Below are 57671 nucleotides of genomic sequence, written 5' to 3' on the forward strand. Positions count from 1 at the left end.
CCTTATCGACGTTAGACCCACCCTCTGTTGGGGCACTAGCACCAATCGCTTCTGCAACTGGCTTAGCTAGATCAAGTGTGACATTAGCAAACATGTCTATAACCTGTTGTTGTACAGACTTATTCTGAACTTTTCCAAGTTCAAAGCTGAACGCTTCAACGATATGATCCTTTTCAACATCACTCATACTATTCCAAAATAGTTTCGCTTGGGAGAAGTGGTCTTTAAAGCTCTCGCTTCTCGTACGCACTTTACGTCCTTCTACTTTCTCTTGATAATGGACATAGCCTCCCTCTTCTTCACTTGCTGGTGCAGGCGTATTAGCTGCAATAGAATTTTTATGATAGCTCACTTGTCCCTTATTTATTGTTTGGCGACCATATCCATCTCGTTGATTGTTATGAAACGGACACACTGGTCTATTAATAGGGAGTTCATGAAAATTAGGTCCGCCAAGACGAATTAGTTGTGTATCTGTGTAAGAAAACAAACGTCCTTGTAGCAAGGGATCATTTGTAAAATCGATACCTGGCACGACATGCCCTGGGTGAAATGCAACTTGCTCTGTTTCAGCAAAAACATTATCTACATTTCGATTCAATGTCATCTTCCCAATGATCTTGACTGGTACATCTTCTTCTGGCCATATTTTTGTAGGGTCAAGTACATCAAAATCAAAAGCAAATTCATCTTCTTCACTAATAAGCTGGACACCTAGTTCATACTCAGGAAAATCTCCATTTTCAATGGATTCCCACAAGTCTCTACGATGAAAATCAGGGTCTTTTCCTGCTACTTTTTGAGCTTCATCCCAAACTAGAGAATGAATACCAAGTACAGGTTTCCAGTGAAATTTAACAAAATGAGCCTTACCTTCTTCATTAACGAAACGGAACGTATGAACTCCAAACCCTTCCATCATTCTGAAGCTACGCGGAATAGATCGATCAGACATCGCCCACATCACCATATGAGCAGATTCTTGATTGTTAGCTATAAAATCCCAAAAAGTATCATGTGCAGATTGGGCTTGAGGTATTTCATTGTGAGGTTCTGGCTTAAGTGCATGGACTAAATCCGGAAATTTGATGGCATCTTGGATAAAGAAAACTGGGATGTTGTTACCAACTAAATCATAGTTACCTTCTTCTGTATAAAATTTCGTTGCAAACCCGCGAGCATCACGTACGGTTTCAGCAGAACCCTTAGAGCCACCAACTGTAGAGAATCTGACAAATACAGGCGTCTTAACCGTAGGATCTTGTAAAAATTTTGCCTTCGTAAATTCTTTTGCTGATTCATAAACTTCAAATTCACCATGAGCAGCAAAACCTCTCGCATGGACAATCCTCTCAGGGATTCTTTCATGGTCAAAATGAGTCATTTTTTCACGAAAATGAAAATCCTCCATTAAAGTAGGACCACGATCTCCTGCATTAAGGGAAAATTCATCCTCTGAAACTTTTAATCCTTGGTTAGTTGTCAGCTTTTTGCCTTCATCTTTAACACGAAAGGATTCTAGCTGCTGATCTTTCTTATTTTTCATTTCATTACTCATGAATATCCCTCCCTTAATATGACAAAAATTACACCTTAGACTTTACCCTTGATAATGATTCATAAAACAAGATTAAAGCTTATTAGTTGGATTTTATTTCAATTTGTAATTTCCCTTTTAAAATCTACTAATGGAAAGAAGAGAGAGAGATATAAATCTTTCATCCTATTTGTTATAATACAAAGATGAATATGAGTGAAATTCTAATAGAGGAGTAAGATGCCAAATGGCTACTGTCATTATTCAAAATGAAACGATGTCAGTTTTAGATTGTATTGGAGAGAACATTTTTATAGCAAATAATGACTTTGAATTAATCTGGATGAACAAGGCAGCACACCAGTTAATTGATCAAATAAAAGAGCTTATTCATGTCTCAGATTCAACTGAAGTGATTGGAAAGAACCTATCTATCTTTCATGCGAATTTTGGACGTCAGAAGGCTATTCTAGAAAAACATCTTCCTTACCACTCAAGAATCAAACTATATGGAAGATATTCTGCAGAATTAAAAGTAACGCATTTAATAAATGAGCAAGAAGAAAAGACCGGCTATATTTTAACGTGGAATGATATTACGGAAGAAGAAGAGAAAACTCAAAAAACGCAAAAGTTAATTGAAGAGATTAGTACACCGATACTTCCAATGGCAGTGGAACATTCACTGTTAGTTCCGCTCATCGGGACTTATGATTCCGAACGTTTTGAAAAGCTACAACAAAAATTATTACTAGAGTGCTCTACTTTAGGGACAGAGTATGTCGTATTCGACTTTAGTAGTATGTTGTTTGAAGATAATGAGCGAATTATTAACCAAATTGCCACGATTTCAGAAACCATTGTGCTAGTAGGGGCAGAACCTATTTATGTAGGCTTTCAAATTCCTCTGATAAGAGAGCTGGTTACCCGAAAAGTAAAAACAGGGGCAAAAACATTCGGCACCTTTAAACAGGCGTCCACCTATTTACTAAAGAAAAAAGGGTATTCAACCGATGTAACTGATAAAAATTAAATTGATAGATAAAAATGAGCAACCGTATAGACACGTTTGCTCATTTTTCTTTACTCACTACTATCTGTAATTTTTCCTAAGAAGAAGCCATCTACTTCACTTAATTTGCCTCGCCAAAGAATCTTCCCAGTTGAAGGAGTAGATTTACTATCACCGATAAACACTTTTGTATGCTTCATGTGAATGAAAGAGACTTCAGGTAAGCTACTACCGCTCTCGGCTTCTTCGCTCGCTTTAGAGAGTTCGTTACTCACCTTTTGAGCTACCTCATTTCCACCTTCAAACGATTCACTAAGTTCATCTAAATACTCTTTCGCAGAAACCAGAGTTCCTGATATGAGAGAACCTTTGACGTTTAATGTGATATCTAAAGAGAAATTATGCTTATTGGCTGCTTGCACAAAAAACTGAAGAATACTGTCTTTTCGTGCACTTACCTCATCACTCATAATCACATCTCCTCTCTATCCCTCTAGTAGAAGAGGACTAAAGTGAACTAATCCTTCTTCTCTGAGGCTTTTTTAGCTTTCGTTTTACTTGATGAAGTGGTTTTGGCTTTAGCTTTTTCACTTCTGGATTTTCGTTTGTTTTTCTGTTCGCTAGCTTCTTCGTCTTCTGCTTTCTCTTCGCTAACTTCTTCGTCTTCCTTTACCTTTTCCTCGTTCTCATCCACTAACTCGCCAATTGATTCTTCTAAATGGTCTAAACGCTCATCTGCGCTATTTTCATCAGATTCAGAGTCTTTACCTTCATCAGATTTAGATGTCTCATTTTCACCACCTGAGGCTGCGCCTAAATAGAAACCATCTACTGCACTTAGCTTTCCTCTCCAGAGAACCTCCCCCTTAGAAGGGGTTGGGTTACTATCTCCACAATAGACTTGAGCCTCTTTCATGTGAATAAATTGGCCTTTTGAATCTTCACTTGTATCAACAGCTTCTCCAGCTTTAGCAAACTGTTCACTCAATATATCAGCAACTTCATTCCCGCCTTCAAATCGTTCACTAAGGGAGGAAAAGTAGTCTTTTGCCGAAACCATTGTTCCAGTAACAATGGCACCTCCGACATTTAAAGTGAGCTCTACGTTGAAATTTTCTTTGTTAGCTGCACGTACCAAAAACTGCAGAATGCTATCGCCTACTTCTTTATGTTCCTCACTCATTATGTCTTCCTCCCTTCATTATGAAGAAGTATCATCATCGCTTGAGAGAGTTGTGTCATCATTTTGTGACTTTGACTTTGATGTTTTCTTACTTGTGTTACGTTTTCTTCTTGTTGATTTACCATTTTTATTGCTTGTGCTTTTTTTCTTCGAATCTTCTTTCTTGTCGTCCTCTTTTGAATCATCATCTTCTTTATCATCTTCTGACTCAGTATCTTCTTTGTTATCTGACTCATCTTCATCGTTATTCTTTGAGTCATCTTCTTTTTCTTCATTATCTTCTTGCTCTTTGTCTTCTGATTCAGTATCTTCTTCTTTATCTTCTGACTCATCTTCATCCTTTGTTTCATCTTCCTTTTCTTCGGTGTCGCCTTCGTCCTTCATTTCTTCTTCGTCTTCATCCTCTTGGTCATTTGAAGCAGCTACTTCATCATTGCTTTGCGTTAATTTTGTCAGCATCTCTTCTAAACGACCTAAGCGATCATGTAAGTTGTCATTTTCTTCTTTTAATGATTCATAGTCATCATTGTTTTCTGGCTCTGTATTTTCATCGTTTTCTACAGCTTCTTCTTGCTCATTGTCATAATCTTCATCCGATTCATCTTTGTTCTGATTAAACAAGCTCATCGCTGAATTTTTTAGTGAATCTGCAGCCTTTTTAGACTTATCTTTAGCCATTTGACCAAAATCAGTACCTTTACTTTTAAGCTTTTCACTATCTATGCTATCTTTAATTCTCTTCGCATTTTCTGGTGTTGCTAAATATCCTACTGTAGCTCCAAGCAATCCTCCAGCAATTGAACGTTTAATTGGACTACCGCTTGAACTTGTCTCCTGATTTGTATCTTTCTCTTCTGTTTGATTTTCCACTTTTTTATCTTCTGCCATGGTAAAAACCTCCTATTAGTAGTTAAATTCTGTTGAGTTTAAGCGATTGGTATCCATCTTTTTCTCAAGAGCTTCCAATCTTTCTTGTAATCTTTTATTTTCTTCTTCAAGAGCTTTCGTATCATTACCGACCGCTTTAGAGCTTAAATATGGATCTGTTTCCCACCAATCCATTCCAATCTCTTTTGCTTTATCTACTGAAGCTACAATTAATCGAATTTTAATGGTTAATAACTCGACATCAGCAATTCCTACAGTAATATCTCCAGCAATTACGACACCCTTATCTAATATCTTCTCTAAAACATCTACAATCGTACTTGATTGCATAGAATGCTCGACTGACATTTAAAGTCCCCCTTGATCTGTTTGGATTAAAGTAAACTTCCTAAAGGACCCAGATCAATATTTAAGTCTTCTGCATCAAGACCAAAGATTTCTTTTAACTCTTCCATTTTTTCTTCAAGATTCATTAAAGCTTCACCAAGGTTCTCAACTTGCTCATCTGATAAGGTGCCGCCCTCGACTCTTCTCATCGCATGTTTTTCTACGATTTGTCTTAATAGCTCTATAACAGTGAGAACAAGCTGTGCCAAACCATGCTCCGCCTTATCAGGATCTAAGTTAATTCTTCCACTTGTTGGGTTGGCCGGTTGCATCAATTAACTCCTCCCTTTGTTGATCAAAATTTGCTGAAGAGACTGGATGGTGCTGTTCTTGTTGGGCTTGTACAAGCGATTCAACAGAGGCAATTAACACTCTTAAATCTAAATACACCAAATCGACCCCAGCAATTGATATAACTAAATCAGCCTTAATCGCTACACCTTTATCAAGAATGACATCTAAAATATCAATCAATGCAATGTCTTTATTTTCAACCGATTCTCTAAGTGACATATATCTTCATCCTCACTTATGAAAAGCTAGAAAAATGGTATGCTGGCCAAGGGCCAGATGCTTCAAACTGCCAACCCATTTCTTTCATTTCCTTTTCATATTGCTGGATTTGCTCTAGAAAGGACTCTACCTCAGATTTAGAAATAAGGTATACGCCATTCCACGTCATATTTTCTTTCTTACCTGTTACATCTTTACTCCAATTTTTCTTCACATTCCCCTGAAGAACAAAGGTTTGGAGTTTAGCATGAATCGCTTCACTAACACGATTTTTTTCTACTTCAAGCTCATTTTCAATAAGCTTATCTATTTTTTTCTTTTCAAAGAATTGTTTTCCTCTTGGCAACTCACTAATTTCAGCTCTCTTAGCTTCAATCGTAGGATTGTTCTGACTCACTTGCTCTTTTAGCAACTGATCATCACAATACAACTTCAAATTCCATTCTTCATTTCCAGCAAGCAAGTCAAATGTATTCATCATTTTAGATTCATTTGCATGGACTGTGGTTTTTAAACTATCTTGATTTTTATATAAGGTACAAAACTTCAATGGAATAATCGTGAATAACTTTGATAGTTTCATAACCGTTTCATGATGGTGGAATGCTTTTTCTTGGAGCCATTCCATATCGTTATTAATTCGGTCTTTAATACTTTCTTCTGAATACTCATTGGCGTTTAGATTGCAAACAAATGCTGTAGTACTCTCGATAGGAATCGTGTAAATATCCCCTACATCATCAAATCCTTTAAAAGATGGAAACGATTGAGTGGTCGCTTCATTTGTTGGAACTAAGCCGTATAAATAGATTAGATCGCCCATCTTCTACCCTCATTTCTTTTTAGTCATCTGCTCCCACTGCTCAATTTCAAGCCGTTTTGCTACTTCATATCGAGTAATTAACTCTTCTTCTTTCGCTTTATAAGCTTCTTCAGGAATTTCGCCAAGCTCATACATCATTTGTAGTTGAATAAGCTTTTGTTGAATGGTGTTAAGGTCATACAACTCTTTATCAGCCTCTTCTTTTACCTTTTCACCAATCTTTATGACAAGGTTAATCGGCGCTGAAATTAGTTTGTGAATCATTAGCTATCCTCAACCTTGAGCCTAATATTGACAAAGTTATAAGCTGGCCAAGGTCCTGTATAGTTAAATTCAACTTTATCCTTCCACTGTTCATGTGCAGCATTTACCTTTTGATCAAATTCTTCTTCTTTATCGCGGTCAATAAGGAAAGAAGCATTTAAGAGCATCGTTTCACCAATTGGATCATTAGCCTTTGCTGCTTCTGCTCCTTCATTTAAAGGCTTGAATATCTCCTCTTTCATTTCTTTTTGAAGAGAATTCATAAACTCTTGTGCCGCACCACCTATTTTAATCCTTTCATAATAGCTAGCAGCCTCAGATTTACCTTTCACTTTTTGTGCCATTTGATCAAGTTTGGCATTCTCCCTTACTTGTGATTCTAGCCATTCCTTTTTTCCGATCACTTTCAGTCCGACTTCAATTTTTCCTTTTATTTCTGGAAACAGCTTTGTAAACTGTGGGTAAAGATTTTCAAGTAATACTGCCACGTCTTCAGTGGATTGAAATACATTACCAAAACTAACAGGAATAACTGTGTCCTTTTGCTTCATCACAAGGGAAACGGCATGTTGATGCATCATCAAATTCTCTTTATTAGGGTGATAGATCTTCATAGGAGCAAGAGTTGCCACCATCCCTGCATCTTTATAGCGGATTGTAAAAAGGTCACACTTCTCACCTTCTATTTCAATCTCACCCAATTCATCATCTGTCTCTGTTTGAATTCCACAAAAAATATAAATACCCATTTTCTCTTCTTGGTTCATCATTAAGCTCTCCTTCATCAATCAGTCGCCTTCATGCTTTTTAGTGCTTTGGTTATTAGTTCTTTTGCTTTTTCTACTGGCTGATCGTCCTCTATACATCGACTTACTTGATGACCTAATATATCGATACACAGACGTTTAAATTCTTCATTTTCTCCATCTATTGGGGTGTCTTGTTCTGTAGCTAGCTTGGCAATCATTAAAGATGCTCGTAAGCTTGGACCGCTATCATCCTTGCATTGATTTCGTAATGTTGAAACAAGAGTCGTAATCGCTTTAGCTTGTTTCTCGGTCACATCTGTTTTTTCGGAAACGATCGACGTTTCACGATCGACGTCTTTATAATCAACGAATATAGTAATTAAGCGATCAAGCAATGCATCTTGTGTTTGATAGACCCCTGCATACTCTTCAGGATTGCTTGTGAATATAACCGAAAAATCAGGATGAACCTTTACAAATGGTTCCGTTTTTTTAGAACCGTATAAAGGTAAGATACGTTCCTCTAAAATGGATAGAAAGATATTATTAGTATTAGGCTGTGATCTCGTAAATTCATCATATACAAGTGTGTATCCATTTTTAACCGCTTCAAGTAAACGTCCATCTCTCCACGTCTCACTCACACTCTCATCCTTTTTATAAACAGAACGAATATAGTTATCGACCATCTTTTTACTTGTGTAGCCAGTAAAGTCACCAATCAAATCACTATTATTCAACTCATGATTTCCATGAATCAGCATAATAGGCTTTTTTCGCTTTTTCGCTAAAGCTAGTGCTAGAGAGGTTTTTCCTGCCCCTGATGGACCAGTAAAATGAATAGGGTAGCCAGCTTTTAAATATTGTAATGAGCGAGAAAGTAAATCTTTCGTCTCTTTATCTTGGACGATTGAATTTGTGTTCTTTTTAATCTTTTCTTTTAAGACGGTCACTCTATTCCCTCCTACTCACTACGACCTATACTTGCTGGTCTATCGCACTTCTATAGCGAACGTCACGTCGTTTAAAAGAAGTAACTTCCTTTTCCTTATCTAACACAACGTCGTAAACGCCAATCATTTCATCTTTAGCGTATTTTTTCATATATTCCTTCTCTTCAATGACTTCAACAGTAAGCATCCAGCCACCGTTTTCACGTTCCTCAACTGCTGTGATTTTATGAAGAGGCGCTACATGTTCATTGAAGAAGTCAGCAACATTGTTCATAATCTCTTTAATTCCCATAGTGACCTCCTGGTATATAGAGGATGGTAAGTCAGGGTGATCCCCTGACTCCTCCATCATTTACCTTTAAATACTAAAAGCTGCCTTACGTTCATTTGGTTGTTCCGGAAGCCCGTTTTCTTCGACTTCATCTCTTAGAAGTCCTACTGCTTCTGCATAACGTAACCATGTATCGACACTTGCAATAACCACTCGTGCCTCTACTGTTAAGATTTCAATCCCAACGACCGATACTCGAACAAAGGCATCAATGACAATACCCTTATCTAAAATACGGTCAATCACCTCAGCTAAACTTGAACTATCTGTACTTTTTTGAACAGACATCATCTCACTCCTTCCTAGTTAAGAACCCATTGTCTTAATATCATTTGAAGATTTAATATCTTTGGAGCTTTTAACATCCTTATAACTTTTGATGTTGCTAACTCCTTTAATCTGGTTGACGCCTTTAACCTTTCGATCACCCTTGTCTTTATTAGAAGAGGAAACCTTTTCTTGAAAATCCTCTCCTGCTTCAACAACATTCCCAATCTTATCGCGGACCGAAAGTAAAACATCTTGCGCTTTATCCTTCGCTTCTTCTGCTTTATCTTGGAATTTTTCAGCGTTTTCATCTTTAGCATCTTCTAGGTGATCCGTTGCTTCATCCGCCTTATCTTGCACGCTCTCTACAAACTTTTCTTTTGCTTTATCTTTAACTTTTTCTTTAATTTCATCTTTTATAGGTTCAGGGGTGTATTCAGCCACTTTTTTTGCGGCTTTACCAGCTGCCTTTTTAATGGGCTTGTCCATCCAATCCCCCTCTTCACACAATCTTATTAATCGATTACTTTTTAGAATCTACTAAGTTGCTTAGCATCTCTTCAATTCTTTCAAGACGATCATTTAATTGCTTGTTGTCTTCTTTGATCTCTTCATATTCAGAAGAGTTATCTTCATTACTCGATTCATTGGAGTCTTCTTGCTCGTTATTTTTCTTTTTCGGTGACAACAACCCTCCACCGTTCATATAGCCTGAAGCTGTCTGTCTCAGACTACTTAAAGCCTGCTCTGTAATAATTTCTTGGGCCGTTCTTTTTAGCTCTTTGCCTGCTGATCTCATTACTTCAGATTCACCCAAGCTCTTCATCACTTTTTTACTCGTTCCTGGACTTGAAAGTAATCCGATCCCCGCTCCAACTACCCCACCGATTATGGCTAGGTTCATTGAATGGGACTGATCATTTTTCGACTCTGTATTTTCATCGTTATTTTGGTTTTTTTGCTCTTTATCTGCCATTTGTTTTCAACCTCGTTTCTTTAATGTATAAATTGGATTCTATAATGTTTAAAAGCTAAATTGTGGTGCGCGGTCATGCTCTCTTTTCGCAAGACCTTCCTCTTCGACTTCATCTCTAAGAAGTCCAACTGCTTCTGCATAACGTAACCATGTGTCCACACTTGCAATAACAACTCTTGCTTCAATAGTAAGAATTTCAATTCCGACTAGTGAAACACGTACAAAAGCGTCAATGACAATTCCTTTGTCAAGAATTCTATCAATTACTTCTGCAAGGCTTGAACTATCTGTACTTTTTTGAACACTCATCTAATTCACTCCTTCATTTTTGATAGGTTTTAACATTAGATGGACAGCTTTTCATTTGGCTAAGGGTCTATTCCTTTGATAAAAGGGGTTAAAACGAGTCTTTAGTATTGAATAGCGCAATTACCATAAATTGTCCATTTGAAAGGTGAATTTTGTTTATATGAGAATTCAGAAAGGCGGTAATACCAACTTTTTAAGCGTTTTTAAAGAAATATACTTTAGTGAGTCTTGTGTGTTCCAGTTTTATACAATTGCTATTTCGGCGTGAAAATTGGTAAAAAAGACCCAAGTTTGTCTTTTCACCTTTTCACATCTTCTCTTTTTCATAGTTAGTTATAACTGTTTCGCTAAAACACAAAAAAAGCGTACCCGGAAAAAGGTACGCTTTTGATTAAGCTTTTGCTTTCGTTTTTGGTTTATCTTTTTTGATTTGCTTACTTCTTAATTGACCACAAGCAGCATCAATATCCGTTCCGTGCTCAAGTCGAACACCACAGTTAATTCCATTTTTCTTTAATTCATCATAGAAGCCTAGAATGTCTTCTTTAAGGCTTCTTTGATATTGTCCATGCTCATCTACTGGGTTATAAGGAATTAAGTTCACATATGTGAGATGACGCTTATCCTTAAACATACGTGCAAGTTCAGCAGCATGTTCTCGTTGATCATTAACACCCTTTAACAAGATATACTCAATCGTGATTTTACGATTTGTTTTCTCAAGATAATAATCAATAGCTTTCATAAGCTTTTCAATCGGAATGGCTTTATTGATTTTCATGATTCTTGTTCTTAACTCATTGTTCGGTGCATGCAAGGAAATAGCTAAGTTTACTTGTAATTGCAGATCAGCAAACTCATAAATCTTATCAGCTAAACCACTTGTTGATACGGTGATATGACGAGCACCAATTGCAAGACCTTTATGATCTTTAACTACTTGTAAGAAATCCACCATATTGTCAAAGTTATCAAATGGTTCCCCAATACCCATTACAACAATATGACTTACTCTTTCTTCTTTCCCTACACTATCTAAGTGATGCTGTACATTCATGATCTGCTCAACAATCTCACCGCTTGAAAGATCGCGACTCTTCTTTAATAAACCACTCGCACAGAAACTACAGCCGATGTTGCAGCCTACTTGTGTTGTCACACAAACAGATAGACCATATTTATGTCTCATCAATACTGTTTCAATCAAGTTTCCGTCATGAAGCTTAAATAAAAATTTAATTGTTCCGTCCGCAGATTCTTGTTTTACGTGCTCTGTTAAAGTTTGAATGGAAAAATTCTCTTCTAATAGTTCCAAACAGTCTTTCTTTAAATTGTTCATTTCCGAAAAACGTTTGACACGTTTTCTATATAACCAGTCCCAAACTTGTGTCGCGCGGAACTTCTTCTGTCCACGTTCCATTAGCCATTCGGTCAACTGATCCATCGTTAAACCATAAATGGATTCTTTGTGCATGTTTAACCCTCATTTCAATTTATAAATAGTATCTATTTAAGTCAGTCGGTAACTTCCTAGCATCTCTTCATTGTCCCATATCTCAACAATCATCTCAACCTTAGTGGCTTTAAAAGCACACTATAACTCATTATAAGGATTGCCAAAGTACTTGACAATCCTTAATCATCTGTATCTTATGGAAATTAGATCCGTTCTCCGTTATGTTTAGGTAAAGTTAGGGTGACGACGACCCCCTGATCCAGTCTATTATCAATTGAAAAATGACCTTCATGTTCCTTCATAATCGTTTTTGAGATCATTAACCCAAGACCAGTCCCGGTTTCTTTTGTTGTGAAGAAAGGCGACCCTAATTCAGATAACGTTTCCTCAGGAATAGAAGGACCATCATTAGCGATGTGCAATAATACATCATTATCTTGTATCGTTAGATCAATCTCTACTACCCCTTCATATTCTATCGCTTCTATAGCATTTTTAAACACATTTATTAAAACTTGCTTTAATCGGTTATAGTCACCGTAAATAGAAGCAGACTCACATCGCTTCCAGTGCACTTTTATTTTCTGGTTTTCACAAATTGATTCAAATAGTTCAATTACTTCATCTATTAGTTTCCTACAAGTGATCGAACTCAAGTGAGTAGCACGTGGCTTAGCTAGAACAAGCAGTTCTTCTACAATCCCATCTATGCGTTTTAATTCAGCTTTCATCAACTCCTTGTAATACGTGTTATCCATTAGTTGTGTGAATCCTGACAACACGGTAATAGGATTACGGATCTCATGAGCGATTCCAGCTGCAAGCTCTCCTACTACTTTTAACTTCTCTGATTGCATTAACTGAGCTTCTGTCCGCTTCCTCTCTGAAATGTCCCAAATCATCATCAAGTAGGCTGCATTCTCACCTTTAGGACCTTTGATAAAAGAGACTGAAATTGCAACAGCTAGCGGGTCTCCATATTTATTTTTATGAACCAATTCCGTCTCCGAAGTTGCATTCCACTGAACAGGTAAGAAATCATTTATATTCTCATTAATAAGTTCATCATCATTCCACCCATATAACGAAGTAAAAGCTTGATTCACATTTATGATCGTCCCTTTATTGTCATAGACAACAATCGCTTCACTTGTTTGAGTAAAAAAAGCATTCAAATAGTTTTCCGTAGAATGGAGCTTCTGTTTCGCCTTATTTTCACCTACTTGTGCCTTTACCCACAAGCTTTTAGTAAACTTAGTATGGAATAAAAAGAAGATAATTAAGATAGCTGAGAGTAAGATGAAGTATAGAATATCGACTGACTCTACCCTGGTAAAGATCTCATCAAAAGAGAAGATGAAAAAATAAGACAATGAAAACATTGCTAGCACTCCGGAAAAAAGGATCACCCCGTAATGTTGATAAAGAGAAGGAATAATAATACCGAGTAAAATATAAAAATAGTTTACTAAGTAAGGAAACTCAATATTTAACAGAAATAAATAAAAAAACATTGCAAAAGAGATGATATACATCATTAAGTGTTCATTCTTAATCAACATCCGAACAATCATAAGCCCTACTAATAAAGAAAATCCCACCGGAGGCCAAGTGGATGAAAATATTGGGTCAAATGCAACAAAGACAGCCATACTCAATCCGTATGCCACCCATAAAAGAACGAACATTAATCGATTTCTACGCTTTATAAAAGAATTAATATCTGTCTCTACCCCATTGAATATTCACCCACTCTACTTTTCAGGACTTATATACTATATAAACGTACCATAATTTAGTACATTTTCACAGATGGACTTAAAGGAGGTATGGAGTTGTATTGTTCTCCCCACCTCCTATAAATATATAAGAAAGCTTAAATAAGATTACATGCTTTTTTCTATATCCTGAGATTGTCTACTTGATACTTTTTGATACAAATAAGAAATACCTAATAACACCACACCGAAACCGAAATACGCTACTATTTTGCTCGTTTCAGTGAGGAACGCTAAATCGTAAAGAAAGAGTTTACCTGTTGATAGTAATGTTAACCCAAGCCCTATACGCCTTATATACACATATTGCTTCTTAAAACCATATAAGATGTATGCGACTGCCACAATCAAAAAGACTGAACTAAAAACAAATCCAACATCAGCAAGTCGAAATTGAACGGTTAGAAAGGCCGCTAGTACTCCTAACATATACACGCCAAGGATGGTTGGATACAGTTCAATGTCTTTATAATGTTGTCTAATATAAGCCAGTAATAAATCACGTCCGCTAAAGAAAATTAGCACATTAAATCCTATTAATAAAACCAAAGCAAGATAATTCAAAAATGTACTTTGGGCGATCACTGGCTCAAGTGCTGGTGCGGCAATCGTTAAAAAAAGACCAATAAGACTACCAAATGCATATAAGAATAAGCAGAAGTAACTTACTATCCTGTCATATAATAGTGGGATTTTCTTTAGCACATACGCTAATCCTACGGTCAAAAAAGCAACCATTAACGATTGGTAAAAAGAATAATTTGTCAGTGTAAGTGGTACCGACTGCTCATACATGTACCGGCTTTCATAAGCAAGGTACACCCATACATTGACTAAAGTAAAATATTTTAAATAAAGGGGTAGATCTTTAACCTTATTAAATAAATAGTTATTTCCTTCCCTACGTTGCCACATAGCATAGTAAATAGTCGTAGTTATAAGACCAATGACGACTGCAAAGTATTTAAAGTGGAAGTAAGAAGACATGCCTATCCCAGAGATTGTTACAAACCACTCTACGAAGAACGTGAACAGGGTTAAGACAAATATGCCCCAGCCAGCCATCTCAAGTAAACGCAGGTTTGCTTTGTTCGCATAAATCATTAGAACGACACCCTGTATCAGCCATCCAAGTGCTACCCACTCTGCTCCAAACTGGAATGGGATAATAAGTACAAGAAATGTTATGGAAGTAGCGTAAAATAAGATTCTAGTTTGGGCTTCATTAGGCATCTTCTGCTCTACAAATCGACCGAGTCCAAAGAAGAGCACACAGAATGCAACGGCTAATAGCCCTCTAAAGTCATTCCATTCAAGCCTATGGAATAGGTAATACAATAATAAGCAACTAAAAAAGGTATTAAGCGCAAGAAGCGTCACGTCCCCCCATTTTAGAGCTACTTTATGTTTAAACGAATAGCCAATCGTTAATCCCACGTATAAGACAAATGTTAAGACGATATAAAGCATACTCACACCATCATTCGGTGATAGAAGGAGTAGAATAAGTAAAGAAGGAATAGCTAAAGCAAAGCTAATATAGTGCACCAAGTTCCATTGTTTTTGAAGAGAGATCCATAGTATCGATGAGTTTAGAATGAGTAGATAAACCATCGCTGCATAGACAGCATTCCCTTCTAATCCAAATGCAAATAAGTAAGAATAAAAAGGAATGTAACCACCGACTAATCCAAAGGTAATAATCGTTCTCGAATGATAACGTAGCGATAAGATGACTGCACTCACAGTAACAAGTACCGACGCCAATAGTGCAACCGTCAGACCAATAACATCAAGTAAAAAATAACTAAAGAAGATGGAGCCATATAAAACGGAGATCCCCCCTCCAATGACACCTAAGGCAAACGTTTGTTTATTTTTCTGTTGAAGCCATTCCCCACCAACCAGCATAAACACACCTAAAATAAAGAACATTGCGCCTTTGATTTCATCGGTGAACCAATTTGTATAAGAGTGACGAAATGCTGCTGCCACCCCAAAAATGATAAGAAGAATTCCAATTTTATTAATCCAATTTAATCCGATCTTCATCTCAATCTGGTTTTGTTTCATTCTTTTTTGAATAACTTCTTCGGTCACTTCCTCTTTTTCTAGCTGCTCATAGTCTCCTGATAAACCTTTTAATAATGTTCTTTGTTCTTCAGCTAAACGTTTTCTTTCTGCCTTAATCATTTCATTCGTTTCGATCGACAAGACTTCTATTTTAGATAGAATCTCCTCTTTTTCGACTTGAATGTTTTTCTGTGCCCTTTCCTTTAATGAAGCAATTTTCTGTTGAGTCTCTGCTTCTAATCCCTTTAATCGATTATGCTGTGGATTAATGGATTGCCCAAAGTATGTCTCAACCTTCTGCTTTGACATTTTTAAGAGAGCTAACTTTTCATCAATCATTTGCTCTTGCAGGGCCAACCGTAACTTTCGATTCTCTGTTTCTATAACTTGTTGTTTTTGTTTAAACACTTCCACTTGCCCTTTGAAATCATCATATTGCTCTCGGAGTCGAGTATTTTCTTGAATAAGATCATTCGACTCATACTCTTTTACTACTTTCTCATAATCCTTTGTTAACTGAACTTGAGCATCTTTTATCTGCTCCAGCTTTTCTTTAAACGGATTCATTCTTTATCCTCCAAATGGATCATTAACTAATAATTACCATTATACTGCAAAAAAATAAAGAAAGAATAAAGTTTTATCAATTCCCCCGGAAATAAAAAAATCTTCTACAGCTTGAAGCTGTAGAAGATTTTTTGGCTTTTTAATAAGCACTTTCCTCGCGATAGAATTTTAGCGCTTCATCTACGTTAGGTACTGATAATCCAATATGTGAGAACGTTCTAGGATACGTCATACCTTCCACCTCTTCAGTCATTTAATTCTCCACTTCAGCAGTCGTTCGTTAGCAATTCCACAACTTAAAAGCAGCTGCGGAGTTAATGGTGATCTTTTTAGTTTGCTAAAACCTCTATAAATTCACGCATATAGTCTGGTAGGTCTGGCGGGCGACGGCTTGAGACAATGTTTCCATCTACTACTACAGCCTCATCTACCCATGTTGCTCCAGCATTCGTCATATCATCTTTAATACCTGGTGTACTTGTCACTTTCTTGCCTTGTAAAATATTTGCCGAAATCAGCACCCATCCTGCGTGACAGATTTGCCCGATTGGCTTCTTCTGGTCATTCAACACACGAACCATGTTTAAGACACTGTCGAATCTTCTGAGTAAATCAGGTGACCATCCACCCGGCACAAGAATCGCATCATAATCATTAGGATTAATCTCTTCAAAAGCATACTCAGATACAATCGGTACGCCATACTTTCCTATGTACTTCTCGTCTGCCTTCTCGCCCACAATATCCACTGTTGCCCCTTCTTCACGCAAACGTAAAACCGGGTACCATAGCTCTAAATCTTCAAAATCATTACTGACAATTTGGATGACTTTTTTATTTTGCAGCTTCATTTTTAGTAGACCTCCTCTAAGTAATAATGGATTTTATATATCTTGACAGGTTCGAAGAGTTAATGCAAGCATATGGCTTTACAAGTACGTAAGACAAAAAGAACTTAACTACCTGAGCTAAGTTCTTGTTTAAAGAATGATTATTCTTGAGACGAAAGTCCAAATTTCCCTAACCGAAAATCATTGAAAGCTTCTTTAATTTCCTCTTCAGTGTTCATTACAAAAGGACCTCTTGCTACAACAGGTTCCTGAATTAGTTTTCCAGTATAGATTAAAACTCGAGATCTTTCATGTGCGGTAATCTTGAGTTTATCCGTTTCCTTATCATCAGCAAGTTTATCATATGAGAGTAAACCAACCTCTGTTTTTTGAAGAGTGACGTTCTCAGCAAATTCCAACTCACCCTGAAGCATATAGACATGGCCATTATGGTTTCTTGGAAGTTCCAGGGAATAAGTAGCTCCTTCTTTTAGATAAAGCTCAACCATATTGATAGGAACCAGTGAATTCATAGGACCAGACGTATTCGCTACTGTTCCTGAATAAACGCGAAGATATCCTCCCTCTATATCTACTTTCGGAGCGTCTTCTACGTAAACATTTTGATAGGATGACTCTGTTTGCTTAAGCTCCTTAGGTAAGTTCAGCCACAATTGGAGAGTATGAATAAGATCATCATCTACTGCTTCCTCCGCATGGCGCGCACCACTTCCAGCATTCATATACTGAACATCTCCTGCATGTAAAACCGAGTGACCCCCATTATTATCCGTGTGCTCAAGTCTTCCATCAATCACATACGTAATTGTTTGAAACCCTCTATGAGGATGATCCGAAAACGTTCCTCGTTTGAACCAATCATCTGCCATCAAAATAAATGGATCATATTCACTCATACGATCAGGCGGTAAAACCCATCCCTGTTGAACATGAGGATAACCATTTTTATTGTATTTCACTTTCCAATGATCTCGAATGTAACGCTCCTGCTGCTTGTCCATCCATACACCCCTCCTAAGTTACTTTCTGCTTTTAGCATACAAAATGTAGTTTGTTGAATACAAATTATTCAACTTTCTAATCAAGAATTTTCGTTTCTTTATCTTCACTGCCAAAATCTATGCACATTGCATAAAACACTACGACCTTGACCATAACTAGTAGTAAAATAGATTCGTTTACCTACTGGGAGAGGATAGTATGGAGCCAGGTTTCATGGATATGTCGATTAAAATCCTCATAGGGTTCTTTTTGCTTTTTATGATTACTAGATTATTAGGGAAGACGACGATTCGTCATTTGACTCCTTTTGATTTTGTTTCGGCAATTGTGCTATCAGAGCTACTCGGGAATGGGATATTTGAGACGAACGTTAGCATCTTCTACATCATTTACGTGGTCTTATTATGGGGCTTTTTAATGATCATTATGGAGAAGTACCTGTTAAAGCATCGATCGATGAGAGGCTTATTAGAAGGAAAGCCATCTATCATCATTCGTAATGGCAAAATTGACCGCGAGCAGCTTAAACAAAACCGAATGAACATCAATCAGTTGCTTAGCTCATTACGACAAAGTGAAACATTCTCTCTCCGTGAAGTAGCCTATGCAATCTTAGAGACGAATGGCTCAGTCAGCATCTTAAAAAAGAATAAATACCAAAAGGTCACTCTCGACGATTTAAATCTACCCCCAAGTCCAACGTACCTTTGTACGACTCTTATTACCGATGGTGAAATGATTGAGGCTAACCTGAAGGAGCTTGGCTTCAATAAAGATTGGCTGACTCAGCAACTTATTGCACATGGGTATACTAGAGTAGAGGACGTCTTGTATGCAGACTGGATCTATGATGATGGCATTTATATTGTTCCTTATCAGAGTAAGCAAGCATAAAAGACTCGAGACAGATGGCTCGAGCCTTTTGTGATCCATATATTATTATTCGAGTCCTCCTATAACCTTAGCCAGCTTCCTAACGCCTTCTACTATCTCTTCTTTAGAGGCATAGCTAAAGGAAAGTCTTAAGTATGACATCCCCTCTTGTTCCTGCAAGTAAAAGTACTTTCCAGGTACATAAGATATTCCCTCATTTAGAGCCTGCGTTAATAATGTTGACGTATCCACGCCTGCAACTTTGACCCAAACAAAATAGCCTCCTTTTGGAATATACCATGAAACCGAATCTGGGAGGTATTGTTCAAGTGCTGAAAGGAGCACACCACACTTCGATTCATACGTGGTTCGTAAAGTATTCAGACGTTCGCTTAGATCGGCTTTATCCAAATAAGTAGCCATAGTTGCTTGTGAAAATGGATGATCTAAATCCTTTTTAAACCAATTCATCGCAGTAATTAGTTCAGCAGGTGCGCTCACCCATCCAATTCGCATTCCTGGGGCGACGACTTTAGATAACGAACCAACATGGAGAACACGACCTTCACAGTCCAAAGCTTTTAAAGGGATCGAAGGTTGATCAAAGGATAATTCCCCGTATGCATCGTCTTCTACTATGAGGAAATTGTATTGATCAGCTAGTTCAATGACATGTTTCCGGCGCTCTTTGGTCATTGTTGTACCTGTTGGGTTTTGGAATGTTGGGATCGTATATAAAAGACGAGGAAGAGGTAGTCCATTCTCATTTCGATCCTTCAGCATTTCTTCTAATTTCTCTGTTTGAAGTCCTAGCTCATCTACTGGAATACTAATGAATTGCTCCGTATAATTTTGAAAGATTTCTAATGCTTCCATATACGTTGGTGCCTCTAGAGCAACTACACAATTTTCATCAATTAAAATACGGGCAATCAAATCAATAGCCTGCGAAGCTCCTGATGTTAATAACAGTTCATCTTCTTGCACTCCCATAGCTCGCTCTGTGAGCCTTTGATGAATATGCCCCTTCAATTTGTCGATCTGAGAGCTTCCAAGGTAATGAAGCGGTAAATCCTTCTCCATATCAAGCAGACTGACCACAGACTCTTTTATCTGTTCTGTAGGCACCAGAGAGGGTTCAGGATAGCCTGAACTAAGACGAATACACTTATCAGGCAAAGCAGGCATCCATTCTCCTGGAGGATCATTTTTTAGTGCTGCTTTTATATTGTTTGATAAAAAAGATTCCATGTTCACTTCTACCACTCCCGATCCATTTATTATGTATGAAAAGAATAACATACCAGACATAATAGAAAGCATTGGCATGTGACCAATGCTTTCCAACCGACTATTATCGTATCAAAAGATTGAACAAGCTGTAACACAGACTCTCTATTTGTTAGAAGAATAAAAGATGAGCCATTGCTGCTGCAATCGGCAACGTAATAATGGTTCTCTGTAAAAAGATCACAAATAATTGAACAAAAGAAAGTGGAATTTTAGACTTCAACAAAAGAATACCAATTTCAGACATGTAAATTAATTGTGTTAATGACATAACTCCAATGATAAAGCGAGTCAGTTCTGATTCAATTCCACTACCAATAACAGCTGGTAAAAACATATCAGCAAAACCAACGATCATCGCAGGTGCAGCTGCCTCTGCTTCAGGAATTTGCAGTAACTGCAGGAACGGAACAAATGGATAAGACAAGTAATTAAATATCGGCGTAAATTCCGCAATAACGAGCGCGATTGTTCCAAGCGCCATAACTAGTGGAATTAAAGCGAACCAAATATCAATGACATTTTGAACCCCACTTTTTACTACACTACGATAGCTTTTTACTTGAGCCGCTCTTTCAACCGCCTGATGCACGCCCCATTGAAAGCTAGACACTCCCTCTGGAACCACTTCATCAATTTGCTTCCCCACTGGCTCGTAATACGACTCTTTTTTAAGAGAAAGAGGAGGGATTCTAGGACAAATAATAGCTGCAACAATTCCTGTTACAATCACTGTAAAATAAAATTGAATAAACATATGATCAATGTTCAAAAATTTTGCAATCACAAGACTAAAGGCAATCGACGCAATTGAAAAGTTTGTTGCAACGACTGAAGCTTCACGCTTCGTATAGTATCCTGATTCATATTGCTGAGTTGTCAGTAATACTCCAACTGTGCCGCTACCCATCCAAGAGGCTAATGCATCAACAGAGGAACGTCCAGGCAATTTGAATAAAGGATGCATCACTTTGCGTACCATTGTGCCGATAAAGTCCATTAAGCCAAACTGAAGCAGGAGCGGCATAAACAAGCAAGCAAATAAAAACCAAACCATCAGTACCGGAATCAGCTCATACAACACCACGCCGCCGGTAAATTCAGACCAAATAAATTCAGGTCCGACTTCCGTTAATGTTAATACGGCAAAGACTGCACCGATACTTCTTAAAGTGAACCACAGTGTGGGAACATCAAATAACCCCTTTAAGAAAGCACTTCTGTGAATGAACTGCAAGTTAGTCCCCTTCGCTATTAAGCTACCAATCGTAGATAGACATAATACGGTTGTCATGAAGAGTGGAATATATTCAGCAATAGCCCCCTGCAAGGCATCTGCTAGCACCCCTAATCCGATTGTAACCTTATCATTAATTGAAATAGGGACTAAAAATAACAAAACCCCAATTAACGATGACAACCAAAACTTCATATATTGTTTAGCGCTATATTCTTTTGTAAATGTAGACTGGTCTAATTTCTGCTGTGTATTAGCTCCCATTTTTTACTCTCTCCCACTTCAGATGATTTGTATATATCATTCATCGAATACTCATTATCTCTATTTAATTATTAATAATATATCATTTTTATGTATAAATATTCAATGCGAATCACAAAATTCTTTCATAGCACTCAATATTTCTTGCTAAACAAGTCAATATTAACTTATCCAGTCTTATGACCCTACTTCTGAATTCCTCTCACGACTCTGTGTTGTTCTTGTAATAAATATCTTCTTTATAACAACACTACTAAGAAAGGAGTGAAAAAAATAAGTGTTTTCCAGAACAAAAAACTTCCAAGGTACTTGTCTCCCATTGAAGTATCTAATATTTGGTCATCTTACCTTAAAAATAGTATGAAGCTAAGATTGTTTGAGTATTTTTCTGTCACTGTAGAAGATAAAGAAATAAAACATATCATTAATAAAATGCTTCTCCATTCACAAAAAAACCTAAAGTCTCCCTTAAATTTAGAAAGTACTATGCCGATCGAAAAATTACTCTTAAATAATTTTGCTGTTAGAAAAAGGGATACACTACCTTTAATGTATCCCTCATACAACCAAACTAGCTGTATGTTCTACTACTATACTCTAATAAAGTTGTATGAATAAAAAAACAAACGGAAAAACTTTTCCGCTTGTTTTAACAGTCTTATTCACTTATGACGCTCTACCTATTAAGCAAAAACAGGTTCTTCTACACTCAGTCCGAGAATTTGTGAATTTGAAGTATGAACTTGATGGAACAGCTCTGGGTGTTCAACTGGTGACATCCCATAAGTAGGGAGCATTTCTTTTAATTTTGGTTCCCACTCATTCATACGTTCTGGGAAACATTTTTGGAATACCTCGAGCATGACATGTACGGCCGTAGAGGCACCCGGAGAAGCTCCAAGTAATGCAGCTATCGTTCCATCTGCGTCACTCACCACTTCCGTACCAAATTGAAGAGTTCCTTTGCCAGCTTCTGTATCTTTAATAACTTGTACGCGTTGGCCCGCAGCTACTATATCCCAATCCTCACTTTTCGCATTCGGAATAAACTCACGTAATTCTTCCATACGCTTTTCATTTGAGAGCATGACCTGCTCGATCAAGTATTTTGTTAATCCCATCTCTTTAACGCCTGCAGCCAACATAGTGAGAACATTATTCGGTTTAACTGAACCGATTAAATCTAGGTTTGATCCATGCTTTAAAAACTTTGGTGAGAAGCCCGCAAACGGTCCAAACAGTAATGTCTTTTTGTTATCAATATATCTTGTATCAAGATGTGGAACAGACATTGGAGGAGCTCCAACCTTCGCTTTACCGTATACTTTTGCATGATGCTGCTCTACAACTTCTGGATTGTTACAAACCATAAATAGTCCGCTTACTGGAAATCCCCCAATATGCTTTGATTCAGGTATACCCGTTTTTTGGAGTAAAGGCAGACTTCCACCCCCGCCGCCAATAAAAACGAATTTTGCCGTATGATACTCGATGTTACCGCCTTCAATATCATGCACTTTTACTTCCCAGCGGCCATCATTTGTACGTTTAAAATCTTCAACACTATGCTTATAGTTTAATTCAACATTTTGACTCTTCAAGTGGTCAAATAACATGCGTGTTAAAGCTCCAAAGTTAACATCGGTTCCAGAATCGATTTTTGTTGCAGCAATCGGTTCATTCGATGTACGACCTTCCATTATTAGAGGAGTCCATTCCTTAAGTTTTTCAGGATCCTCTGAGAATTCCATCCCTTGAAAAAGGGGATTGTTTGATAGCGCTTCCAAACGACTTCTTAGAAAAGTGACATTTTTTTCGCCTTGGACTAGGCTTATATGAGGAATCGGCATAATAAAGTCTTGTGGATTACGAATCAGATTGCTATTTACAAGATAAGCCCAGAACTGTCTAGAAAGCTGGAACTGTTCATTAATTTTAATAGCCTTGCTCACATCTATAGTTCCGTCAGATTTTTCGGAAGTATAGTTAAGCTCACATAGTGCAGAATGACCTGTCCCCGCATTATTCCATTCATTAGAGCTTTCTTCCCCTGCACTCGCAAGTTTCTCAAATACTTTGATTTCCCATTCTGGTGCTAACTCTTTCAGCAATGAACCTAAAGTCGCGCTCATAACTCCCGCACCAATTAAGATCACGTCTGTTTCTCTCCTCATGCTGCTCATGATAACCACCCTTATCCTCTATTTTGTAAAAAGAGTAGGCGCTCCTCCTTAAGCGTCACAAAAAAGCAAGGCGCCACCCAACCACACAAACTTTCCTATCTCAATATCATTCTATCATATCTCTATTATAATGATTTACTACTCAAAAAATCTACCATAATCTGATAATTTCAAACTAATTAGTCTGTTAAAAAAATGAGAACCTCGTTAAAAGCCAAAGTTCAATAACACTTAAAATGATTTTGCTTTTAATACATAGCCTTTTTGTATCATTAATTCCATTATATGAAGGTCCTTTATAGGTATTGACGTGCTTTTTCAACTTGTCGATTGCACAATCTATCTTACGGATGCATTTTTTAGCATCTGGTCTTTCGGTGTTTCAGTTACTTTTATCGGATAAATTGAATAAATATATGAATTGAGAGTAACACTATACATAAAACTAATGTGAGGTATTAATGACATGAAACAGATTTTTCTCTGGTTACTCTTGATCTTGCCTTGGGCGTCCTTGTTTTTTTTGAAAATGGATACTGTACGCAGGTACATGCCTGTCGCTCTATTTATGACCATTATTCATACATTGGCATATCAAGCGGCTTACCATTACGGATGGTGGAAAGAAACAGGTTCCAGTCTGTTCGGTTGGGATAAAGTCGTTCCGGTTCCTTGGGTGTATGGAGCATACTTAGTTATAGTTATCTGGGTATTCCACTTTACTTTCGGAAAATTTTGGGTGTATTTGACTGTCAACATACTTTTGGACGGGTTATATATGTACATCATTTACCCGATATGGCAACGGATGGGGATTGTTTCGGGTGAATCCACTTTGTCTACAATAGCTATTGTTGCTATGATGATCGGTTTTGCGCTTATCATCTATCTGTATCAAATGTGGCAGGACGAAGTGTTCAAACAGCCTAAAGCGAAACTAATAAATGATCAAGAACTGACTTGATGTCTCCTTCCTTTGAGAAGGAAAGCGAAGTAACCGAAAACATGGATCTCCGATTTAAAGACTTTGACTTTATAATAGCGATTACCTTGCTCCACAAACTGTAAACACTCAATAAACCTGTTAGATAAAGAGGGATCGGACCCTCCGTATGGATGTCTGACCCCTCTTTAACCTATTATTATTACTACCTCATTTACGAGCCCATGTAGTAATGGCTGTAATATCCTCAGGGTTTGTTCTACAACAACCCCCGATTATTTGGGCACCAGCCTCATACCAACGTTGGGTGTTAGAGGTAAAATGATTTGTTAATGACTCATCACCCCATGTCTTACTTGTTGCATCGTATTCTTCACCTGAATTAGGATAAACGACTATCGGTTTAGCAGTTCGACTTTTTATCTCTTTAATTAAAGACTCTATAAAGTGTGGTGATGAACAATTTACACCAATCGCAGCTACTTGCTCTTCTCCGTCTAACCACTCCGCACAACTTGAAATTTTTTCTCCATCACTTATGTGGTAGTCATCCTTTGCACTAAAACTGAACCAAGCATAAACCCCTGGAAATTCCTTTAGTACCCTTGTAATTGCTTTAGCTTCCACAAGACAAGGAATTGTTTCACACGCTAAAATATCTGCACCTGCTTCAACCAATACCCTTATCCTTTCTTTATGAAAGGTAACTAATTCATCTTCGTTTAAAAAATAATTACCCCGATATTCAGAGCCATCTGCAAGAAAAGCGCCATATGGACCTACAGAGGCTGCAACTAACGGCTTCGGCCTGTTAGACTTATCTTTTAACTCTGTCCAAAAATCGTCACGAGCCTCTACTGCAATTTGAACAGACTTTTTGATCAATCCAATTGCCTCTACCTCAGTCAACCCTCTTTCTTTATACCCTGCAATAGTCGCCTGGTAGCTAGCAGTAATAGCACAATCTGCACCTGCTTTAAAATAATCTAGATGAACCTTCTTTATTACTTCCGGATTTTCCATTAATATTTTTGCTGACCATAAACGATCATTCAAATTACATTCATACTTCTCAAGCTCTGTAGCCATTGCTCCGTCAATAATTATGATAGGAAAGTTATTCAGAATTTGTTCTATTGGATTCATTTCTTAACCTCCTTCCCACGTCTTAACTCATTTTAATATCTTTTAATTAGTTCCTAATTACTTTACCTAAAAATTTCTTCGTTCTTTCCACACTAGGATTGTTAAAAATTTGTTCAGCAGTTCCCTCTTCAATAATAGTACCGTCTTCCATAAAGATTACACGGTCAGAGATCTCACGTGCAAAATTAAGCTCATGTGTAACAATTAACATCGTATTTCCTTCATTTGCTACACCTTTTATAGTTGTCAAAACTTCATCAACTAACTCTGGATCAAGAGAGGAAGTCGGTTCGTCAAACAATAAAACTTCTGGATTGAGTGCAAGTGCCCGAGCAATACCAACCCTTTGTTGTTGACCGCCTGATAGCTGTGCTGGATAGTGACTTAACCTATTATTTAAGCCAACTCTTTCAAGAATGTCTATACTTATCTTTTTAGCTTCATCCTTATTAATTTGCTTAACACTTGTTAAACCAATCATCACGTTTTGTAACACTGTTAAATTTTTAAATAAATTATATTGTTGAAAGACCATTCCTGTCGAAGTTCTTAAAGAAAAAATATCAGTCTTACTTGCTGATTCAACATTTACTCTCTTATCACTAACCTCAACGATTCCACTAGTAGGCTGCTCCAAGAAATTAATGCATCGTAAAAGTGTTGATTTACCTGAGCCACTTGGTCCTAAAATAGAAACGACCTCCCCTCTATTAACGGTAAGGTTAATCCCCTTTAGCACATGCTGGCTATCATAGTACTTATGGATATTTTCCAACTTAATCATGAAGAAATCCCTCTTTCATATCTACGAGCTCGCCTTTCTATTATAACTAGCAATCTCTCAACTATAATACAAAGAATCCAGTAGATAATAGATACAGCAATATACACCTCAAAGAATGCTAACCCACGAGAACCAAGAATTTTGGCTTGTCCCATAATATCTATAACACCAATAATAAAAACAAGAGAAGTGTCCTTAATCGAACTAATAAACACATTTCCAATGTTAGGTATTGCTACTGCCAAAGCCTGTGGGAAAATAATTTTAAGCATCATTTGTGTAGGGCTCATACCTATAGATTTAGCAGCTTCAAATTGCCCCCGATCAACCGACTCAATAGCAGACCTAATTGTTTCAGACAAATAAGCACCCAAATTAATAGAAAATGCTAATAATGCATATACTTCAGGGGCTATTATATTAACATCTACGTATTGAAGCCACCCATATTCGATCTGTAAATAGTAAATAACCTTAGGTATTCCGTAGAATACAAGATAAATTTGAACTAATAGCGGAGTTCCTCTGATAAAAGATATATATAAAGAAGAAATTACCCTTAGTACTGGAACTCTATATATTTTTATAAGTGCTGTACCAATCCCAATAAATAAACCCAAAATTAATGAACCTACAGCTATCCCTACTGTAATAGGTAGCCGTGAGATAATAGCAGGAAAGCTTTCTATCAAATAATTAACATCTAGTAAATTCTCCATTTTATCTTTCCTTCTCCAAACTTATTCAGGGATATATTCTCCACCAGTCCATTTTTTTGACAGCTCGACTAACGTACCATCTTCCTTAAGTTGTTTCAGAATAGGATCAATTAGTGCCTTTAACTTCACGCCCTGCTCCTCATTCTTGAATACGATTCCCATGTTATCATTAACTAGAGACTGTCCCACAATTTCTACATCTAAATCATACTTTTCCAATACTGTATTGATCATAATAGGATCATTTACATAGGCATCTATGCGACCGTTTTGTACATCTTGCAAAATTTCAGAAGGGTTTCCACTTTCGCTATAACTTAAAACAATATCATTATCTACTTTTTTGTTATGTTCTTCTAGCAATAATGTATAAGAATCTCCTGCTAAAGCTCCAACATTCTTGCCTTCTAAATCCTCTAATGTTTGAATATCTTCTCTGCCTGCTTTCACAACAATAACCGTTTCTGCTGCAAAATATGATTCATCGGTAAATAAGTACTTTTCCTCACGTTCCGGTGTTTTCGCTACTTGATCTGCTATTGCCTGAATTTTATTTGACTCTAGTGCAAGAAACATACTATCCCAAGGGGTGGCAACGAACTCGAATGTATAACCATCCAATTTTTTGTCAATTTCTTTTACAACTTCAACATCATACCCTGTAAGTTCGTTGTTCTCATCTGCAAATGCAAAAGGAGGATAATCATTTTGTGTTCCTACTAAAATTACTTGATTGTCAGTTGCACTAGTTGCTTCCTTTGACGAACAACCATTTAATATTCCAATTACTCCTAATAGTAAAAACACGGATACAAGTAAGTAATATTTTCTTTTCATTTTTTAAAGCTCCTTTGTTTATATAGAGTGATAAATCAATTTAATGTTGAAAAAAGCAATACTATATTTATATTTTTCCTAAATGGATAGAAGCGAAGTCCCATGTTTTTTCAATAATCATTCTGATTCTTAAATACCAATCCTCTCTTTTTTTAACGCTGATTACAGTAATTTATTTATCTATATAGATTCTAGTTTATTTAGATCAAAGTAAAATTCCCCCCTACCAATCTGTGAAGATAGATATCCTATGCTTTACCTTCTGTCTCTTAATCTCCCTTTATATACAAAAAAGCCCCTTTCAATCGGAAAGAGGCTTTAATCTAACCCTTATCTCTCAGAATGAAACACTCTGCAGGAATTAGCACCTTTCATAAAATGATGGTTGCTGGACGTCATCGGGCCTGTCCCTTAGTCTCTCATGATAAGATATTTAATTTTTGACATATAAAGATATTATTTGACATTAAGTCTAATGTCAAATACATTTTTATACTATTCTAAATTTATACAAAATATTTTATGTAAAAATGGAAATTATATAATATGAGTTCATATATCTCATCAAAGCAAAAAACCTCATTTACTTATGATACGGTTCTTCGTAATGCATCTAAATGAGGTGTGTTTTTTAACACATATTGACTATAAGGCTATTGCTAGTGAACGTTTATACAAATAATACCGAAATTTTCATAGTTATTTATTAAGTTCTATCGCCTCTTGAATCATCGAAATAAACAAATCTGGCTTAATATCCTCTATTTTTTTCACCTGTATATGACGCATTTGTTTACCTGTCCCTTGAAGTACAGCTTCTTTATCAGTAAGGTCTGAACCTTGATAAAATCCTAAGTTAACATGTTTTTTTGCAGGCGCTAAATAACAAACCAGTCCATTTTGGTCATAGCTTGGTTTAGACCATTTGACTTCTTCGATGATTTCCGGAGAGGACTTAAAAATAAGCACTCTTAGATTGTTAGTTATATCTTGAATAGGCTCAGGAAGCGCTTCAATTAATTTCGTTACCTCTATATTTTCTCTTTGATCCATGATATCCTCCTAGTTTTTAAAATCGTTGGTTAAATTCACTTCCATTAAATAAAAAACATCATCAAAGTTCCAATGATTGTCAGAGCAATCACATGATATCCAACAGCAATAAAAAAGATGGATAAAGGTTTCTTACTATTTGTTCCTAACCCAAATATAAAATCTTTTGCATAAGCAAGCGCCACTATTATTCCAACTCCACCTCCTAATAGTGCTCCATCCATTAACGTTTGGGCCTGCGATAGTAGGAGTAAACCATACAACATCGTTGAGGTCAGAAATGTTACTAAAGTAAGCAACCCATATTTAGGTTGTTCCGGCTTAATTTTCAATAGATCTACCCAACGATTTCCTAATAGTGTATAGTAAATCATACCACTTACCATATACACTACAACTCCTGATATGATTGCTAAGATCATATAACTCCCTACCTTCTCTTTTCATTTTTTTTTACTGGTATACAAATTTTATGAATCATACGTTTATACATTTTGTTCTTCATCCTCTTCCATCATATAGACAAATTCAAATGGATAATCCCAGGTTGTCACAAACAACACGGGAAATTCATTATGGTAGTAATAAGCGTTTATTTCCGTGTTTGAAATAATTAATGTTTAAAGCCTCCATTTTTCCGATTTAGAAATTAGCTAATAAGTCGGTACCTACTAATATTACACCCCCCCATAAATAACTATATTTTCTTTAGGCGTTATGAAAGGGATATCTTAGAAATTGGACCATTTTTATATTGTACTTAACCTAATTATCCAATCAATCCAATGTATGGATTAAAAGAAAAATAAGAGAAATTCAAACTCAAAACATGCTTTGATACAGCAAATGTTAATTTAAGCCTACATAAAATCAAACAGCACCTTTCACATTAAGAAAAGTGCCATTTGAAATTTCCAAAAAACCTCATTTACTTATGGTACGGTTCTCCTCGATTAATCCGAAACGCTCGATACACTTGCTCTAATAACACGAGTCTCATCAGTTGATGGGGTAGCGTCATTTTTGAGAATGACAACGCATAGTTGCTGCGCTGCATGACGTCATCACTTAGTCCGAGTGAGCCTCCGATCACAAAGGCTATTTTGCTTTTTCCGTATGTAGCAAGTTGGTCAATCTCCTTCGCTAAATGCTCTGAGGTGAGTTGTTTACCTTTGATTTCAAGTGTGATAACATGCGTATCTGGTCCGATTTTTGCTAGGATTCGTTCTCCTTCTTTCTGCTTTACAATTTCCATATCGGCCTCACTTAAATTCTCTGGCGCTTTTTCATCAGCTACTTCGATTAAATCAATCTTTGCGTAAGCACCTAGTCTTTTCGTATACTCCGAGATTCCTTGTTTTAAATATTTTTCTTTTAATTTTCCTACTGAAATAATAGAGATATTCACAGCGTGTATTCCCTCATTCATTTTTATTTATCCACAGAAGTTATCCACATATCAACATTGTTAGTAACTGATTATTTCGCAATTGAGTAAACGGCAGACTTTTCACAATAGCTACATGTTGTGGATAATTGTTCTTCTTCCCTTACTTTTTCAATAATTGGTGCTGTCTCGTATTCATCTACAACGATATCCATTGCTAATTCAATATGTTCCTCACATGCAAATTCCATAAAAAACCGTCCTTTCGTTTTCACGCATTTTATTATAGCATACCCTTTGTTTAGCTGTGGGCAACTCTTAAAACAGAAAAAAGCAGAGTTATGTGGATAACTCTGCTTTTTGATTTATTTTAAAAGCTTTGTTGTTCGGCTAACTGAATCGTGACAGTTTCGAGCGTACCGTTTCGATAATAGCTCACTTCTACTTCGTCTCCAACTTGCTTTTCCGTATATAGAAATCTTCTTAAATCATGACCGTCTGCAATGTCTTCTCCATCAATTTTAACGATCACATCATATTGCTCAAGGCCAGCTCGTTCTGCTGCTGACATCGGCGCCACACTTGAAACCATAACACCAGCTCTGACATCACTCGGTAAATTCAACGTTTCTTGCCAATGATAACTTGGAATTTCATTTAAAGATTGAATTCCTACTCCTAGTTGTGGCCGTTTCACTTCGCCATAGCGCTCTAAGTCTTCAATAATCGGCAGCGCCACACTTGTTGGAATCGCAAATCCGATACCTTCTACTGAGCTTTGAGCAATTTTCATTGAATTAATTCCAATCACTTGTCCCTCTATATTTAATAATGCTCCACCACTATTACCAGGGTTGATGGCTGCATCTGTTTGGAGAACTTCTGCATGCCAATCAATTTGACCATTTCCTGTTAAATCAACTGGAATGCTTCTTTCCGTTGCACTAATAATTCCTTGGGTAACAGAGCTTGAAAATCTTAGTCCTAAAGGATTTCCAATTGCAATCGCTGGTTCACCTACGCGAAGAGAATCTGAGTTTCCAAATTCAGCAACCGTTTCGATTTCACTGCTATCCACTTCTAGAACAGCTAAGTCTGTTATGACATCGGATCCTAACAATTCTGCCGGGACACGTGTGCCATCTGCTAAACTAATTTCAATCCCATTTGCTCGTTCAATGACATGATGATTCGTTACGACAAAGGCTTTATCACCAGCAACTTTATAAATGACACCCGATCCTGTACCCTCATCGCCACTTTGTTCTTGTAAAGGACTAGACTGTTGAATATTAATCACACCAACAACTGCATCTGACACTTTATCAACTGCTTGTGTTACATCAGAATTAACGGAATAACTAACCGTTTGTACATCTTCTGGTGTCTCGGTTTGTATGAGGCTCTCTTCCTCATTCGATCCTAAATCGTAAGGAAGCATCCCAAAATTTGATAAGAGTGGAACGGAAAATAATACAACTAGACCACCAATGACCGCACCAATAAATGCAGAAAGGGCTCCACCTCGCTTCGAACGCTTTTGTCTTGTTTCACGTTCTGAATCATGCTCATCATAATAGCCCATAACCCCACACCATCCTCTAATAAGATAAAATCAACGTTCTACATCTCTAGATATGTTTCATCCTTTAAAGGGATGATTTTGAATTTATTATACTTAATATTTAGGAGAAATCTACTAGAGTGCATCACTTTTGATTATTTTTTATACTGTTTACAGAATTACCAACAACCGTGTTAGATAATCAAAAGTTCAAATAAAAAGTCCTCAAACGAGGACTTTTAAATAATAGCAAGTGGTGTGGGCTTTAGGGGATCTGTATCATATAGATCGAATTGTTCTCCTACAGCCATTCCTTGCTCTTTTAAGACTTGCTCCACTGTAAGGCGGGCTAAGTCTTTCATATTATTATCTAAGCTTAAATGAGCTAGATAAATACGGCTTGTGTTATCTGTAATCACATCAGAAAGTGCAAGAGCAGCATCTTCGTTTGAAACGTGACCGACATCACTTAAGATCCGTCTTTTTACATTCCAAGGGTAGCGCCCCATCTGCAACATATTCAAGTCATGGTTGGACTCAAAAATATACATATCTGCACCCTTAATGGTTCCTTTAATTCGCTCACTAACATAGCCCATATCCGTTGCTAATACTAGCTTTTTCCCTTCGTGATGAAAGCAATAAAACATTGGCTCAGCTGCATCATGAGAGACCCCGAAGGACTCGACATCCAAATGGCCAAACGATTTCACTTCCTCTGTGGCAAAAGTGAATTTTTGGTCAATCGGGATCGCTCCTAAGTTACTCTCCATCGCCAGCCACGTTTTTTCATTCGCATAGATCGGTAACTTATGCTTTCTTGCAAAAATCCCGACTCCTTTTATATGATCGCTGTGCTCATGGCTAACTAAAATACCGTCTAGCTCTTTTGGGTTTCGTCCGATTTCCTTGAAGAGTTCATCCATTTTCTTCCCGCTCAGTCCAGCGTCGATTAGTAATCTCTTCTCATCGGTTTCCACATAAATTGCATTCCCGGTACTTCCACTAGCAAGCACACTAAAACGTAACGTCATCGTAGGTTCACTCCTGTTTATTCCTGCTTAAGACAATTGCTGAATTTCAGGGTTGATGGCATGTACAAGGTAGGTTTCACCTTCTACCGTCACTCTCCACATCGGAGCAAATACTTGAGCTCCACCTTGGGGGCTGTAGAAGCTGTAGTATCCAAACTCAACATGTGTGACCGTATTATTAACACCGATGTATTGAGCATTCAACAATACTTCAATCGCTTTGATGCTTGATAATACTTCACGCTCCCTACCTGTTGGCTCAAACTCATAGTAGCTTTGTTGGTATCCAACAATTTCGCCGTCCTCATTCAATTGTAATAAAAGCGGTTCTGCCTCAAAAGCATGGGCAGTTTTTTCTTCATACGTTTGTTGCAACAGAACTTGTCTCTCTTCTGTATCAAATCGACCAAAACGATACTCATTACCGTTTGTGACATAACTATTTAGAAATTGAGATAAATCTTGAGAAAACTGTCCTTCTCTTAGTGGCACAGGCTCATCTAACGTCGATATAATCGTCGTTCCATCAACTAATTCTGCTTCTTGGTTACTAAGAGCGCTCATCTGTCTTTCACTAAAAGGAACGGTTTTCCCCAGTACATGCCCAGCAGAGATCGTCTCCTCAGGTAATTCAACATCAATTCGAACATTGTTATCTCGCAACACTTCTTGAATGGTTGCTTGAGCAATCATGTTCATTTGATTCGAATTATTTTTATCGATTAATTGCCAGGTTAAAAAGATATTTAGGAAGAGGAAGGTGATAATGAATATGGTTTTTGTGCGATTCCAATTCATTGAATCTCCTCCCCGTTTGCTTCTTGATCAAATTTAACTTTTTGCCATTGATTATCATAAAGTACATACCAGTATGGTTCAAGTGTCACTAAGGACACATTTTGTTTATTCATTTCATAACCAACCATTACTTTTTCAAGTTTAGTCTCATCAAAAAACTCTTGTTCCTCTAATCGTTCTAGCACAGCCTCACCAGAAGGGAGCTCTACTCGTTGAATCGCATTAACCGGTTGATTATCCAGGTCAAAAAGAGGACGTTCATAGCTAACAATCTGAGTTCCGATTCTGCTAACCTTTAACCTCATGATACTCTGTCCCTCATAACTAATAACTGGAACGCCATCAACATGTAGCAAGTATTCAGCTTCCTCACGAACATCAGCTGCCGACCAGCTTGAAAGAGTATAAGGATCAGACCATCCACCATGACCATTAATAAAGTCATAACTATTTTGGACAATATGACGACTACTACGGTCTTGGTTTTCTGAGAAGAGAGGATTATTATAATCCATAAATTCCCCATCATTTCGTAATTGGATGATCCGATTACCATCTGTATATGATTCTACTAGATCTGCATAATTAGCCCGAACCGAATTCGGCTCATTAAACAGCTCATTAATAAAATAATTCACATCAATAGGACTTGTTGTATATGTCATCTGTCTCGCTTCTATCGGTTCAGTTGGTACATATACATGCTGATGAAGTTGAGAGGAGTTCGTTCCTGAATGAACAGCTGTTACAGGTATTTTCTCCCCTTGCAGCATTTCTTCAAACTGATCGACTGATAAGGTCGTCTCTACTTCAATCACTCTAGAATCTTCTGCAAATAACAATTGCATCGCAATATCATTTTCACTTGAATCCCTATATAAGTAGAGTCGATCAACTTCAGATGAAGGGAGGTTGAAGACATCACGATCTACTTCAAACATCGCAAGAAGGATGTCTGTTGGAATCGCAGCAGGGAAAACGACTTCTATTCCTGCACTCACATTCTGCTTCGGAAAGGGCCCTGTAGCAAGCATGTCCCCTTCTATCAAATCGACTTCAAGAAGCATTTCATAGAACGCTTCAAACTCTTCTGTTGATTTCGGGATCATCGAGGTTTGGCCATCTATATGTGTAATCAATTGTTCTGGTTTTATCACATCGCTCATTTTCACTTCTTGATTATTTAGGGGTGTACGTTCAGATTCCTCCGACTCACCTAAGAAGTTGATATCAGGCTGAAACGTCCACAATTGCCAAGTCAGGACAATACTTAACCCAACTAAGCCTATTAATAATCCTGTTTTGACGTGTTCGTAGTTCATGCCTCTCCCCCCTTAAACGTAGAGTAAGGCAATGTAAAGTAAATCGTTGTACCAGAACCATATTCACTACTTACCCAAATCTCGCCACCATGAGCATGGACCAATTCTTTTGCAATCGCAAGACCAAGTCCAGTTCCGCCAATGCTTCTAGCACGGGCTTTATCGACTCGGTAAAAACGATCAAATATTTTAGCTTGGTTTTCACGCGGGATTCCCATTCCTTCATCAGAAATACTGACCCGCACATTGTGCCCTTGATGAAGGAGAGTTGTTGTGACGTTTCCACCTTCAGGAGAATATTTCATGGCATTTGAAATAATGTTATCAATGACTTGTGTTAATTTATCTTTATCCACCTCAACATAGGTTGGATGTCCGGAAATATGGCGCGTAAAGTGAATATTTCGCCCTTGAGCGACCATTTCAAAGCGATCAATCACCTCGTGTAAGAACTGACCAAAATCAACCCAGGTCATCGTTAAACGATAATCGTGACTATCGATTTTAGAGAGCTGTAAGAGGTCATTAACTAAACGAATCATCCGCTCAGTCTCATTTTGAGTAACGCCAATAAATCGTGGTGCTAATTCAGGGTCCTCAAGTGCTCCGTCCTCTAACGCCTCTAAGTAACTTTTCATCGTTGTCAGTGGTGTTCTGAGCTCATGTGATACATTCGCTACAAATTCACGACGATCTTGCTCAATTTTTTCTTGCTCGGTTACATCATGCAAGACTGTAATCAGTCCATTTATAGGACCATCCTCTTCTTGAATGACAGAGAAATTGGCTTCGATTAGAAACTCTTGATCATCATCGCTGAAATCTAGTAAGATTGATTCTGTTTGCTCAAATAAATCTTCTAGCTCATAAGACTCAGGTAACCTCAGTACATCTGGTAATAACCGTTTTATAACTTCATAGCTTTGCACACCGAGTAATTCTTCTGCTCGTTTATTCATTAAGATAATTTGACCATTTTGATCAGTGGCAATTACACCATCCGTCATATGGGCTAAAACAGAGCTCAATTTTTTCTGCTCACGAGCACGAGTAGCTGTGGCATCTTGAAGCTTATACGTTAATTCATTAAATGAAAAAGCTAATTGACCGATCTCATCGGTACTATAGACAGTAACCTGCCTAGAGAAGTCACCCTGCCCCATTCTAAGAGCTTGCTTACGCATGTCCATAATTGGGGCTGTAATCGTTCTTGCTAACAAAATAACAAGTACAGCGGTAATTAAGAGTGCAATCACGGTGCCACTAAGTAAAATACTATTAATCTGCTGCATCTGATCATAAATATCTTCCATTGAGGACTCAATGTAAATCGCACCTAGAGTATTATTTTCTTGGTCCTTAATGGGCACAGCTAAAACTTGAACACGATCCCCCGTTTGTTCATCGCGTAAGATCGCAGCATCCCGTGCCCCTAGTAAAGCCCGCTTCACTCTAAATTTCGTCGTCTGCTGACCGACGATATGCCGGTTTGAAAAATTAGATGTGCTCAGGATCTCACTATTGCTATCAATGACTTGAACTTCAGCATTTTCAATCGTAAATGTCTCTCTTAAGAGAGCATTTATATCACTATATAACGTACTTCGATCTTCACGAGGCTCCATCATTTCCTGGGCAACATTGTATCCTAGCAAGTTTGCACGTTCATTTAGCATCTGATCATGATTAAAAACAAGCTGTTCTTCAAGCTTTCCTGTAAAATAAACGCCAATGATCTGCATCGCCATAAAAATAAGCAACACATAAATGATGATTAATTTAAATTGTATTGACTTAAAAAACCCAACCTTTCGATCCATTAACCTTGCTCCAGCTCTTCTGGTGATGATAGGTAATAGCCTACACCACGTCTAGTAATGATCCAATTAGGGTAGCTTGGATTATCTTCTACTTTTTCACGAAGTCTACGAACTGTTACATCAACCGTTCTCACATCTCCAAAATAATCATATCCCCATACAGCTTGCAGCAAGTGTTCACGTGTCATAACTTGGCCCAGATGCTTTGCAAGATAATGAATCAATTCAAATTCTCTATGAGTGAGTTCAATCGTTTCACCGCGACGCTTCACTTGGTAGGCGTCTGGATAGATCGTTAAGTCACCTACAGTCAACTCTTTGTGAGTAGATGTTTCTTCTGCACCAGCTTTACGACGACGTAAATTTGCTTTCACGCGTGCTAATAACTCTCTTGTGCTAAATGGTTTGGTTACATAATCATCTGCCCCGAGCTCTAGGCCTAACACTTTATCAATCTCGGAATCTTTCGCCGTTAACATAATGATCGGAACATCATATGTTTTTCGTACTTCACGGCAGACTTCCATTCCATCTTTATGAGGTAACATAATATCTAGTAAAATTAGATCAGGCTCTTCTTTTTTTACTTGTTCAATAGCTTCTAAGCCATCGTACGCACAAAAAACTTTAAAACCCTCTTTTTCTAAATTAAATTTTAATATATCAGCGATTGGCTTTTCATCATCTACTACGAGAATACGTTTATCCATTCAAAAATCGCTCCATTCCAACTTAAAAGTTTCTATCCACATTCTAACATAAGAAGCCCAAAGACGTAGGGAAAAAGAAAAGCTGAGGCGACTGTTTAGGTGCGCTTGGGTTGGAGGGCGAGCAATATGAAATCGTTTTTTGATTTCATTTGATCGATTGAAACACATAAGCACCTAGGAGCCGGAGCTAGACAATAGAAAAGCTGAGGCGACTGTTTAGGAGGTGACGTTTCGCCCGCTTTCGCCCGATTAACGATTGAATGTCCTCTTTTTTTCTATATAACAAAAAATCGCCTCTGCAATAAACAGAGACGAAAATAAAAAAAGCGTGCCTATGCACGATTATAATAAAAGTGGTGCCGGCCAGAGGACTTGAACCCCCAACCTACTGATTACAAGTCAGTTGCTCTACCAATTGAGCTAGACCGGCAAAAAATGGTGGCTTGGGACGGAATCGAACCGCCGACACATGGATTTTCAGTCCATTGCTCTACCGACTGAGCTACCAAGCCTTACTTAACACTTGTACCATCTTATCACATGAAAGAATGAAAGTAAAATGGCGGTCCGGACGGGACTCGAACCCGCGACCTCCTGCGTGACAGGCAGGCATTCTAACCAACTGAACTACCGGACCAATTGTAAATATGTAATGGTGACCCGTACGGGATTCGAACCCGTGTTACCGCCGTGAAAGGGCGGTGTCTTAACCGCTTGACCAACGGGCCATTCTAAACTGGGTTTAAAATGGTGAGCCATGAAGGACTCGAACCTTCGACCCTCTGATTAAAAGTCAGATGCTCTACCAACTGAGCTAATGGCTCTTAGTGATAATGACGCTCACTTTAAGTAGTAAAGCTTGTCATCGTTCGCTGCAACTCTCAGCGACAAGAATTATAATACCATGATTCAGAAAGCCTTGCAACACTTTTTCAAAACTTTTTTTAAAAAGGTTTTATATGTCTAAGGCACTCATTAAAGAATAGCGAATTTTGAGGAATTGCGCAAGCTCTATTTTTGCTTTTTATAATAGTGTTAACCTCAAACTTTTTAAGAGTTAAAGCCATCTAAGCTAGCTTAGATGGCTTTACTACTAAACGATTATGCAAACACACCACGAACAAGATTAGTTTGGTTACGGTCTGGTCCAACTGAGAATACAGTTAATGGGATGCCTGTTAATTGCGATACACGCTCAATATAATGACGCGCATTTACAGGAAGTTCATCTAAAGATTTAACTCCAGTGATATCTTCATTCCAGCCAGGAAGCTCTTCATAAACAGGCTCACACTCAGCTAGAACTTTAAGGCTTGCTGGGAACTCTTCAATAACTTCGCCACGGTATTTATAAGCTGTACAAATCTTCAACTTCTCAATTCCTGTTAATACATCAATTGAGTTTAAAGATAGGTCTGTAATACCGCTTACACGGCGAGCATGACGTACCACTACACTATCAAACCAACCAACACGACGTGGACGGCCAGTTGTTGTTCCGTATTCATTTCCTACTTCACGAATGTTATTTCCAATTTCATCATGTAGCTCAGTTGGGAATGGGCCATCACCTACACGAGTCGTGTATGCTTTAGACACACCTACTACATGATTAATTTTAGAAGGACCTACACCAGAACCGATAGTCACTCCACCTGCAATTGGATTCGAAGACGTAACGAATGGGTATGTTCCTTGGTCAAGGTCAAGCATAACCCCTTGCGCACCTTCAAATAATACACGACGTCCTTCATCAAGTGCATCATTTAAAACCACTGAAGTATCACACACATACTTCGCTACTTGTTGACCATATTCGTAGTACTCATCAAGGATTTCTTCCTTAGTAAATCCTTCAACTTCATAATATTTTTCAAACATACGATTTTTTTCAGCTAAGTTACGCTCTAGCTTCTCTTCAAACACTTCACGATCTAGGAGGTCAGCCATACGAATTCCAATGCGAGCTGCCTTGTCCATGTAGGCAGGACCGATTCCTTTTTTCGTCGTACCAATTTTATTTGCACCCTTACGTTCTTCTTCTACAATATCAAGTTTCAAGTGATAAGGAAGAATAACATGCGCACGGTTACTAATACGTAAGTTACTTGTATCTACATTACGCTCGTGTAAATAAGCTAATTCTTCTACCAATGCTTTCGGATCAATAACCATACCGTTTCCGATTACACAGTCTTTATCTTTATAAAAAATCCCAGACGGAATTAAGTGAAGTTTGTACTTCTTTCCGCCGAAAACAATTGTATGTCCTGCATTGTTTCCACCTTGGTAACGAGCGACAACCTCAGCTTTTTCAGAAAGATAGTCTGTAATCTTCCCTTTACCTTCATCGCCCCATTGTGTACCTACTACAACTACTGATGACATATGTTGCACCTCCGTCTCGGACGTTTAAACCGAGAAATTTCAAAATCCATTGACAAGTATACCAACATACCAGAAAATCGTCAATAAAACCCGAACATTTAATAGAATGTACACAAGTTCGTTCGTATGAATCTTTTTGCTTTTAATCAAAGTGATATGTCATTAGAGTAACGCTACATTCACTAAACTATACGTTAAAAAACCTGCACTCCTAATAGAGAGGCAGGCTTATATTTAAGCACCAGGGGGCATATCACGTTCATCATGCCGTCGGTCTAAATTGACAAATTTATTATATTCTTTAACAAATGCTAGCTCCACGGTACCAACTGGACCATTACGTTGCTTCGCAATAATAATTTCAATAATATTTTGATTTTCTGATTCCTTGTCATAATAATCATCACGGTACAAGAAGGCGACGATATCAGCATCCTGCTCAATACTTCCCGACTCACGAATATCAGACATCATTGGACGCTTATCTTGACGAGATTCGACTCCACGAGAAAGCTGTGAAAGGGCGATGACGGGTACTTCCAGCTCACGTGCGATCGCTTTTAGCGTACGAGAGATCTCAGAGACTTCCTGTTGACGATTCTCACCACTACGTCCATTCCCTTGAATTAACTGCAAGTAATCAATCATGATCATGCCGAGTCCTTGCTCTTGCTTAAGACGTCTGCATTTAGCACGAATATCATTTACTTTCACGCCGGGGGTATCATCAATATAAATTCCCGCTTTAGCAAGGCTCCCCATTGCCATCGTCAGCTTTTGCCAATCCTCAGAGGTAAGAGCACCTGTACGCATTCGTTGTGCATCAATATTCCCTTCAGCACAAAGCATACGTTGGACAAGTTGGCTTGCCCCCATCTCGAGACTAAAAATCGCGACATTTTCACTCGTTTTAGTGGCGACATTTTGAGCAATATTCAAGGCAAAAGCCGTCTTACCTACTGAAGGGCGAGCTGCTACAATAATTAAATCATTTCGCTGGAAGCCGGCCGTCATATTATCAAGTTCAATGAAGCCTGTTGGAATACCTGTAATATCACCTTTTTGATTTTGAAGCAGCTCAATTTGATCATATGTCTCAACAAGGACATCTTTTATCGAAATAAAAGCACTCGTATTTTTACGCTGTGCCACATCTAAAATGGTCTTCTCCGCATCATCTAAGATTGCATCTACTTCATCTTCACTCGTATAGCCATCAGCTGCAATATTCGTAGCGACTCGAATCAGACGACGTAAAACAGATTTTTCCTCAACAATGCGGCTATAGTATTCAACATTGGCTGCGGTCGGAACGGCATTTGCTAAATCACTTAAATAGCCAATACCGCCGATGTCATCGAGCCACTTACGATCTTGTAGTTCGGATGTTACTGTAACTAAATCAACCGGTTCACCTTTTTCAGCAAGATCGAGCATGACTTCATATACGCGTTGATGAGCAGCTCGGTAAAAGTCATCCGGCAAGAGACGCTCTGATGCGGTGACAAGTGCTACATCAGCCAAGAAGATCGCTCCTAATACTGCTTGTTCTGCTTCAATATTTTGCGGTGGGGTTCGATCAGCAAATAAATCACTCATTGCATTACTTCCTTTCTGTAAAAATGAAAAAGTCTGATCTTGCTAGGGATTGCAAGATATTCTTGGCACCTAGTGAGATCAGACCACTTATTCGTTATTCGCCTTCTACGACATGTACTTTAACCGTCGCAACTACTTCTGGATGAATTTTAATTGGGACATTTGTATACCCCAGTGAGCGAATCGGGTCGTTAAGCATTATTTTACGCTTATCTACCTTCATTTTCATACCGGAAAGTGTTTCCGCTATTTGTTTTGTTGAAATAGCACCGAATAAACGCCCACCCTCACCAGATTTTGCTTTAATTTCTACAGTTAAGGCTTCTAGCTCTTCTTTGTATTTATTTGCCTTCTCAAGCTCTTCTGCTGCTTTTTTCTGTTCGCTGTTCTTTTGGGCATTAAGATTGGCTACATTTCCTTTTGTTGCTTCAACCGCTAAATTATTAGGTAATAAGTAGTTACGAGCATATCCTTCAGATACGTTCTTTAATTCACCTTTTTTCCCTTTTCCTTTAACATCTTCTAAGAAAATAACTTTCATCTTATTGTCCCCCTTCTAAACTCTCATCAATCGCTTTTTCAAGTCTCTCTCTTGCTTCATCAAGTGTAACTCCTTGTAGCTGAGTCGCTGCATTTGATAAGTGTCCGCCACCATCTAGGCGTTCCATAATCACTTGGACATTTACATCTCCTAGTGATCGTGCACTAATGCTTACAACATCATCCTTTCTTTTGGAGATCACAAAGGATGCGGCTACATCTTTCATCGTTAAAAGTGTATCAGCTGCTTGGGCAATCACAATTTGGCTTAAGCTTTCTTCTTCATCTGCCATTGCAATCGTCATACCATCTCGGTACATATCAGCTCTCTCTATTAGCTTAGCACGTTTGACGTATTGGTCCATGTCTTCTTTTAATAGCTTTTGAACCAATGTCGTATCCGCACCGTTTGAACGTAGGAACGAGGCGGCATCAAAGGTTCTTGCCCCTGTACGAACAGCAAAGCTTTTTGTATCGACAATAATCCCTGCTAATAGTGACGTTGCTTCAAGCCTATCCATTTTAAGCTGCTTTGGTTGATACTCAAGAAGCTCTGTGACCAATTCTGCTGTAGATGAGGCATACGGCTCCATATACACCAAAACAGGATCATCTATAAACTCTTCTCCACGTCTGTGATGATCAAGCACAATAATACGATCGACCCTTGGCAACAATTTTGGCTCCATTACAAGAGATGGCTTATGGGTATCGACGACGACTAATAATGTTTGATCGGTCACATAGTCAAGAACTTCATCAGGTGTGACAAATTGCGACCATAGATCTTCGTGACTTTCGACTTCTTCCATTAACTTTTGAACATCATGGTTAATGTCATTAGGGTCAAGGACAATAAAGCCCTCTTTCCCATTCACTTCAGCAATTTTCAACACGCCAATAGCTGCTCCAATTGAATCCATATCGGGGTTTTTATGTCCCATAATAATGACACGGTCACTTTCAAGAACGAAATCACGTAAAGCATGAGAAATAACTCTTGCTCTAACTCGTGTACGTTTTTCCATCGCATTGGATTTTCCGCCATAAAAACGTACTTTTCCATTCTTTTGCTTGATCGCTACTTGATCGCCACCACGACCGAGTGCTAAGTCTAAACTTGACTGTGCAAGCTTACCTAGTTCACGTAAAGACGTCTCACCTGTACCAACCCCAATACTTAATGTAATTGGTACTTTTTCTTTACCCGTTAATGTTCTAATTTCATCTAGGACATCAAAACGAATTTCTTCTATTTGTTTTAATGATTTATAGTTCATAATCGCGACAAAACGGTCAGACGCTGTTCTACGCAATAAAATATCATTATCATTTGCCCACTTATTTAAAGAAGACGTTACTTGGCTCATTAAGCGACTTCTAACTTGATCTTCCATTCCTTGAGTCACTTCATCATAATTATCTAGATAAATGAGAGAAACAACCGTTTTCGTGTCTTCATATAACTCTTGAGTCTCTGCTTTTTCAGTCACATCAAGAAAGTAAATGAGACGTTCTGTTGGTTCAAAAGTAACGTGATAAGACCTTGAACCCACTGTAATGACATTCGTTTCCACTTGATCTTCAATCATTGGAGCAAGGGCATCATGCAGGTCCTCTAAATGTTTATCAATTAAGTCATTTGCAATATGTTGACTCACAAAAGGATTAACCCATTGGATCATTTTTTCATCATTATAAAGGAGAATACCAACAGGCATCTTCATGACTGCCTCTTCCCCCGCCTTATTTACACGGTAGGACAGCGTTTGGATATATGCTTCTAAGTCACGTTCAAACGCAAATCGCGCCTGGGACGTGTAGATGGCCAGCACACCTAATATGAATAAACCAATGACGCCCATTTGCCAGTGATAGATCATTAATACACTACTAAAAATCACTGCCACAGCAAAAAGAGCGATTACGTGGTAGCCATGCCACCGCTTCATTAAGAACTTCGGCATAGTGTCAGCTCCTATTTCTTCTCGCTTTTGATTCGTTTACGTAAATCAAAGCCTAAATCAATAATCCCTATAATTCGAATGATCTGTGTCAAAGGGTTAACAATCAATGTCACAATAACAATAATAATCGGAAGTGCTCGGTTAACTTTTTTATGGTAACAATAATAAAATATAAACGCAAAACCTTGAACCATCATGACAATTTCAAGCAGCGGCAGGAGGTTCCATACAATAATATACATTGTAGAGCCTTCTTCTTGTCCGACAAGTAAGAGAATCATCACAATTAAGTAATACCACAAGAAAGACTTTGGAAATTGCCAATCTCTAAATGGTGGGAATTTCTCAACCTTGTTCCCGAGTCTGCGTAAAATAACAGTGGCAAGTAAAACCGTTAATATAGCCAGTCCAATACCACTCATAATAATCATAATAGGAACCAGATGCACAATCCTCTCAGTCATTTCATACATTGGGGCTAAAGAATCTGCTGGATCTTGTCCCATCCCAATTAATGTGGCTTCAGCTAGTTGGATTTGTTCACGTAACAGAGCCGACATAAACTGAATTGGATTCTCATCCATAAACAATGTTAACCCCACATACACGAGTAACATGTTAAGCATATAAATTAAGCTTCCACCAATTAATACATTAAAGGGTGCTAGCTTTCTACGGTACAATTCACCAATAACGAGGCCCGCCGCCCCAAAGAATAATGCCCCAGGAAGCCCTAGTAAACCTGCAATCATAAATGAGAGCAATATCGCTACAACGAGTAGCATCAATCCTGGCTTTAATCCTCTTCTCACAACAAAAAGGATAAATGGCAGTGGCAGTGCCCACATGGTTATAGAGGCAGCGAACGGGACATACAGCGTTATGGCTAATAAACTGACAAAAAGAGCAGCAAGTATAGCCCCTTCTGTGAGCGTTCTTGTTTGTTTCACACATTCACCTCATTTAACTTTCAGTACAATTCCGAAAGCCTCTTTACACGAAAGAGGTTTTTGACAGTTTCTCATATCCTTGTCTATTTTAGCGTAATTATGATTAAAATTAAAGCTTCCTTGGCTTACTAACACCTAAAAAGAGCATAAGGACGTAAAATATCAAGGAGAACCAATTAATCTCGATGCTTTATTAAAATAAAAAGCATGGTAGAAGCTCTACCATGCTTTATTATATGCTATTAGTTAACATCATTTACATACGGCAATAATGCGATTTGACGAGAACGCTTGATTGCTGTTGTAAGTTGACGTTGATACTTAGCAGACGTTCCAGTTACACGGCGAGGAAGAATTTTTCCACGCTCAGAGATGAAACGCTTTAGAAGATCCGTATCTTTGTAATCGATTTTCGTAATTTTGTTTACAGTGAAGAAACAAACCTTACGACGCTTTGGACGACCACGACGAGCCATAGGACAGCACTCCTTTCAATAAAAATGGTTTATGGTAATACACGCATTTCGTTGTATAAGCAGAAGAGGCATTAAAACGGTAGATCATCATCCGAAATGTCAATTGGCTTGCCATCATTGGCAAATGGATCATCATTAAATCCACCAGATTGACGATTGGGCTGTTGATTCTGTCTGCTATAATCGTTACCACCAGTTGGTGATCCGCCAGAAGGAAATGCATTCCCTTGCCCTTGGTTTGATCCTTTTGGTTCTAGGAATTGCACACTTTCAGCCACAACTTCTGTGATAAAGACACGACGTCCTTCATTGTTGTCATAGCTTCTAGTTTGGATTCGGCCGTCTACACCCGCTAAGCTACCTTTTTTAAGGTAATTCGCAACATTTTCAGCAGGTTTACGCCAAACGACACAGTTAATGAAGTCTGCTTCACGCTCTCCTTGCTGGTTTGAAAATGCACGATTTACTGCGAGCGTAAAGTTCGCTACTGCTACTCCACTCGGTGTGTAGCGTAGCTCTGGATCTTTAGTTAAACGCCCAACTAGTACGACACGGTTTAGCATCCGTACCCCTCCCACTTTTTCATAAATTATTCTTCGTCTTTTGTGATTAGGACACGAATAACGTTGTCGTTAATCTTGATAAGACGGTTAAATTCTGCAATCGCTTCTGAGTTAGCTTGTACGCTTAGTAAAACATAGAAACCTTCACGATAATCGTTGATTTCGTATGCTAGACGACGCTTACCCATCTCCTCAACCTTTTCGATTTCAGCACCATTCGTTGTTAGAACACCGTTAAAACGTTCGATGATCTCTTTGTTAGCTGCTTCTTCTAGGTTTGGAGCGATGATGTACATGATTTCGTACTTACGCATTCCGGTCACCTCCTTTTGGTCTAAACGGCTCCATAAGTGGAGCAAGGAGCAAAACTCATCTAATGAGTCATTTCACTCGCATTAGTAGATTATATCAGAATGAATCATAGTGTGCAAGCATCATCTCAATAGAAAAGAGAGTGGGAAGTGTGTTTTAACAATCATAAAATGAACAAGAAGGTCGCGGGTACGGGTGAATATACACCCCTCCTGAACTATACTTCGCTAAATTAGCACATTGTTCGTTTTTCAGCATTTTCTATATTAACATTCTCATTTAAAGATATTTATGAATCTTGAAATAAAAAAGAGGACTCAGTCATTTTTGAAATGGAGAGTCCTCTTTTTTATACAGAAATACTTTGCTTTCTTCACGCTCCGTTGATTGCAGCGGAAATCAACAACTATTATAAGAACGGATTGTTCGTTTCTCACTTTAAAATACTTTCTTACTATCCCAGCCTACCATCTAATTATCTAGGAAATAGAATTAAACATTAAAGCGGAAGTGGACAACATCCCCGTCTTGTACTATATATTCTTTCCCTTCAAGACGAACTTTTCCTCTTTCTTTCGCAACTGCCATTGACTCGGCATCAACTAAATCCTCATAAGAAACCACTTCAGCACGAATGAATCCACGCTCAAAGTCAGTATGAATGATTCCTGCTGCTTGAGGAGCTTTTGTCCCTTTACGATACGTCCATGCACGAACTTCTTGAACACCTGCTGTAAAATAGGTTTCAAGACCAAGTAAATTGTAAGCTGCACGAATTAATTGATCAAGGCCAGATTCTTCGATGCCGAGCTCTTCTAGGAACATTTGCTTCTCATCACCATCAAGCTCGGAGATTTCAGACTCAATTTTCGCACATACAACGATCACTTCACTATTTTCACCAGCTGCAAACTCTTTTACTTGCTTCACATAATCATTATCCTCTGGTGATAATAAATCTTCTTCACTTACATTTGCCACATAAAGTACTGGCTTACTAGTTAGAAGGTGAAGTTGCTTAACGATATTATCTTGGTCTTCAGTAAATTCAATGCTTCTTGCAGGCTTTTCTTCTTCAAACGCATCACGTAAAAGCTCTAGTACTTCAAGTTCAGCTACAGCTTCTTTATCTTTTGTTTTAGCAAGCTTAGCCACTCGAGTAATTCGCTTTTCTACTGATTCAAAATCAGCTAAGATTAACTCAAGATTAATGACTTGGATATCATTTAATGGATTAACACTACCTGATACATGAGTAATGTTATCATCGCTGAAGCAACGAACTACATGTGAAATCGCATCTACTTGGCGAATATGAGATAAGAACTTGTTTCCTAGCCCTTCACCTTTACTTGCACCTTCTACAATTCCCGCAATATCAGTAAATTCAAAAGCCGTTGGGATTGTTTTTTTAGGGTCTACAAGTTCTGTTAATTTTTGAAGACGGTGATCAGGTACTTCTACAATCCCTACGTTCGGATCAATGGTACAGAATGGATAGTTTGCAGATTCTGCTCCTGCTTGTGTAATCGCATTAAAAAGTGTTGATTTTCCTACGTTCGGTAATCCAACAATGCCAGTTGTTAATGCCATAATGGCTCACTTCCTTTTATATTCAGATTCACTAGTGTGATCATATTCTCTAATATCCCTACCAATTATAGATAGAGACCCATAAAAAAACAAGGTAATGATCATGATCATCACCTTGTTTTATGTTTATATTTTTAAGAAAGCGGAGCCTTTTCCAAAATACGTTTCATCTTTTTAGAGAAATCTTTCCTTGGAAGCATGACACTATGTTGACAACCCAAGCATTTAATCCGAACGTCCATTCCCATACGAATGATTTTCCAGCGGTTCTCACCACATGGATGCTGTTTTTTCATTTCAACAATATCCCCAAGTGCAAATTCTTTATCGGTCATCCTAGGTCCCCCTATCCAAGTCATCCGTTTTATTGCTAGTATTATACACCAAAATCAAGCGATGAGGGAGACTAGTAAAATCATTTTAGTCTATTTTGCATTCGCAGCATGATGCAAAATGGGATAGAGCAAGATCGCTGCAAAAACATATAAATTTAATACTCCATATAAAGGATAAAGAATGCTTATTAACGTCGAAAATCCAAATGTTGTTAGCGGTGCCATTAAAGCAATAAGGAATAAAGCAATTAACCATGCCTTCCCTTTTATATAGCCTCGAAGTCTAGAGATCAACCCAAAAATACCAGCAGCTGCGGTTGTGTATATCGCCATCCATAATAAAGCTGACATAATTAATACCATAAAATAGGGGTAATGCTTCAATATTGCAAATAACGGAATTTCATACAACATGATATCCCCTGCAACTTGCAACAAAGATTCATTATATAAAAAAGAGATGCCACCTAATATAAGCCCACTTCCTAAGCTAGCAACCCAAATCTCTCCTTTGTGACGGATCTCATTACCAACTGCTGCTAGAACAGCGACTAACGGTAAAATATTTAAAGATGTGAAGGTAAGAGCAGCTGGCCAATTATGTTGTTGGTCCAAGCGAAACTCAATAGGAAAGCCTTTCAAGGATTGAAACGCAATGAGAACACCTAATAAGCAAATAATTAAGATGGGAATAACGACTGCATTCATTGATGTCATCCCTTTGGTATCCCAAACGAATAACAAAACAACACAACCACCAATAAAGACAATCCCTAACCAATAAGGTAAATGGATAACCTCAAGCGTAGCTCCCCCGCCAGCTAACATAATTACTGTTGTAGAAAAGAGATAGAGCACAATCATAAAATCATATAGTTTCGTTAATCGCTTCCCCATTAACACATGTAAAATGGGTAAATAATGCTCTGAACGTTTTTGGTGACTAATACTCATAACGATGGCTGTGCAAATCGTAAATAATAGCGCAAATATAAAAATGGCTAGTCCGCTTTCAGCCCCGAAAAACTCCCAAAGCTCCCGCCCTGAAGCATATCCAGCTCCTATCATAGTACCAATGATCAGAAACATCCACTTCAAACCACCTACCCACATCCTGCACCCTCCTTCCTTCTTTCACAATTTTCACAATCTATATGTATAGAAAGGAAAAAATATCCGTATACTGCTACTACTATGGCAAAGGAGCCGATGTTATGAGTACAAACCATCGCCTTTTCGGAAATAATTTAACACCTATTCGTGTACACATGGACGAGGAAGAAGCACAAGCATCCTTAACTCGCAGCCTTTTTAATCACACAAACGAGCTCACACGTCGTGAACTTGTCATTGTTTGCATCGGAACAGATCGTTCTACGGGTGATTCTTTAGGTCCACTAACAGGAACGAAGCTCAAGGAGAGGGATCTTCAACGATTTCATGTATATGGAACTCTTGAAAATCCAGTGCATGCCGTTAATCTTCGGGATCGCTTAAAGGAAATTGAACAAACGCATTATAGGCCTTATATTTTGGCGATTGATGCTTGCCTAGGTCGAGTTAATAGCATTGGTAAAATTTCACTTGCAACAGGTCCTGTTCAACCAGGTGCTGCTGTAAATAAACAACTTCCGGCAGTTGGTGATATTCATATGACCGGTATTGTTAATATTGGTGGGATGATGGAGTACTTTGTTTTACAAAATACGAGACTGTATACCGTTATGAAAATGGCTGAAACCATGGCTAGTGCCATTCACTTAGTTGACCAACAGCTTCCAAGACGATTAAAACCCACTTCCCTTTTGCACAGCTTAAAACCCAGCATCTTTCTAAAATCAAAAAAAGAGACACCTCTTTAAAACGGATGAATCCGTTAAAGAGGTGCCTTTCTTTTATATGAGATAAATTCCAGTCACTAAGAAAGCAACTACTAAAATACTCGGTAATAAATTTGCCACTCTAATTTGTAAAACACCTAATATATTTAAGCCAATCGCAATAATCATTACGCCACCAGTTGCCGTCATTTCAACAATAAACATCTCCATTAACTCAGATGGAACATATGCATTAATAAACGTAGCGAATATAGCAATACTCCCTTGATATAATACGACTGGTATAGCTGAGAATATAACACCTATTCCAAGCGTAGAAGTGAAAATGATCGCTGAGAATCCATCTAACATTGCTTTCGTATATAAAACAGAATGATCTCCCCTTAAGCCACTATCAAGTGCCCCAAGAACAGCCATCGCACCGACAACATAGATAAGGGTTGTCGTTACAAATGCTTTAGCTACAGAACCTTCCTCTTTTGAACCAATCTTACTCTCAATAAACGCACCAACCTGATTCAATCGCTTTTCAAGATCAACTTTTTCCCCAATGATTCCACCTATTACTAAACTGCCAATAACAACTAAAAATTGCTCACTTTTCAATCCCATATCAATCCCTAACACCACAACAGCTAGGGCAATGGCTTGCATGACAGTCGTCTTCACTCTTTCAGGAATGCCTCTTACTAAAAGCCCGATACACGCAGCTACTATAATAGCGAGACCATTTACAATCGTACCTGTTAACACCATCTTATAACTCTCCTACTCTCCTAAAATGCTTGCTCTATCTCTACTAATGCCTCTACTAACTTTCTCACTTCTTCTATTGTGTTATATGGTCCAAAGCTTACTCTGACAAGCCCGGTATCAACTGTATTTAATTGATGGTGAGTCATCGGGGAACAATGTAACCCTGCTCTCACGGCGATTCGATAGTGTTCATCTAATATAAAAGCCAACTCGTGACTTTCTACATTATTTAAACGAAACGAGCAAACAGCTAACCGATCTTCAAGTTGGGTAGGTCCGAATACTTCTATTTCTTCTATTTGTTTAAACCCACTTAGCAGTTCCATTAATAAGGCTTGCTCATGAGAATAAATCTTTTCAATTCCGAGGGCACTGACTTCTTTTAAACCGGCTAATAGGCCAGCAATTCCTGGTGTATTTAATGTCCCTGCCTCATAACGATCTGGCCATTCAGTCGGTTGTTCGCTACTTTCAGAGTAGCTCCCCGTTCCGCCATGCATTAAAGGTTCGAGATTATAATCTTTTTTAGAAAGCAAAACCCCTGTCCCTTGAGGTCCAAGCAAACTTTTATGTCCAGCAAATGCTAATAGGTCAATACCATCTCTCTCCATATCAATCGAGATCGTTCCAGCTGTTTGCGAAGCATCGACAATCAATATAGCTCCTACTCTTTTTGCTAGTTTAGAAACAGCTTGGATGTCTACAATTGCCCCAGTTACGTTGGAGGCATGCGAGATCACAATCGCTTTTGTTTTACTTGTTACTGCCTCGTTCATTTCCACCATAGAAATAATGCCGTCATCATTTGGTTTTATATAAGTCGTTTCTATTTGCTTGGTTTGTGTCAATCTATGAACAGGACGTAAAACCGAATTATGTTCAAAGGCAGTCGTGACAATTTGGTCACCAGCTACAAATGGAAAACCACCTATCGCTTGATTAAGAGCCATCGTCGCATTTTGGTAAAACCACACATGCTTTCCACTTGGCGCATTAAAAAACGTGGCAATTTCTTTTCTAGCCTCTTGAATGACCATTCTCGCTCTTTCCGCTAACTGATGGCCACCTCGCCCAGGATTCGCTGCATATTCATTCACTGCCTCAAGCATCGCTTCACCCACAGTTGCAGGTTTAGGGTAAGAGGAAGCAGCATGATCGAAATAAATCATTAGGATTCTCCTTTATAAAAATGATAGAAAAAGAAGTCATCATTTACGTTGATGACTCCTTCATACTCAATCTTCAAGATTGCTCTGATTGTAACAATGTTAAAATACGTTCAAGGTCATCTTCAGAAAAATAATCAATTTCAATTTTCCCTTTGTTTTTTCCAGGCTTAATGGAAACCGATGTACCAAAACGTGAACGTAAGTAGTCTTGATGTTCTTTTAATTGCGGGGTTAGTTGAATCTTCTTACGTGATGTTTCACGTGAAACACGATCATTTAATTGATTCACTAACTCTTCTACCTCACGCACACTTAAACGATCTTCAATAATCTTTTCAATTAAGATCGAAAGCTTTTGTTTATCTTTAACACCAAGCAAAGCTCTGCCATGCCCCATTGATAAAGTTCCCTGAGAAATGAATTCCTGAACAACCTTTGGCAATTGAAGTAAGCGAATATGATTTGCAATATGCGGGCGGCTCATACCAAGTCGACTAGCTAATTGCTCTTGCGTGTAATTGAGATGTTCCATTAACTTTTCGTAGGCCATCGCCTCTTCAATAGGATTTAAGTCTTCGCGCTGCAGGTTTTCAATTAAAGCAAGTTCCATCATCTTCTGTTCATCAAGTTCACGTACAACAACTGGAACGGTTTTGAGTCCAGCTTTTTGGGCTGCTCTATACCTTCTTTCACCTACAACGATTTCATACCCTTTAATACTCTTTCTGGCAATGATTGGTTGTAAGATACCATGGCTTTTAATAGAATCTGCGAGCTCAGAAATGGCTTTATCTGAAAAAAGTTTACGTGGTTGATAAGGGTTCGGCCTCAACTCGTTTATAGCCATTTCCTGTACTTGATCTTGCTGTTCATTATTCTCTGGAAAAAACGCTTGTAATCCTTTGCCTAATCCTTTAGCCACTAGACACCACTTCCTTTGCTAAATCTACATATACATGGGCACCACGTGATTTCGCATCATAAATGATAATCGGTTTACCGTGACTAGGTGCTTCTCCCAAACGAACATTTCTAGGAATGATCGTATCGAACACTTTTTCACGAAAATATTTTTTCACTTCATCAATTACTTGAATACCTAAATTTGTACGAGCATCTAGCATCGTTAATAACACACCTTCAATGGCTAGGTCCGTATTCAAATGCTTTTGCACAAGTCGAACTGTATTTAAAAGCTGACTTAATCCTTCTAATGCGTAATATTCACACTGAACAGGAATGAGCACGCTATCTGACGCGGTTAGAGCATTGATGGTCAAGAGCCCTAAAGACGGCGGACAATCAATAAAAATATAATCATAGTCTTTAGCGACAGATTGTAGAGCTCGCTTCAAGCGAACTTCCCTTGAAATCGTTGGAACTAACTCTATTTCTGCTCCTGATAGTTGAATAGTTGAAGGTAGCACATGTAGATTCTCTACAGTTGTTTGTTTGATCACTTTACTTGCCTCAACATCTTCAACTAAAATATCGTAGACACATTCATCTACGTCACCCTTTTCGACACCAACCCCACTCGTTGCATTTCCTTGAGGATCTATGTCGACTAATAAAACTTTTTTCCCAATATAAGCTAAACAAGCACTTAGATTGACAGCAGTTGTTGTCTTGCCAACGCCACCTTTTTGATTTGCTACAGCAATGACTTTAGCCATGCTGTCACCCACTTTCTGTTCACCTTACTTTATCTCTAGCTATCTCACACATGATGTATGAGCAGGTTGATTTAATAGATGTTTCACTTCATTTTAACATAGTTTCCATTGAAAATTTTAGAAAGTTGCGTGAGTTTAAAATTTCTTTCGATGTCATACAAATTCGTTTTTCCTCATAAAAATAATCTATCGAAAATCGATAGATTATTTCTTCGGTATACGAATAGTAAATTGATAGAATTCGTCGTTTTCTTCCTCATCAGCATCAACGTGCAATCCACTTTTTAAGACCATATCTACTGATTGACGGATTGTATTCATCGCAATTCTCATGTCTTTTGAATAAGACTTACGAGTTGCTTTTTTCTTAGGTTCAGCTTGACCATCTAAGTGCATACGTACTTTTTCTTCGGTTTGCTTCACATTTAAATGCTTCTCGATAATCTCTTCAAGAAGCTTTACTTGGAGCTCTTCGTCTTTTAAAGCGAGTAATGCTCTTGCATGACGTTCTGATATATGACGTTCTAAAATAGCATGCTGGACTGTCTCAGGCAGATGAAGCAGACGTAATTTATTCGCGACGGTCGATTGACCTTTGCCTAATCGTTGCGCCAAGCTTTCCTGTGTTAGTCCATGAAGTTCAATTAATTTCGCATACGCAATTGCTTCTTCAATCGAAGTTAATCCCTCACGCTGCAGGTTTTCAATTAAAGCAATAGATGCCGTTTGAGAATCGTTGAATTCCTTAACTAAAGCAGGAATCTTCTCCCAACCAAGCTTTGTAACAGCTCTCCACCTACGTTCACCTGCAATTAATTCATACTTCCCATCGCGTTCACGTACAACAATTGGCTGAATGACTCCATGTGTGCGGATTGTTTGAGCAAGCTCCTCGATCCGCTCTTCATCAAATACAGTCCGTGGTTGAAAACGATTCGGAACAATATCTGCAATCGCAATTTGTTGTACTTCTTCATTTCCACTCGCTTCAACCTCTTCATGCTTATCACTAAAGCCAAATAGGCGTGAAAACGGTTGCTTCATCGCCTGACACCACCTTCTGATAATAACCGTCTTGCTATATTCGACAGAGACTGCCTAGTTCCTTCTTTTATTCCTAGTTCTTTTATATCCTGCTTACTCCATACCGTCAAGTAAAACCTTACATATTGACAGAGGGAGAAAGGTCATGTTTCATGTGAAACATGACCTATAATGGTTGTTTATTTGGTGTTCCCGGCTTTCTAGGATATTTCTTTTTCGTTGCTTTTTGTTTTTCAATAACTGTGATATGACGCTCACTTTCTTCAATTGGCAATTTAAAGGTATAGTCCTTTTTCACTTTTGCCCCTAATTGCTTCAAGGCATTTTCAGCATCTGCTAACTCACCTTCTGCTCCTGCACCTTTCATCGCAATAAAGTCTCCGCCTACTTTTACAAGTGGTATGCATAGCTCAGCTAATACTGACATTCTAGCGACTGCACGTCCAGTCACGATATCATACTGTTCTCTATGAGCAGGATTTTGCCCAAATGTCTCCGCACGATCATGATAAAAGGCTACCCCTTCTAATTCAAGCTCTGTTGCTAAATGCTCTAAAAATCCTATACGCTTTTTAAGAGAATCAACAATACTAACATGTAAATCAGGGTAGATTATTTTCAGTGGAATGCTAGGAAAGCCTGCACCTGCACCCACATCAATGATTTTTTGTCCCGCTTCAAATGAATAGAAGAAACCGGCGGAAATAGAATCATAAAAATGCTTAATATATACATCTTCTTCGCTCGTTAAGGCCGTAAGATTCATTTTTTCGTTCCATTCCACCAATATTTCAAAATAACGATCAAATTGATGCAATTGCTTAGCTGATAATTCAATCCCTTGTTCCCTCACTAATGATACAAATACGTCTTTACTCATACATAGCCTCCATTACAAGCATTTACTTAATCTTCGCCAATCTCCCTTGTTCTAAATACACAAGTAAAATCGAAATATCAGCTGGATTCACCCCTGATACCCTTGATGCTTGTCCGACTGATAGAGGACGTACTTCGCTTAACTTCTGCCTTGCCTCTGTCGCTAATCCATTAATGGCATGATAATCAAGATCCTCAGGAATCTTCTTATTTTCCATTTTTTTCGAACGCTCTACTTGTTGAAGTTGTTTTTCGATATAACCTTCATACTTCACTTGTATCTCAACTTGCTCGCCTACATCCTCACTAATAGGTGTATCTGGTGCAGGGATGATTCTAGCCACATTAGGATACGTTAACTCAGGACGTTTTAATAACAGTGATGCACGAACCGCTTCTTGCAGCGGTGTAGATCCTACTTCTTCAAGTAAGGCAGCCACTTCATCCGAAGGCTTAATAATGATCTTTTCTAGACGTTTCTTTTCAGCTGCAACTTCTGCTTTTTTCGCTTCAAATCGCTTAAAGCGATCTTCACTTACTAAGCCAATCTCGTAGCCTTTTTCTGTTAAACGCAAGTCTGCATTATCATGACGTAACAAGAGGCGGTACTCTGCACGAGATGTTAATAAACGGTACGGTTCGTTTGTTCCTTTTGTAATCAAATCATCAATCAGTACACCAATATACGCCTCTGAACGATCTAAAATCAAACCTTCATGTCCTTGGGCCTTACGAGCTGCATTAATACCAGCCATAATTCCTTGACCAGCAGCTTCCTCATAACCAGATGTACCATTGATTTGACCTGCAGTAAATAAACCAGGAACCTTTTTCGTTTCTAGTGTAGGCCATAATTGCGTAGGTACGATGGCATCATATTCAATCGCATAACCAGGGCGCATCATGCGGACATTTTCAAGGCCAGGAATGGATTTAAGGATATTTAATTGAACATCTTCTGGTAAACTTGTTGATAAACCTTGAACGTAAACTTCCGTTGTATTCCTACCTTCTGGCTCTAAGAAGATTTGATGACGAGGTTTGTCATTGAAACGTACGATTTTATCCTCAATAGAAGGACAATAACGAGGACCTGTTCCTTCAATCATTCCAGAGTACATTGGAGAACGAGATAAGTTATTGTTAATAATTTGATGAGTCTCTTCACCAGTATAGGTTAACCAGCATGGCAATTGATCGGTGATGTATTTAGTGGTTTCATATGAAAATGCACGTGGTACATCATCACCAGGTTGAATTTCTGTTTTATCATAGTCAATTGTATTTCCGTTCACTCGAGGCGGCGTTCCTGTTTTGAAACGTACCATATCAAAACCAAGCTCTTGTAAGTGGTACGATAGCTGCACAGATGGCTGCATGTTATTAGGGCCACTCTCATAAGCAAGCTCACCTAAAATAATTTTCCCACGTAAGTAAGTTCCAGTTGTAATCACAACGGATTTACTACGATACTCAGCTCCCGTGTTCGTAATAACACCTCTGCATTCTCCGTCTTCAATAATAAGGCGCTCCACCATGCCTTGACGAAGAAGTAAATTCTCTTCTTCCTCAATTGTTTTCTTCATTTCATGTTGATATAAAAATTTATCAGCTTGTGCGCGCAATGCACGAACTGCAGGACCTTTCCCTGTATTTAACATTCTCATTTGAATATGTGTTTTATCAATATTACGAGCCAT

The 57671-nt window shown here is 38.1% G+C and carries 61 protein-coding genes, 5 tRNA genes and 1 riboswitch (2 of these 67 only partly in view); of the genes, 5 read left to right on the plus strand and 61 right to left on the minus strand.

What is annotated here, in order from left to right; genetic code table 11:
• Positions 1-1558: the 5' portion of a catalase gene (locus tag RYX56_RS09740; RefSeq protein WP_317121861.1), read on the minus strand. 473 nt of this gene lie to the left of the window's left edge; only the first 1558 of its 2031 coding nucleotides appear in the window; it begins with the start codon at positions 1556-1558; the stop codon falls past the left edge of the window.
• 226 nt (positions 1559-1784) lie between these two features.
• Here RYX56_RS09740 and RYX56_RS09745 point away from each other — a divergent pair, with 226 nt between their 5' ends.
• Positions 1785-2570, plus strand: coding sequence for a PAS domain-containing protein (locus tag RYX56_RS09745; protein WP_317121862.1), 786 nt, complete (start codon positions 1785-1787; stop codon positions 2568-2570).
• Between the two features lie 50 nt (positions 2571-2620).
• Here RYX56_RS09745 and gvpU (RYX56_RS09750) read toward each other — a convergent pair whose 3' ends face one another.
• From gvpU (RYX56_RS09750) to RYX56_RS09845, 20 genes are all read right to left on the minus strand, one after another.
• Positions 2621-3019: a gas vesicle accessory protein GvpU gene (gvpU, locus tag RYX56_RS09750; protein WP_317121863.1), complete on the minus strand. Its 399-nt coding sequence runs from the start codon at positions 3017-3019 to the stop codon at positions 2621-2623.
• A gap of 47 nt (positions 3020-3066) precedes the next feature.
• Entirely contained in the window at positions 3067-3732 is a 666-nt protein-coding gene (gene gvpU / locus RYX56_RS09755; protein WP_317121864.1) for a gas vesicle accessory protein GvpU, read from the minus strand.
• A gap of 18 nt (positions 3733-3750) precedes the next feature.
• Positions 3751-4620, minus strand: coding sequence for a GvpT/GvpP family gas vesicle accessory protein (gene gvpT / locus RYX56_RS09760; RefSeq protein ID WP_317121865.1), 870 nt, complete (start codon positions 4618-4620; stop codon positions 3751-3753).
• A 15-nt stretch (positions 4621-4635) separates the two neighbouring features.
• Positions 4636-4968: a gas vesicle protein GvpJ gene (locus tag RYX56_RS09765; RefSeq protein ID WP_317121866.1), complete on the minus strand. Its 333-nt coding sequence runs from the start codon at positions 4966-4968 to the stop codon at positions 4636-4638.
• Between the two features lie 26 nt (positions 4969-4994).
• Positions 4995-5279, minus strand: coding sequence for a gas vesicle protein K (locus tag RYX56_RS09770; protein WP_317121867.1), 285 nt, complete (start codon positions 5277-5279; stop codon positions 4995-4997).
• Positions 5245-5520 (minus strand): gas vesicle protein, encoded by a 276-nt coding sequence (locus tag RYX56_RS09775; RefSeq protein ID WP_047972991.1) that lies wholly within the window; start codon positions 5518-5520, stop codon positions 5245-5247. The genes RYX56_RS09770 and RYX56_RS09775 overlap by 35 nt, the downstream gene beginning before the upstream one ends.
• Before the next feature lie 16 nt (positions 5521-5536).
• Complete coding sequence (locus tag RYX56_RS09780) at positions 5537-6343, minus strand: GvpL/GvpF family gas vesicle protein (protein WP_317121868.1); 807 nt, start codon at positions 6341-6343, stop codon at positions 5537-5539.
• 9 nt (positions 6344-6352) lie between these two features.
• Entirely contained in the window at positions 6353-6607 is a 255-nt protein-coding gene (locus RYX56_RS09785; protein WP_317121869.1) for a gas vesicle protein GvpG, read from the minus strand.
• Positions 6607-7392, minus strand: coding sequence for a GvpL/GvpF family gas vesicle protein (locus tag RYX56_RS09790; protein WP_439108474.1), 786 nt, complete (start codon positions 7390-7392; stop codon positions 6607-6609). The genes RYX56_RS09785 and RYX56_RS09790 overlap by 1 nt, the downstream gene beginning before the upstream one ends.
• Positions 7392-8309 carry a gas vesicle protein GvpN gene (gene gvpN, locus RYX56_RS09795; RefSeq protein ID WP_317121870.1) on the minus strand — a complete coding sequence of 306 codons (918 nt, stop codon included), beginning with the start codon at positions 8307-8309 and terminating at the stop codon, positions 7392-7394. Before gvpN ends, RYX56_RS09790 begins: the two co-directional genes overlap by 1 nt.
• Positions 8310-8334: 25 nt before the next feature.
• The gene (gene gvpO, locus RYX56_RS09800; RefSeq protein ID WP_317121871.1) at positions 8335-8601 is read right to left on the minus strand and encodes a gas vesicle protein GvpO; all 267 of its coding nucleotides are present in this window, start codon (positions 8599-8601) and stop codon (positions 8335-8337) included.
• Between the two features lie 66 nt (positions 8602-8667).
• Complete coding sequence (gene gvpJ, locus RYX56_RS09805; RefSeq protein WP_317121948.1) at positions 8668-8928, minus strand: gas vesicle protein GvpJ; 261 nt, start codon at positions 8926-8928, stop codon at positions 8668-8670.
• Positions 8929-8946: 18 nt separating this feature from the next.
• Positions 8947-9396, minus strand: coding sequence for a gas vesicle protein GvpQ (gene gvpQ / locus RYX56_RS09810; RefSeq protein ID WP_317121872.1), 450 nt, complete (start codon positions 9394-9396; stop codon positions 8947-8949).
• 34 nt (positions 9397-9430) lie between these two features.
• A complete protein-coding gene (gene gvpT, locus RYX56_RS09815) occupies positions 9431-9883 on the minus strand; it encodes a GvpT/GvpP family gas vesicle accessory protein (RefSeq protein ID WP_317121873.1) in 453 nt (150 codons plus the stop codon).
• Positions 9884-9931: 48 nt separating this feature from the next.
• Positions 9932-10192 carry a gas vesicle structural protein GvpA gene (gene gvpA, locus RYX56_RS09820; protein WP_317121874.1) on the minus strand — a complete coding sequence of 87 codons (261 nt, stop codon included), beginning with the start codon at positions 10190-10192 and terminating at the stop codon, positions 9932-9934.
• Between the two features lie 391 nt (positions 10193-10583).
• Entirely contained in the window at positions 10584-11666 is a 1083-nt protein-coding gene (rlmN, locus tag RYX56_RS09825; protein WP_317121875.1) for a dual-specificity RNA methyltransferase RlmN, read from the minus strand.
• A gap of 185 nt (positions 11667-11851) precedes the next feature.
• Complete coding sequence (locus RYX56_RS09830; protein WP_317121949.1) at positions 11852-13300, minus strand: ATP-binding protein; 1449 nt, start codon at positions 13298-13300, stop codon at positions 11852-11854.
• Positions 13301-13534: 234 nt separating this feature from the next.
• The gene (locus RYX56_RS09835; protein ID WP_317121876.1) at positions 13535-16066 is read right to left on the minus strand and encodes a DUF2339 domain-containing protein; all 2532 of its coding nucleotides are present in this window, start codon (positions 16064-16066) and stop codon (positions 13535-13537) included.
• Between the two features lie 329 nt (positions 16067-16395).
• The gene (locus tag RYX56_RS09840) at positions 16396-16917 is read right to left on the minus strand and encodes a type 1 glutamine amidotransferase domain-containing protein (RefSeq protein ID WP_317121877.1); all 522 of its coding nucleotides are present in this window, start codon (positions 16915-16917) and stop codon (positions 16396-16398) included.
• Between the two features lie 140 nt (positions 16918-17057).
• The gene (locus RYX56_RS09845; RefSeq protein WP_317121878.1) at positions 17058-17918 is read right to left on the minus strand and encodes a pirin family protein; all 861 of its coding nucleotides are present in this window, start codon (positions 17916-17918) and stop codon (positions 17058-17060) included.
• A gap of 199 nt (positions 17919-18117) precedes the next feature.
• On the opposite strand from RYX56_RS09845, the gene RYX56_RS09850 reads away from it, so the two are divergent.
• Positions 18118-18813 carry a YetF domain-containing protein gene (locus tag RYX56_RS09850; RefSeq protein WP_317121879.1) on the plus strand — a complete coding sequence of 232 codons (696 nt, stop codon included), beginning with the start codon at positions 18118-18120 and terminating at the stop codon, positions 18811-18813.
• A 45-nt stretch (positions 18814-18858) separates the two neighbouring features.
• Here RYX56_RS09850 and RYX56_RS09855 read toward each other — a convergent pair whose 3' ends face one another.
• Together RYX56_RS09855 and RYX56_RS09860 are read right to left on the minus strand one after the other, a co-directional pair.
• A complete protein-coding gene (locus tag RYX56_RS09855) occupies positions 18859-20049 on the minus strand; it encodes an aminotransferase-like domain-containing protein (protein ID WP_317121880.1) in 1191 nt (396 codons plus the stop codon).
• Positions 20050-20194: 145 nt separating this feature from the next.
• A complete protein-coding gene (locus RYX56_RS09860) occupies positions 20195-21583 on the minus strand; it encodes a YjiH family protein (RefSeq protein ID WP_317121881.1) in 1389 nt (462 codons plus the stop codon).
• A 360-nt stretch (positions 21584-21943) separates the two neighbouring features.
• On the opposite strand from RYX56_RS09860, the gene RYX56_RS09865 reads away from it, so the two are divergent.
• The gene (locus RYX56_RS09865) at positions 21944-22201 is read left to right on the plus strand and encodes a hypothetical protein (RefSeq protein ID WP_439108481.1); all 258 of its coding nucleotides are present in this window, start codon (positions 21944-21946) and stop codon (positions 22199-22201) included.
• 65 nt (positions 22202-22266) lie between these two features.
• On the opposite strand, the gene mqo is transcribed toward RYX56_RS09865, so the two are convergent.
• The gene (gene mqo / locus RYX56_RS09870; protein ID WP_317121883.1) at positions 22267-23766 is read right to left on the minus strand and encodes a malate dehydrogenase (quinone); all 1500 of its coding nucleotides are present in this window, start codon (positions 23764-23766) and stop codon (positions 22267-22269) included.
• A 466-nt stretch (positions 23767-24232) separates the two neighbouring features.
• On the opposite strand from mqo, the gene RYX56_RS09875 reads away from it, so the two are divergent.
• Positions 24233-24730, plus strand: coding sequence for a hypothetical protein (locus tag RYX56_RS09875; RefSeq protein WP_317121884.1), 498 nt, complete (start codon positions 24233-24235; stop codon positions 24728-24730).
• A gap of 189 nt (positions 24731-24919) precedes the next feature.
• Here RYX56_RS09875 and mmuM read toward each other — a convergent pair whose 3' ends face one another.
• The 30 genes from mmuM to RYX56_RS10025 all read right to left on the minus strand — a co-directional run bounded on the left by mmuM (position 24920) and on the right by RYX56_RS10025 (position 49719).
• Entirely contained in the window at positions 24920-25855 is a 936-nt protein-coding gene (gene mmuM / locus RYX56_RS09880) for a homocysteine S-methyltransferase (protein WP_317121885.1), read from the minus strand.
• A 46-nt stretch (positions 25856-25901) separates the two neighbouring features.
• The gene (locus RYX56_RS09885; RefSeq protein ID WP_317121886.1) at positions 25902-26639 is read right to left on the minus strand and encodes an amino acid ABC transporter ATP-binding protein; all 738 of its coding nucleotides are present in this window, start codon (positions 26637-26639) and stop codon (positions 25902-25904) included.
• Positions 26636-27358, minus strand: coding sequence for an amino acid ABC transporter permease (locus tag RYX56_RS09890; protein ID WP_317121887.1), 723 nt, complete (start codon positions 27356-27358; stop codon positions 26636-26638). Before RYX56_RS09890 ends, RYX56_RS09885 begins: the two co-directional genes overlap by 4 nt.
• A gap of 21 nt (positions 27359-27379) precedes the next feature.
• Entirely contained in the window at positions 27380-28195 is an 816-nt protein-coding gene (locus RYX56_RS09895; RefSeq protein WP_317121888.1) for a transporter substrate-binding domain-containing protein, read from the minus strand.
• A 327-nt stretch (positions 28196-28522) separates the two neighbouring features.
• A riboswitch (SAM riboswitch) is annotated at positions 28523-28626 on the minus strand.
• A 268-nt stretch (positions 28627-28894) separates the two neighbouring features.
• Positions 28895-29248: a DUF1801 domain-containing protein gene (locus RYX56_RS09900; protein ID WP_317121889.1), complete on the minus strand. Its 354-nt coding sequence runs from the start codon at positions 29246-29248 to the stop codon at positions 28895-28897.
• Between the two features lie 44 nt (positions 29249-29292).
• The gene (locus RYX56_RS09905) at positions 29293-29670 is read right to left on the minus strand and encodes a DUF1761 domain-containing protein (protein ID WP_317121890.1); all 378 of its coding nucleotides are present in this window, start codon (positions 29668-29670) and stop codon (positions 29293-29295) included.
• A gap of 506 nt (positions 29671-30176) precedes the next feature.
• On the minus strand, positions 30177-30656 hold the full coding sequence (gene rlmH, locus RYX56_RS09910; protein WP_317121950.1) for a 23S rRNA (pseudouridine(1915)-N(3))-methyltransferase RlmH: 480 nt from the start codon (positions 30654-30656) through the stop codon (positions 30177-30179).
• Between the two features lie 71 nt (positions 30657-30727).
• Positions 30728-30886: a CxxH/CxxC protein gene (locus RYX56_RS09915; protein WP_082153804.1), complete on the minus strand. Its 159-nt coding sequence runs from the start codon at positions 30884-30886 to the stop codon at positions 30728-30730.
• A gap of 119 nt (positions 30887-31005) precedes the next feature.
• A complete protein-coding gene (locus RYX56_RS09920) occupies positions 31006-32220 on the minus strand; it encodes a S1C family serine protease (protein WP_317121891.1) in 1215 nt (404 codons plus the stop codon).
• Positions 32221-32438: 218 nt separating this feature from the next.
• On the minus strand, positions 32439-33233 hold the full coding sequence (locus RYX56_RS09925) for an MBL fold metallo-hydrolase (protein WP_317121892.1): 795 nt from the start codon (positions 33231-33233) through the stop codon (positions 32439-32441).
• 27 nt (positions 33234-33260) lie between these two features.
• Positions 33261-34031 (minus strand): two-component system regulatory protein YycI, encoded by a 771-nt coding sequence (locus tag RYX56_RS09930; protein ID WP_317121893.1) that lies wholly within the window; start codon positions 34029-34031, stop codon positions 33261-33263.
• Entirely contained in the window at positions 34028-35353 is a 1326-nt protein-coding gene (locus RYX56_RS09935) for a YycH family regulatory protein (RefSeq protein ID WP_317121894.1), read from the minus strand. Before RYX56_RS09935 ends, RYX56_RS09930 begins: the two co-directional genes overlap by 4 nt.
• Positions 35350-37173 carry a cell wall metabolism sensor histidine kinase WalK gene (walK, locus tag RYX56_RS09940; protein ID WP_047972672.1) on the minus strand — a complete coding sequence of 608 codons (1824 nt, stop codon included), beginning with the start codon at positions 37171-37173 and terminating at the stop codon, positions 35350-35352. Before walK ends, RYX56_RS09935 begins: the two co-directional genes overlap by 4 nt.
• Entirely contained in the window at positions 37173-37883 is a 711-nt protein-coding gene (gene yycF / locus RYX56_RS09945; RefSeq protein ID WP_317121895.1) for a response regulator YycF, read from the minus strand. The genes walK and yycF overlap by 1 nt, the downstream gene beginning before the upstream one ends.
• A gap of 354 nt (positions 37884-38237) precedes the next feature.
• A tRNA-Thr gene (locus tag RYX56_RS09950) sits at positions 38238-38313 on the minus strand.
• A 6-nt stretch (positions 38314-38319) separates the two neighbouring features.
• Positions 38320-38395, minus strand: a tRNA-Phe gene (locus RYX56_RS09955).
• A gap of 48 nt (positions 38396-38443) precedes the next feature.
• A tRNA-Asp gene (locus RYX56_RS09960) sits at positions 38444-38520 on the minus strand.
• A gap of 16 nt (positions 38521-38536) precedes the next feature.
• A tRNA-Glu gene (locus RYX56_RS09965) sits at positions 38537-38611 on the minus strand.
• A gap of 20 nt (positions 38612-38631) precedes the next feature.
• Positions 38632-38707: transfer RNA gene (locus RYX56_RS09970), tRNA-Lys, on the minus strand.
• A 277-nt stretch (positions 38708-38984) separates the two neighbouring features.
• Entirely contained in the window at positions 38985-40271 is a 1287-nt protein-coding gene (locus tag RYX56_RS09975; protein ID WP_317121896.1) for an adenylosuccinate synthase, read from the minus strand.
• Positions 40272-40505: 234 nt separating this feature from the next.
• Positions 40506-41870 (minus strand): replicative DNA helicase, encoded by a 1365-nt coding sequence (dnaB, locus tag RYX56_RS09980; protein WP_317121897.1) that lies wholly within the window; start codon positions 41868-41870, stop codon positions 40506-40508.
• Between the two features lie 94 nt (positions 41871-41964).
• Positions 41965-42411 carry a 50S ribosomal protein L9 gene (gene rplI, locus RYX56_RS09985; RefSeq protein ID WP_317121898.1) on the minus strand — a complete coding sequence of 149 codons (447 nt, stop codon included), beginning with the start codon at positions 42409-42411 and terminating at the stop codon, positions 41965-41967.
• A 1-nt stretch (position 42412) separates the two neighbouring features.
• Positions 42413-44377, minus strand: coding sequence for a DHH family phosphoesterase (locus RYX56_RS09990; RefSeq protein ID WP_317121899.1), 1965 nt, complete (start codon positions 44375-44377; stop codon positions 42413-42415).
• Between the two features lie 11 nt (positions 44378-44388).
• Entirely contained in the window at positions 44389-45327 is a 939-nt protein-coding gene (locus tag RYX56_RS09995) for a YybS family protein (protein ID WP_317121900.1), read from the minus strand.
• Positions 45328-45569: 242 nt separating this feature from the next.
• On the minus strand, positions 45570-45803 hold the full coding sequence (rpsR, locus tag RYX56_RS10000) for a 30S ribosomal protein S18 (protein WP_047972679.1): 234 nt from the start codon (positions 45801-45803) through the stop codon (positions 45570-45572).
• A 71-nt stretch (positions 45804-45874) separates the two neighbouring features.
• Positions 45875-46366, minus strand: coding sequence for a single-stranded DNA-binding protein (ssb, locus tag RYX56_RS10005; RefSeq protein ID WP_047972680.1), 492 nt, complete (start codon positions 46364-46366; stop codon positions 45875-45877).
• Between the two features lie 26 nt (positions 46367-46392).
• A complete protein-coding gene (rpsF, locus tag RYX56_RS10010) occupies positions 46393-46680 on the minus strand; it encodes a 30S ribosomal protein S6 (RefSeq protein ID WP_317121901.1) in 288 nt (95 codons plus the stop codon).
• 490 nt (positions 46681-47170) lie between these two features.
• On the minus strand, positions 47171-48271 hold the full coding sequence (gene ychF, locus RYX56_RS10015) for a redox-regulated ATPase YchF (RefSeq protein WP_317121902.1): 1101 nt from the start codon (positions 48269-48271) through the stop codon (positions 47171-47173).
• 134 nt (positions 48272-48405) lie between these two features.
• Positions 48406-48606, minus strand: coding sequence for a DUF951 domain-containing protein (locus tag RYX56_RS10020; RefSeq protein WP_317121903.1), 201 nt, complete (start codon positions 48604-48606; stop codon positions 48406-48408).
• 90 nt (positions 48607-48696) lie between these two features.
• Entirely contained in the window at positions 48697-49719 is a 1023-nt protein-coding gene (locus RYX56_RS10025; RefSeq protein ID WP_317121904.1) for a YkvI family membrane protein, read from the minus strand.
• 101 nt (positions 49720-49820) lie between these two features.
• On the opposite strand from RYX56_RS10025, the gene yyaC reads away from it, so the two are divergent.
• On the plus strand, positions 49821-50468 hold the full coding sequence (gene yyaC / locus RYX56_RS10030; RefSeq protein WP_317121905.1) for a spore protease YyaC: 648 nt from the start codon (positions 49821-49823) through the stop codon (positions 50466-50468).
• A 33-nt stretch (positions 50469-50501) separates the two neighbouring features.
• Here the strand turns inward: yyaC and RYX56_RS10035 are convergent, their stop codons facing one another.
• From RYX56_RS10035 to mnmG, 7 genes are all read right to left on the minus strand, one after another.
• Positions 50502-51203 (minus strand): DUF554 domain-containing protein, encoded by a 702-nt coding sequence (locus tag RYX56_RS10035; RefSeq protein WP_317121906.1) that lies wholly within the window; start codon positions 51201-51203, stop codon positions 50502-50504.
• 20 nt (positions 51204-51223) lie between these two features.
• Entirely contained in the window at positions 51224-52372 is a 1149-nt protein-coding gene (locus RYX56_RS10040) for an aminotransferase class V-fold PLP-dependent enzyme (protein WP_317121907.1), read from the minus strand.
• A gap of 73 nt (positions 52373-52445) precedes the next feature.
• Positions 52446-53294 (minus strand): ParB/RepB/Spo0J family partition protein, encoded by an 849-nt coding sequence (locus RYX56_RS10045; protein ID WP_317121908.1) that lies wholly within the window; start codon positions 53292-53294, stop codon positions 52446-52448.
• Positions 53287-54048, minus strand: coding sequence for a ParA family protein (locus RYX56_RS10050; RefSeq protein WP_317121909.1), 762 nt, complete (start codon positions 54046-54048; stop codon positions 53287-53289). Before RYX56_RS10050 ends, RYX56_RS10045 begins: the two co-directional genes overlap by 8 nt.
• A 204-nt stretch (positions 54049-54252) precedes the next feature.
• Positions 54253-55092 (minus strand): nucleoid occlusion protein, encoded by an 840-nt coding sequence (noc, locus tag RYX56_RS10055; RefSeq protein ID WP_317121910.1) that lies wholly within the window; start codon positions 55090-55092, stop codon positions 54253-54255.
• A gap of 166 nt (positions 55093-55258) precedes the next feature.
• The gene (rsmG, locus tag RYX56_RS10060; protein ID WP_317121911.1) at positions 55259-55972 is read right to left on the minus strand and encodes a 16S rRNA (guanine(527)-N(7))-methyltransferase RsmG; all 714 of its coding nucleotides are present in this window, start codon (positions 55970-55972) and stop codon (positions 55259-55261) included.
• Positions 55973-55994: 22 nt separating this feature from the next.
• Positions 55995-57671: the 3' portion of a tRNA uridine-5-carboxymethylaminomethyl(34) synthesis enzyme MnmG gene (mnmG, locus tag RYX56_RS10065; RefSeq protein ID WP_317121912.1), read on the minus strand. Its footprint extends 210 nt past the window's final position; 1677 of the gene's 1887 nt are visible here — the last part of the coding sequence; its start codon lies beyond the right edge, outside the window; the stop codon is at positions 55995-55997.

The sequence above is a fragment of the Alkalihalophilus lindianensis genome (genome assembly GCF_032843265.1).
Lineage (GTDB): Bacteria > Bacillota > Bacilli > Bacillales > Bacillaceae_D > Alkalihalophilus > Alkalihalophilus lindianensis.

What these genes read in the sequence shown, in the direction of transcription:
- gvpT (WP_317121873.1), bottom strand. Translation starts at nt 9,883, where the DNA reads ATGGCAGATAAAGAGCAAAAAAACCAAAATAACGATGAAAATACAGAG.
- RYX56_RS09935 (WP_317121894.1), bottom strand. Translation starts at nt 35,353, where the DNA reads ATGAACTACGAACACGTCAAAACAGGATTATTAATAGGCTTAGTTGGG.
- RYX56_RS09790 (WP_439108474.1), bottom strand. Translation starts at nt 7,392, where the DNA reads ATGAAGGAGAGCTTAATGATGAACCAAGAAGAGAAAATGGGTATTTAT.
- RYX56_RS09905 (WP_317121890.1), bottom strand. Translation starts at nt 29,670, where the DNA reads ATGATCTTAGCAATCATATCAGGAGTTGTAGTGTATATGGTAAGTGGT.
- RYX56_RS09850 (WP_317121879.1), top strand. Translation starts at nt 18,118, where the DNA reads ATGGAGCCAGGTTTCATGGATATGTCGATTAAAATCCTCATAGGGTTC.
- RYX56_RS09745 (WP_317121862.1), top strand. Translation starts at nt 1,785, where the DNA reads ATGGCTACTGTCATTATTCAAAATGAAACGATGTCAGTTTTAGATTGT.
- yycF (WP_317121895.1), bottom strand. Translation starts at nt 37,883, where the DNA reads ATGGATAAACGTATTCTCGTAGTAGATGATGAAAAGCCAATCGCTGAT.
- ssb (WP_047972680.1), bottom strand. Translation starts at nt 46,366, where the DNA reads ATGCTAAACCGTGTCGTACTAGTTGGGCGTTTAACTAAAGATCCAGAG.
- ychF (WP_317121902.1), bottom strand. Translation starts at nt 48,271, where the DNA reads ATGGCATTAACAACTGGCATTGTTGGATTACCGAACGTAGGAAAATCA.
- rsmG (WP_317121911.1), bottom strand. Translation starts at nt 55,972, where the DNA reads ATGAGTAAAGACGTATTTGTATCATTAGTGAGGGAACAAGGGATTGAA.
- RYX56_RS10035 (WP_317121906.1), bottom strand. Translation starts at nt 51,203, where the DNA reads ATGGTGTTAACAGGTACGATTGTAAATGGTCTCGCTATTATAGTAGCT.
- RYX56_RS09915 (WP_082153804.1), bottom strand. Translation starts at nt 30,886, where the DNA reads ATGGAATTTGCATGTGAGGAACATATTGAATTAGCAATGGATATCGTT.
- RYX56_RS10020 (WP_317121903.1), bottom strand. Translation starts at nt 48,606, where the DNA reads ATGACCGATAAAGAATTTGCACTTGGGGATATTGTTGAAATGAAAAAA.
- RYX56_RS09875 (WP_317121884.1), top strand. Translation starts at nt 24,233, where the DNA reads ATGAAACAGATTTTTCTCTGGTTACTCTTGATCTTGCCTTGGGCGTCC.
- RYX56_RS09895 (WP_317121888.1), bottom strand. Translation starts at nt 28,195, where the DNA reads ATGAAAAGAAAATATTACTTACTTGTATCCGTGTTTTTACTATTAGGA.
- RYX56_RS09775 (WP_047972991.1), bottom strand. Translation starts at nt 5,520, where the DNA reads ATGTCACTTAGAGAATCGGTTGAAAATAAAGACATTGCATTGATTGAT.
- RYX56_RS09975 (WP_317121896.1), bottom strand. Translation starts at nt 40,271, where the DNA reads ATGTCATCAGTAGTTGTAGTAGGTACACAATGGGGCGATGAAGGTAAA.
- gvpU (WP_317121863.1), bottom strand. Translation starts at nt 3,019, where the DNA reads ATGAGTGATGAGGTAAGTGCACGAAAAGACAGTATTCTTCAGTTTTTT.
- RYX56_RS09885 (WP_317121886.1), bottom strand. Translation starts at nt 26,639, where the DNA reads ATGATTAAGTTGGAAAATATCCATAAGTACTATGATAGCCAGCATGTG.
- RYX56_RS09765 (WP_317121866.1), bottom strand. Translation starts at nt 4,968, where the DNA reads ATGTCAGTCGAGCATTCTATGCAATCAAGTACGATTGTAGATGTTTTA.
- RYX56_RS09845 (WP_317121878.1), bottom strand. Translation starts at nt 17,918, where the DNA reads ATGGACAAGCAGCAGGAGCGTTACATTCGAGATCATTGGAAAGTGAAA.
- yyaC (WP_317121905.1), top strand. Translation starts at nt 49,821, where the DNA reads ATGAGTACAAACCATCGCCTTTTCGGAAATAATTTAACACCTATTCGT.
- RYX56_RS09780 (WP_317121868.1), bottom strand. Translation starts at nt 6,343, where the DNA reads ATGGGCGATCTAATCTATTTATACGGCTTAGTTCCAACAAATGAAGCG.
- gvpT (WP_317121865.1), bottom strand. Translation starts at nt 4,620, where the DNA reads ATGGCAGAAGATAAAAAAGTGGAAAATCAAACAGAAGAGAAAGATACA.
- dnaB (WP_317121897.1), bottom strand. Translation starts at nt 41,870, where the DNA reads ATGAGTGATTTATTTGCTGATCGAACCCCACCGCAAAATATTGAAGCA.
- walK (WP_047972672.1), bottom strand. Translation starts at nt 37,173, where the DNA reads ATGGATCGAAAGGTTGGGTTTTTTAAGTCAATACAATTTAAATTAATC.
- rlmN (WP_317121875.1), bottom strand. Translation starts at nt 11,666, where the DNA reads ATGCACAAAGAATCCATTTATGGTTTAACGATGGATCAGTTGACCGAA.
- gvpJ (WP_317121948.1), bottom strand. Translation starts at nt 8,928, where the DNA reads ATGTCTGTTCAAAAAAGTACAGATAGTTCAAGTTTAGCTGAGGTGATT.
- RYX56_RS09890 (WP_317121887.1), bottom strand. Translation starts at nt 27,358, where the DNA reads ATGGAGAATTTACTAGATGTTAATTATTTGATAGAAAGCTTTCCTGCT.
- RYX56_RS09835 (WP_317121876.1), bottom strand. Translation starts at nt 16,066, where the DNA reads ATGAATCCGTTTAAAGAAAAGCTGGAGCAGATAAAAGATGCTCAAGTT.
- mqo (WP_317121883.1), bottom strand. Translation starts at nt 23,766, where the DNA reads ATGAGCAGCATGAGGAGAGAAACAGACGTGATCTTAATTGGTGCGGGA.
- gvpU (WP_317121864.1), bottom strand. Translation starts at nt 3,732, where the DNA reads ATGAGTGAGGAACATAAAGAAGTAGGCGATAGCATTCTGCAGTTTTTG.
- RYX56_RS09770 (WP_317121867.1), bottom strand. Translation starts at nt 5,279, where the DNA reads ATGCAACCGGCCAACCCAACAAGTGGAAGAATTAACTTAGATCCTGAT.
- RYX56_RS10050 (WP_317121909.1), bottom strand. Translation starts at nt 54,048, where the DNA reads ATGGCTAAAGTCATTGCTGTAGCAAATCAAAAAGGTGGCGTTGGCAAG.
- RYX56_RS09865 (WP_439108481.1), top strand. Translation starts at nt 21,944, where the DNA reads ATGAAGCTAAGATTGTTTGAGTATTTTTCTGTCACTGTAGAAGATAAA.
- RYX56_RS09830 (WP_317121949.1), bottom strand. Translation starts at nt 13,300, where the DNA reads ATGGCTGTCTTTGTTGCATTTGACCCAATATTTTCATCCACTTGGCCT.
- RYX56_RS10040 (WP_317121907.1), bottom strand. Translation starts at nt 52,372, where the DNA reads ATGATTTATTTCGATCATGCTGCTTCCTCTTACCCTAAACCTGCAACT.
- gvpQ (WP_317121872.1), bottom strand. Translation starts at nt 9,396, where the DNA reads ATGGACAAGCCCATTAAAAAGGCAGCTGGTAAAGCCGCAAAAAAAGTG.
- rplI (WP_317121898.1), bottom strand. Translation starts at nt 42,411, where the DNA reads ATGAAAGTTATTTTCTTAGAAGATGTTAAAGGAAAAGGGAAAAAAGGT.
- RYX56_RS09990 (WP_317121899.1), bottom strand. Translation starts at nt 44,377, where the DNA reads ATGCCGAAGTTCTTAATGAAGCGGTGGCATGGCTACCACGTAATCGCT.
- RYX56_RS10025 (WP_317121904.1), bottom strand. Translation starts at nt 49,719, where the DNA reads ATGTGGGTAGGTGGTTTGAAGTGGATGTTTCTGATCATTGGTACTATG.
- RYX56_RS09925 (WP_317121892.1), bottom strand. Translation starts at nt 33,233, where the DNA reads ATGACGTTACGTTTTAGTGTGCTTGCTAGTGGAAGTACCGGGAATGCA.
- RYX56_RS09900 (WP_317121889.1), bottom strand. Translation starts at nt 29,248, where the DNA reads ATGGATCAAAGAGAAAATATAGAGGTAACGAAATTAATTGAAGCGCTT.
- rpsF (WP_317121901.1), bottom strand. Translation starts at nt 46,680, where the DNA reads ATGCGTAAGTACGAAATCATGTACATCATCGCTCCAAACCTAGAAGAA.
- RYX56_RS09785 (WP_317121869.1), bottom strand. Translation starts at nt 6,607, where the DNA reads ATGATTCACAAACTAATTTCAGCGCCGATTAACCTTGTCATAAAGATT.
- gvpO (WP_317121871.1), bottom strand. Translation starts at nt 8,601, where the DNA reads ATGGGAATTAAAGAGATTATGAACAATGTTGCTGACTTCTTCAATGAA.
- rpsR (WP_047972679.1), bottom strand. Translation starts at nt 45,803, where the DNA reads ATGGCTCGTCGTGGTCGTCCAAAGCGTCGTAAGGTTTGTTTCTTCACT.
- RYX56_RS09930 (WP_317121893.1), bottom strand. Translation starts at nt 34,031, where the DNA reads ATGAATTGGAATCGCACAAAAACCATATTCATTATCACCTTCCTCTTC.
- RYX56_RS09860 (WP_317121881.1), bottom strand. Translation starts at nt 21,583, where the DNA reads ATGGGAGCTAATACACAGCAGAAATTAGACCAGTCTACATTTACAAAA.
- RYX56_RS09920 (WP_317121891.1), bottom strand. Translation starts at nt 32,220, where the DNA reads ATGGGCTATTATGATGAGCATGATTCAGAACGTGAAACAAGACAAAAG.
- RYX56_RS09840 (WP_317121877.1), bottom strand. Translation starts at nt 16,917, where the DNA reads ATGAAGCTGCAAAATAAAAAAGTCATCCAAATTGTCAGTAATGATTTT.
- noc (WP_317121910.1), bottom strand. Translation starts at nt 55,092, where the DNA reads ATGAAGCAACCGTTTTCACGCCTATTTGGCTTTAGTGATAAGCATGAA.
- mmuM (WP_317121885.1), bottom strand. Translation starts at nt 25,855, where the DNA reads ATGAATCCAATAGAACAAATTCTGAATAACTTTCCTATCATAATTATT.
- gvpA (WP_317121874.1), bottom strand. Translation starts at nt 10,192, where the DNA reads ATGAGTGTTCAAAAAAGTACAGATAGTTCAAGCCTTGCAGAAGTAATT.